The sequence below is a fragment of the Phormidesmis sp. 146-12 genome (genome assembly GCF_052939495.1).
On record NZ_JBJPHS010000026.1, the window covers coordinates 1 to 57,671 of the forward strand.

48 protein-coding genes and 1 tRNA gene (1 of these 49 running past the window's edge) are annotated in these 57,671 nt (G+C 48.7%); 17 read left to right on the top strand and 32 right to left on the bottom strand.

What is annotated here, in order from left to right:
• The first annotated feature begins 470 nt into the window (after nt 1-470).
• Both ACKFKF_RS13020 and psb35 read left to right on the top strand, forming a co-directional pair.
• Nucleotides 471-2,756 carry a transglycosylase domain-containing protein gene (locus ACKFKF_RS13020; protein WP_446868096.1) on the top strand — a complete coding sequence of 762 codons (2,286 nt, stop codon included), beginning with the start codon at nt 471-473 and terminating at the stop codon, nt 2,754-2,756.
• 130 nt (nt 2,757-2,886) lie between these two features.
• A complete protein-coding gene (gene psb35 / locus ACKFKF_RS13025) occupies nt 2,887-3,099 on the top strand; it encodes a photosystem II assembly protein Psb35 (RefSeq protein ID WP_446859875.1) in 213 nt (70 codons plus the stop codon).
• 63 nt (nt 3,100-3,162) lie between these two features.
• On the opposite strand, the gene ACKFKF_RS13030 is transcribed toward psb35, so the two are convergent.
• Together ACKFKF_RS13030 and ACKFKF_RS13035 are read right to left on the bottom strand one after the other, a co-directional pair.
• Nucleotides 3,163-3,579 carry a tellurite resistance TerB family protein gene (locus ACKFKF_RS13030; protein ID WP_446868097.1) on the bottom strand — a complete coding sequence of 139 codons (417 nt, stop codon included), beginning with the start codon at nt 3,577-3,579 and terminating at the stop codon, nt 3,163-3,165.
• A gap of 167 nt (nt 3,580-3,746) precedes the next feature.
• Nucleotides 3,747-5,090, bottom strand: coding sequence for a 16S rRNA (cytosine(967)-C(5))-methyltransferase (locus ACKFKF_RS13035; protein WP_446868098.1), 1,344 nt, complete (start codon nt 5,088-5,090; stop codon nt 3,747-3,749).
• An 87-nt stretch (nt 5,091-5,177) separates the two neighbouring features.
• Between ACKFKF_RS13035 and queC the strand changes: the two genes are divergently transcribed.
• Nucleotides 5,178-5,867 (top strand): 7-cyano-7-deazaguanine synthase QueC, encoded by a 690-nt coding sequence (gene queC, locus ACKFKF_RS13040; protein ID WP_446868099.1) that lies wholly within the window; start codon nt 5,178-5,180, stop codon nt 5,865-5,867.
• A 260-nt stretch (nt 5,868-6,127) separates the two neighbouring features.
• Here queC and ACKFKF_RS13045 read toward each other — a convergent pair whose 3' ends face one another.
• From ACKFKF_RS13045 to ACKFKF_RS13095, 11 genes are all read right to left on the bottom strand, one after another.
• Complete coding sequence (locus tag ACKFKF_RS13045) at nt 6,128-6,475, bottom strand: hypothetical protein (RefSeq protein WP_446868100.1); 348 nt, start codon at nt 6,473-6,475, stop codon at nt 6,128-6,130.
• A 275-nt stretch (nt 6,476-6,750) separates the two neighbouring features.
• Nucleotides 6,751-6,984 (bottom strand): DUF6737 family protein, encoded by a 234-nt coding sequence (locus ACKFKF_RS13050; RefSeq protein ID WP_446868101.1) that lies wholly within the window; start codon nt 6,982-6,984, stop codon nt 6,751-6,753.
• Between the two features lie 57 nt (nt 6,985-7,041).
• A complete protein-coding gene (locus ACKFKF_RS13055; RefSeq protein WP_446868102.1) occupies nt 7,042-7,398 on the bottom strand; it encodes a type II toxin-antitoxin system RelE/ParE family toxin in 357 nt (118 codons plus the stop codon).
• Complete coding sequence (locus ACKFKF_RS13060; RefSeq protein WP_446859868.1) at nt 7,391-7,636, bottom strand: type II toxin-antitoxin system RelN family antitoxin; 246 nt, start codon at nt 7,634-7,636, stop codon at nt 7,391-7,393. Before ACKFKF_RS13060 ends, ACKFKF_RS13055 begins: the two co-directional genes overlap by 8 nt.
• A 264-nt stretch (nt 7,637-7,900) precedes the next feature.
• Nucleotides 7,901-8,167, bottom strand: a complete 267-nt coding sequence (locus tag ACKFKF_RS13065; protein WP_446868103.1) for a type II toxin-antitoxin system RelE family toxin — start codon at nt 8,165-8,167, stop codon at nt 7,901-7,903.
• A gap of 2 nt (nt 8,168-8,169) precedes the next feature.
• Nucleotides 8,170-8,373 (bottom strand): hypothetical protein, encoded by a 204-nt coding sequence (locus ACKFKF_RS13070; RefSeq protein ID WP_446859866.1) that lies wholly within the window; start codon nt 8,371-8,373, stop codon nt 8,170-8,172.
• A gap of 59 nt (nt 8,374-8,432) precedes the next feature.
• Nucleotides 8,433-9,749 carry a type ISP restriction/modification enzyme gene (locus tag ACKFKF_RS13075; RefSeq protein ID WP_446868104.1) on the bottom strand — a complete coding sequence of 439 codons (1,317 nt, stop codon included), beginning with the start codon at nt 9,747-9,749 and terminating at the stop codon, nt 8,433-8,435.
• Complete coding sequence (locus tag ACKFKF_RS13080; protein WP_446868105.1) at nt 9,746-10,147, bottom strand: type II toxin-antitoxin system VapC family toxin; 402 nt, start codon at nt 10,145-10,147, stop codon at nt 9,746-9,748. The genes ACKFKF_RS13075 and ACKFKF_RS13080 overlap by 4 nt, the downstream gene beginning before the upstream one ends.
• Nucleotides 10,144-10,362: a type II toxin-antitoxin system VapB family antitoxin gene (gene vapB, locus ACKFKF_RS13085; protein ID WP_446868106.1), complete on the bottom strand. Its 219-nt coding sequence runs from the start codon at nt 10,360-10,362 to the stop codon at nt 10,144-10,146. The genes ACKFKF_RS13080 and vapB overlap by 4 nt, the downstream gene beginning before the upstream one ends.
• Nucleotides 10,362-12,104, bottom strand: a complete 1,743-nt coding sequence (locus ACKFKF_RS13090; protein ID WP_446868107.1) for an N-6 DNA methylase — start codon at nt 12,102-12,104, stop codon at nt 10,362-10,364. The genes vapB and ACKFKF_RS13090 overlap by 1 nt, the downstream gene beginning before the upstream one ends.
• 488 nt (nt 12,105-12,592) lie before the next feature.
• Complete coding sequence (locus tag ACKFKF_RS13095; protein WP_446868108.1) at nt 12,593-13,060, bottom strand: hypothetical protein; 468 nt, start codon at nt 13,058-13,060, stop codon at nt 12,593-12,595.
• 420 nt (nt 13,061-13,480) lie between these two features.
• Between ACKFKF_RS13095 and bchH the strand changes: the two genes are divergently transcribed.
• Nucleotides 13,481-17,164: a magnesium chelatase subunit H gene (gene bchH / locus ACKFKF_RS13100; RefSeq protein ID WP_446868109.1), complete on the top strand. Its 3,684-nt coding sequence runs from the start codon at nt 13,481-13,483 to the stop codon at nt 17,162-17,164.
• 238 nt (nt 17,165-17,402) lie between these two features.
• Here the strand turns inward: bchH and ACKFKF_RS13105 are convergent, their stop codons facing one another.
• From ACKFKF_RS13105 to ACKFKF_RS13125, 5 genes are all read right to left on the bottom strand, one after another.
• Nucleotides 17,403-18,236: a histidine kinase gene (locus tag ACKFKF_RS13105; RefSeq protein WP_446868110.1), complete on the bottom strand. Its 834-nt coding sequence runs from the start codon at nt 18,234-18,236 to the stop codon at nt 17,403-17,405.
• Between the two features lie 219 nt (nt 18,237-18,455).
• Complete coding sequence (locus ACKFKF_RS13110) at nt 18,456-19,001, bottom strand: hypothetical protein (RefSeq protein ID WP_446868111.1); 546 nt, start codon at nt 18,999-19,001, stop codon at nt 18,456-18,458.
• Between the two features lie 593 nt (nt 19,002-19,594).
• The gene (locus tag ACKFKF_RS13115; protein WP_446859860.1) at nt 19,595-20,545 is read right to left on the bottom strand and encodes a diguanylate cyclase domain-containing protein; all 951 of its coding nucleotides are present in this window, start codon (nt 20,543-20,545) and stop codon (nt 19,595-19,597) included.
• Nucleotides 20,533-23,706 carry a PAS domain S-box protein gene (locus ACKFKF_RS13120; RefSeq protein WP_446868112.1) on the bottom strand — a complete coding sequence of 1,058 codons (3,174 nt, stop codon included), beginning with the start codon at nt 23,704-23,706 and terminating at the stop codon, nt 20,533-20,535. The genes ACKFKF_RS13115 and ACKFKF_RS13120 overlap by 13 nt, the downstream gene beginning before the upstream one ends.
• A 233-nt stretch (nt 23,707-23,939) precedes the next feature.
• Nucleotides 23,940-24,911: a YegS/Rv2252/BmrU family lipid kinase gene (locus tag ACKFKF_RS13125; protein ID WP_446868113.1), complete on the bottom strand. Its 972-nt coding sequence runs from the start codon at nt 24,909-24,911 to the stop codon at nt 23,940-23,942.
• Between the two features lie 152 nt (nt 24,912-25,063).
• Between ACKFKF_RS13125 and ACKFKF_RS13130 the strand changes: the two genes are divergently transcribed.
• Nucleotides 25,064-25,321, top strand: coding sequence for a chlororespiratory reduction protein 7 (locus ACKFKF_RS13130; RefSeq protein WP_446868114.1), 258 nt, complete (start codon nt 25,064-25,066; stop codon nt 25,319-25,321).
• A gap of 510 nt (nt 25,322-25,831) precedes the next feature.
• Here the strand turns inward: ACKFKF_RS13130 and ACKFKF_RS13135 are convergent.
• Nucleotides 25,832-26,485, bottom strand: coding sequence for a TMEM165/GDT1 family protein (locus ACKFKF_RS13135; protein ID WP_446868115.1), 654 nt, complete (start codon nt 26,483-26,485; stop codon nt 25,832-25,834).
• Nucleotides 26,486-27,156: 671 nt separating this feature from the next.
• Here ACKFKF_RS13135 and ACKFKF_RS13140 point away from each other — a divergent pair.
• Nucleotides 27,157-28,197, top strand: coding sequence for a DNA cytosine methyltransferase (locus ACKFKF_RS13140; RefSeq protein ID WP_446868116.1), 1,041 nt, complete (start codon nt 27,157-27,159; stop codon nt 28,195-28,197).
• Here ACKFKF_RS13140 and ACKFKF_RS13145 read toward each other — a convergent pair.
• The 10 genes from ACKFKF_RS13145 to ACKFKF_RS13190 all read right to left on the bottom strand — a co-directional run bounded on the left by ACKFKF_RS13145 (nt 28,194) and on the right by ACKFKF_RS13190 (nt 42,160).
• A complete protein-coding gene (locus ACKFKF_RS13145; protein ID WP_446868117.1) occupies nt 28,194-28,892 on the bottom strand; it encodes an MAE_28990/MAE_18760 family HEPN-like nuclease in 699 nt (232 codons plus the stop codon). The genes ACKFKF_RS13140 and ACKFKF_RS13145 overlap by 4 nt on opposite strands.
• Entirely contained in the window at nt 28,889-29,977 is a 1,089-nt protein-coding gene (locus ACKFKF_RS13150) for a DUF262 domain-containing protein (protein WP_446868118.1), read from the bottom strand. Before ACKFKF_RS13150 ends, ACKFKF_RS13145 begins: the two co-directional genes overlap by 4 nt.
• Before the next feature lie 210 nt (nt 29,978-30,187).
• Nucleotides 30,188-30,811: a hypothetical protein gene (locus ACKFKF_RS13155; RefSeq protein WP_446868119.1), complete on the bottom strand. Its 624-nt coding sequence runs from the start codon at nt 30,809-30,811 to the stop codon at nt 30,188-30,190.
• A gap of 11 nt (nt 30,812-30,822) precedes the next feature.
• Nucleotides 30,823-32,547, bottom strand: a complete 1,725-nt coding sequence (locus tag ACKFKF_RS13160) for a succinate dehydrogenase/fumarate reductase flavoprotein subunit (RefSeq protein ID WP_446868120.1) — start codon at nt 32,545-32,547, stop codon at nt 30,823-30,825.
• 111 nt (nt 32,548-32,658) lie between these two features.
• Entirely contained in the window at nt 32,659-33,672 is a 1,014-nt protein-coding gene (locus ACKFKF_RS13165) for a M23 family metallopeptidase (RefSeq protein ID WP_446868121.1), read from the bottom strand.
• Between the two features lie 187 nt (nt 33,673-33,859).
• Nucleotides 33,860-36,265: a TolC family protein gene (locus ACKFKF_RS13170; protein ID WP_446868122.1), complete on the bottom strand. Its 2,406-nt coding sequence runs from the start codon at nt 36,263-36,265 to the stop codon at nt 33,860-33,862.
• Nucleotides 36,266-36,528: 263 nt separating this feature from the next.
• Nucleotides 36,529-37,674 carry an ABC transporter permease gene (locus ACKFKF_RS13175; protein ID WP_446868123.1) on the bottom strand — a complete coding sequence of 382 codons (1,146 nt, stop codon included), beginning with the start codon at nt 37,672-37,674 and terminating at the stop codon, nt 36,529-36,531.
• A gap of 41 nt (nt 37,675-37,715) precedes the next feature.
• Nucleotides 37,716-38,819 (bottom strand): ABC transporter permease, encoded by a 1,104-nt coding sequence (locus ACKFKF_RS13180; RefSeq protein ID WP_446868124.1) that lies wholly within the window; start codon nt 38,817-38,819, stop codon nt 37,716-37,718.
• A gap of 50 nt (nt 38,820-38,869) precedes the next feature.
• Nucleotides 38,870-40,843 carry an ATP-binding cassette domain-containing protein gene (locus ACKFKF_RS13185; RefSeq protein WP_446868125.1) on the bottom strand — a complete coding sequence of 658 codons (1,974 nt, stop codon included), beginning with the start codon at nt 40,841-40,843 and terminating at the stop codon, nt 38,870-38,872.
• 18 nt (nt 40,844-40,861) lie between these two features.
• Nucleotides 40,862-42,160, bottom strand: coding sequence for an HlyD family secretion protein (locus ACKFKF_RS13190; protein ID WP_446868126.1), 1,299 nt, complete (start codon nt 42,158-42,160; stop codon nt 40,862-40,864).
• Nucleotides 42,161-42,390: 230 nt separating this feature from the next.
• Here ACKFKF_RS13190 and ACKFKF_RS13195 point away from each other — a divergent pair, with 230 nt between their 5' ends.
• The 7 genes from ACKFKF_RS13195 to ACKFKF_RS13225 all read left to right on the top strand — a co-directional run bounded on the left by ACKFKF_RS13195 (nt 42,391) and on the right by ACKFKF_RS13225 (nt 50,036).
• Nucleotides 42,391-43,089: a TetR/AcrR family transcriptional regulator gene (locus ACKFKF_RS13195; protein ID WP_446859847.1), complete on the top strand. Its 699-nt coding sequence runs from the start codon at nt 42,391-42,393 to the stop codon at nt 43,087-43,089.
• 232 nt (nt 43,090-43,321) lie between these two features.
• Nucleotides 43,322-44,452, top strand: a complete 1,131-nt coding sequence (gshA, locus tag ACKFKF_RS13200) for a glutamate--cysteine ligase (protein ID WP_446868127.1) — start codon at nt 43,322-43,324, stop codon at nt 44,450-44,452.
• Nucleotides 44,453-44,825: 373 nt separating this feature from the next.
• Nucleotides 44,826-45,287 carry a tRNA (cytidine(34)-2'-O)-methyltransferase gene (locus tag ACKFKF_RS13205; protein WP_446868128.1) on the top strand — a complete coding sequence of 154 codons (462 nt, stop codon included), beginning with the start codon at nt 44,826-44,828 and terminating at the stop codon, nt 45,285-45,287.
• Nucleotides 45,288-46,493: 1,206 nt separating this feature from the next.
• Nucleotides 46,494-48,482 (top strand): peptidoglycan DD-metalloendopeptidase family protein, encoded by a 1,989-nt coding sequence (locus tag ACKFKF_RS13210; RefSeq protein WP_446868129.1) that lies wholly within the window; start codon nt 46,494-46,496, stop codon nt 48,480-48,482.
• A gap of 127 nt (nt 48,483-48,609) precedes the next feature.
• Nucleotides 48,610-48,682: transfer RNA gene (locus tag ACKFKF_RS13215), tRNA-Met, on the top strand.
• Nucleotides 48,683-48,850: 168 nt separating this feature from the next.
• Complete coding sequence (locus ACKFKF_RS13220) at nt 48,851-49,630, top strand: Arm DNA-binding domain-containing protein (RefSeq protein WP_446868145.1); 780 nt, start codon at nt 48,851-48,853, stop codon at nt 49,628-49,630.
• A gap of 1 nt (nt 49,631) precedes the next feature.
• Nucleotides 49,632-50,036: a hypothetical protein gene (locus ACKFKF_RS13225; RefSeq protein ID WP_446859842.1), complete on the top strand. Its 405-nt coding sequence runs from the start codon at nt 49,632-49,634 to the stop codon at nt 50,034-50,036.
• A 343-nt stretch (nt 50,037-50,379) separates the two neighbouring features.
• Here the strand turns inward: ACKFKF_RS13225 and ACKFKF_RS13230 are convergent, their stop codons facing one another.
• A complete protein-coding gene (locus ACKFKF_RS13230) occupies nt 50,380-50,874 on the bottom strand; it encodes a hypothetical protein (protein WP_446868130.1) in 495 nt (164 codons plus the stop codon).
• Between the two features lie 211 nt (nt 50,875-51,085).
• Between ACKFKF_RS13230 and ACKFKF_RS13235 the strand changes: the two genes are divergently transcribed.
• Nucleotides 51,086-51,694 carry a hypothetical protein gene (locus ACKFKF_RS13235; RefSeq protein WP_446868131.1) on the top strand — a complete coding sequence of 203 codons (609 nt, stop codon included), beginning with the start codon at nt 51,086-51,088 and terminating at the stop codon, nt 51,692-51,694.
• A gap of 88 nt (nt 51,695-51,782) precedes the next feature.
• On the opposite strand, the gene ACKFKF_RS13240 is transcribed toward ACKFKF_RS13235, so the two are convergent.
• Entirely contained in the window at nt 51,783-53,357 is a 1,575-nt protein-coding gene (locus ACKFKF_RS13240; protein WP_446868132.1) for a helicase-related protein, read from the bottom strand.
• A 241-nt stretch (nt 53,358-53,598) separates the two neighbouring features.
• Nucleotides 53,599-54,057: a nuclear transport factor 2 family protein gene (locus tag ACKFKF_RS13245; RefSeq protein ID WP_446860726.1), complete on the bottom strand. Its 459-nt coding sequence runs from the start codon at nt 54,055-54,057 to the stop codon at nt 53,599-53,601.
• 211 nt (nt 54,058-54,268) lie between these two features.
• On the opposite strand from ACKFKF_RS13245, the gene ACKFKF_RS13250 reads away from it, so the two are divergent.
• The 3 genes from ACKFKF_RS13250 to ACKFKF_RS13260 form a co-directional block, all read left to right on the top strand.
• Nucleotides 54,269-55,198 carry a LysR substrate-binding domain-containing protein gene (locus ACKFKF_RS13250; protein WP_446868133.1) on the top strand — a complete coding sequence of 310 codons (930 nt, stop codon included), beginning with the start codon at nt 54,269-54,271 and terminating at the stop codon, nt 55,196-55,198.
• A gap of 116 nt (nt 55,199-55,314) precedes the next feature.
• Nucleotides 55,315-57,630, top strand: a complete 2,316-nt coding sequence (locus tag ACKFKF_RS13255; protein WP_446868134.1) for a GAF domain-containing protein — start codon at nt 55,315-55,317, stop codon at nt 57,628-57,630.
• Nucleotides 57,631-57,642: 12 nt separating this feature from the next.
• Nucleotides 57,643-57,671: the start of a response regulator gene (locus ACKFKF_RS13260; protein ID WP_446868135.1), read on the top strand. It continues 601 nt past the right edge of the window; only the first 29 of its 630 coding nucleotides appear in the window; the start codon lies at nt 57,643-57,645; its stop codon lies off the right edge, out of view.

Here is a 57,671-nt window from a genome sequence, read left to right on the forward strand (position 1 = left end):
GGGGCTGAAGCCGATTGAAACGAAGCGAGTCACTCTCATCGAACTGACGTTAAACAACCCAGTAAAAGAACTTCATCGAACTGGCGTTTGGGTAAGTGAACCGATGATTTTTCTCTCTACTTCTAAAGGACATCTTTCTTGCAAATCTTCACATTTATTCCCAAACTTCTTGTAAACTGACCTCAAAGACTCCACAGGCGAGGCAGTAGTTTAATTCCTGAATCTCTAGAAGTCATCACATTTTGATAATACGGTTGACTGAATCGACACTTTCGGTCAACCTGAAACTCAGATTGTGATTCTATCCTCAGTTAGCGCTGTACAAAGTGAAACCGCTCACGTTGACATCTCTGAATCTACTGAGGCGCAAGCGGTAACTTTGGTGTGATGAGGCACTCAACGTGACAAAGGATGGCTCAAAACGCAAAGGGATATCCAGAGACGACTCCCAAGCAACCAGGCCGGAAGCCATGACTGACGGAACAAACGAACAAAATCGACGGCCCGGTTCACGGACTCGTCGCCGCAAGAGTCGGAGATTGGGCAAGCTGCTCGAAACCCTTAAACTGGGGGGGCTACAGGCTCGATTCAGCAAAACGGGACAGCAGGTTCAAAAATTTGAGCAAAAACTGCCGCCGCCGCTCAAAAATCCGATCGTGCGGAAGCGATTTCTATTAGTTGGGCTACTGGTGGGTGGGTTTGGGCTGTTTCGGCTGGCCGCCTGGGAGATCGATCGCAGCCTTCCCAATCCCGCTGATTTAGCCTCGTTTGCTCGTCCGGGAACGCTGACCATTAGAGCCTCTGATGGGACTGTTTTGCACGAATTGGGGCCGGCCACTCGCCAAAAAACCCAGATCGATCAGATGCCCAAACAGGTGGTAAATGCCTTTGTCGCCTCTGAGGATCGCCGTTTTTATGAGCATAAGGGCGTAGACTACCAGGCGATCGTTCGGGCGATGGTGCGAAATTTCACGTCAGGCGGGCTGGTCGAAGGCGGTAGCACCATTACTCAGCAGGTGGCGCGAGTCGTCTTCTTAAATCAAGATCGCAGTCTTGGGCGCAAAGTCAAAGAAGCGCTGTTAGCCCAAAAATTAGAGCGAGAAGTTGATAAAAAAAAGCTGCTCGAAAAGTATTTGAATGTCGTTTACCTCGGCTCAAATGCTTATGGGGTGGCGGATGCAGCCTGGATTTATTTCAGCAAGCCGCTGAGTCAGTTGACCCTTTCAGAAGCAGCGACGATCGCCGGATTGCCCCCTGCCCCTAGCCTTTATTCTCCATTGGTTAGTCTAAACAAGGCGCGAGAACGGCGTAACGTTGTCTTGGATAAGATGCTCGAAGCGGGCTATGTGACCCCCTTGGAAGTAGAAAAGGCGAAGGCTGAAACGCTGACAGTCAAACCGAGCGAACCTAAAAAAATCCAGAGTGACTCGCCGTACTTTACCTACTACGTGCAGCAGCAGTTGCCCAAATTGGTTAAGAAGGAAGCCCTGGCCGCAGGCGGCATTACCGTCGAGACAACGCTCAGTCCTAAGTTTCAAAAGGCCGCCGACAAAGCGATCAAAAACGCGATTGAGGTGGATGGGGCTGGGCAAAACTTTAAGCAGGCGGCCCTGGTGGCGATCGACCCCCGCACAGGTGAAATCAGGGCAATGGTTGGCGGCTACGATTTTTACAAAGAAAGTCAGTTTAACCGGGCGACTCAGGCTCAACGGCAACCGGGATCAACCTTTAAGCCCTTTGTCTATGCGGCCGCGATCGGAGCGGGCTTTTCGCCCTATCGGTCTTACCTGGATGAGCGATTTTCGGTAGACGGCTATCAGCCCAAAAACTACAGCAACAAATTTCGTGGCTGGATGAGTATGCGAGATGCGCTCACCAACTCGGTAAATGTGATTGCGGTGAAAGTCTTGATCGATGTCGGGTTTGAGCCTGCAATCAAGCTGGCAAAGGGGATGGGCATTCGCTCTAAGCTGGAGCCAACCTATTCTCTGGCGTTGGGGGCCTATGAGGTCAATCTGCTGGAGTTGGTTAGCGCCTACGGAACTCTGGCTGCTCAAGGCAATGCGATCGAGCCACATGGCATTCGGCGCATCCTCAACAGCAAGGGTCAAGTGTTGTATGACGCAAATTACAAGCCAAAGCGCGTCCTGGATGCAGAAACGTCAGCAATTTCGACTTGGATGTTGAGAAATGTAGTTAACGAGGGAACCGGACGGGCTGCCAGTCTCGATCGCCCCGTCGCCGGAAAAACAGGCACCTCTGAGAAAGCACGCGATCTCTGGTTTATTGGCTTTATTCCGCAAGTGGTGACTGGAGTCTGGCTGGGCAACGATGACAACTCACCCACATGGGGATCGAGCGGTACGGCTGCTTATGCGTGGCACGAGTTTATGAAAGAGGCGATTAGCGGAATGCCTGTGCAAAAGTTCGCTGAAATTCCTAGTAATCTGGACGATCGCAAGGGGTCGATCAAAGCACAGCCAGTCAAACCGCAGCGATCGCTCTCGTTGGGCAATTCGCCTGATCCCGAAGAGTCTCGAAGTGGGCGCAGCTATGAAGAGCCGCCAGCCGAGCGCCCTTATTCTGAACCGCCTCGTAGTGAATCTTCTGATCCGACTCCGGCTCCTCCTCCCCCTGAGCCAGAAGCCGCCCCGCCTCCCGAATCGTCTGCCCCGCCGCCTGAGCCTGCTCCCCAAGAAGCTCCACCGCCTGAACCGGCCCCACCTGCTGCTGATCCGCTGCCTCCCCCCAATTAAGCGGTGTAAAACTAAAATGATTGCTTCCTTCGATCGATTGGCTTAATCTGGGGATCGTACCTGTGAGAGATGTCGTTGTCCACTCGCTCTTGTAATCTGACCCTAGTAAAGTTTAAGAGGAATTTTGCAAATGGATATCTTAGCTGTTTTGAATGATGCGACTAGCGCAACTGGCATGAATTTTCCGGTGTCGTTTACGGCGGTTTATGTGGTTGGTTTTATTGCGGCGGTGTCGATCGGGTCGCTTGCTTGGTACAACTCAAAGCGTCCGGTTGGCTGGGAAGACAAAGAGCGTCCTGATGTAGTGCCCGAAGTCAAAAAAGAAGAAACGCCTGGTCTATAAATATTTGAGTGATATTGATTTGAGTGATATTGAACTGTAGAGAGGCTTGCGTCTGGCTGATCTCTACAGTTTGCTCATTCCTCGTTGGTAGAGTTTGCGAATTTCGGTCAAAACTTTGTCAAAAATGGATTCAGAATCGCTGCTAGAGTCCAGCAGTTGGAGTCTCGCAAGTAGTTTGGCTTCTTCGGTGGCGATCGTTCCGTCGCGATAAATGAGTGCGCTGATAGCTTCGATCAGATTTTGGCAGGTTTCAGAAGAAGGACGCTCGCCCAAATATTCTCTCACCCACTCATAGCACTCGTCTGGCTTGACCGCCCGAAATTCATACAGCAGAGGTTGAATTTCTAGGTCGTCTGCGACTCCTTTTTCGGTGGCGATTTGCTGCAAATACTGACGCTCTTCGGGCTGAATTTTGCCATCTAACCAGGCCGTTCCGATCAAGATTTTGACCAGAGTTTTGACGTTTTGCTGAGGATTCATAGATTGAGATGAGGAATGAAGGGCTGGAAAAATTGCTGCGAAACACAGACCAACCGACTCTCTAATTCTTTTCATCCTACCCACCCCTTTTACAAAATAATTCACGTTTATTCACTTTCTACCCCTCCTCGCCAAGCGGAGCAAAGTTATCCCTCATCCCTCATCCCTCATCCCTTCGTCAGCCTGACCATAAAAAAGCCATCCATATTATGGTGATGAGGTAGCACTTTGGCCCAGCCTTCAGACGTGAAAAATGGGGCAAGTGTGGGAGTAGATTCAGGTCGATCGACCCTCCACTCCGGATGCTGAGTCAAGAAATTTTGGATGATTTGCTCATTTTCGGCGGGGTGTAAAGTGCAGGTTGCGTACACCAAACTGCCGTTGGGTTTGACCCAGGTGGCGGCGTGATTGAGAATCGCTTGCTGAAGTTGGGCGAGTTCTAAAACCGAGTCGGGGGTTTGTCGCCAACGGGCATCGGCGTGACGATTTAAAGTACCCAGTCCCGAACAGGGCGCATCGATTAGAACGCGATCGCACCTCCCCACAAATTGAGGTAACGCTCGACTGTCACCTGTGCAAATCTGAATCGACTGTAAGCCCAAGCGATCGGCGTTTTCTCTCAGTTTTTTGAGGCGAGACGGGGTTTTGTCAACGGCCCAAACGGTGCCACGATCGCTCATCAGTTCTGCGAGGTGCATGGTTTTGCCGCCGGGGGCCGCACAGGCATCGGCGATCGTTTCCTCTGGCTGGGGGTCGAGAAGGTAACTTACCAGTTGGGCGCTGCTGTCTTGGACGATCCAATCGCCAGTTTGAAAGCCGGGAAGTTTTTGGATGGAGCCTGGATTTTGAAGCTGGAGCGCTTGGGGCAGATGGGGGACTCGCTGAGTTTGAATGCCTGCCGTTTGGAGTGCGGATTCGACCGTTTCTAGGGTGGTTTTTAGGGTGTTGATTCTCAAGACGATTTGGGGCGATCGATTCATCCAGTCACACAGGGCTTCGGTCGCTTCTAGTCCAAACTGATCAAACCAGACTTGTACAATCCAATCGGGAAAGCTGTGCAAAATTCCCAATCGTTCTATAGGATTGTTGGGCAGTTGAAGCGGGTCAGCGGTTTCACTGGCTCTCAGGTATTGTCTCAAGAGTCCATTCACAAATCCGGTCAGTCCGGGGAAGCCATTTTGTTTGGCCAAATCTACCGTGGTGTTGACCGCGGCCGAAGCGGGAATTTGATTGAGATAGCGCAGTTGGTAAAATCCTAGATGCAAGATCACGCGCAGATCGGGCGGCTGGTGAATGGCTTTCTTTTTGGCAAACTGGTCGATCAGAGCATCCAATGATCGCTGACGACGCACCGACCCGTAGACCAATTCTGTCACCAGACGACGATCGAGATCGGGTAGCCCATTTTGACGCAACCCCTGATCGAGCGCAACATCGGCAAACGCACCCTGATAGATTGATCGCAGCGCAAAAAATGCCAACTGACGAGAATTTTGAGGAACTTTGGACAACGGGCTAACCTTTTATTGTGGAGTGATTCGTCTGAGCGAACCGTTTTTAGTCTATCGTTCTACGTCTGTGGTCTTGGGGCAAATCTTATGTCTTCTTCTAAAGCGCTCGTTATTTTGTCTGGCGGTCAGGACTCTACGACGTGTGCCGCGATCGCGCTTCAGCAGTTTCAAGAAGTCCACGCCGTGACGTTTGATTATCAGCAGCGTCATTTGATTGAATTGGAAAGCGCGATCGCCGTTGCCAAAGCGTTGAATCTCAAGCATGATGTGAGCGCGATCGGTTCGATTCTCAACAGCACAAGTCCGCTAGTCAGTGATGCGTCGCTGGACGAGTATGCGTCTGTAGAGGAACTGCCCACAGGCGTTGAATCGACCTTCATTCCAGGACGTAATATTCTATTTTTGACGCTGGCTGCTAATCGGGCTGTTTGTTTAGGAATTCGAGACATTTTTATTGGGGTGTGTGAAACTGACTTTGCGGGCTATTGGGACTGCCGTCAAAGTTTTGTGAATGCAATGGCGATCGCGCTCGGTGAAGGCTTCTACGGTCAACCCCATGCTTTTGAAATTCACACGCCGTTAATGAATTTGACCAAGGCAGACTCAGTGCAGTTGGCGCGGGAGGTGTTGGGCGATCGTTTTGAGGAAGTGATGTCGCTGACTCACACCTGTTACGCCGGGGTCAAAGGTGGCTGTGGAAAGTGTCACGCCTGTTTGTTGCGCGATCGAGGCTTTCGAGAGGCGGGAATTGACGACCCAATTTGGCAGTGGCGGTGACGTGAAGCGATCCCTTTGCGGGTAACTCAAAGCGACCCCTTGCGGGTAACTCAAAGCGACTCCTTGCGGGTAACTCGAAGCGACCCCTTGCGGGTAACTCAAAGAGATCGGGCTATTTGCTACGGTTGTTGAATCGGGCAGCCCCCTAAATCCCCCACGAGTGAGGGACTTTGAACGAAGAATAGTATCTAATAGTCCCCCAGATTGGGGGGTTGGGGGGCAGAAGCGCTGAAGACCGAAGCGAAAAACTCCCATCGAATTCACGTTAATTTGCGGCGCTGTCGGGTGAGAATGCTCATCACTTCGCCAAACGAGGGCGCAGGCAGCAAAGGACTCCAGTCCGTAGCATTCGCAAATCGTCGAACGTGGAGGTTTTGAATCGTCTCCATTACCCCGTCTGAGGAACCGATAATTAACACCCGCAGGATTTCAAACTCATCAGAATGAGGAATGGCAACGTCAGGTAAAAGATCCTGAAGCGGAATGCGAAGCGAAGTAATTGTGAAACGAGGAATGGTATCGGGAAGGAAACGACGTTGAATCAATTCTAAGAATGCATAGGCGAAATCGCACAGCCAAAAACCAGCGTTCAATAAGCGCTCTGCCATGTGGGTACTCCAATTTTAAGTTTCCGAAGAAACCCAAAAAACTAGCCGCCCCGACGATCGTGACAAGTCAGAGCGGCCAAAGGAGTGATAAAATTCTCCATTAGCCCTCCGGACTGCCTGTACAGTCTCGTGGGTTAGCTGCCCTCTGTTGCGCTAACAACTTTGGGTGGCGACAGACTAGATTTTTTGGGCGACCAGACCGCTTTCCTGTGACGAAAAGATGTCCTTGATTTGAGAGAATATCTGGAAATTTGATCCGCGTCAAGTAAATCTTTTTATTCGATCGAGTTCTCATCAGAAGATGAACGAGCGTATTCTTCTAAACTCGCCTGCATCATTCGGGGATAGACGAGTATAAAAAAGCCCATCCACGTCACCATCGGAATCGCAACCAGCACCGTCAGCCAAATGAGTTTGAATAGCAGCCAACTGGCCGCGATCGCCGTTACGCCTGTAAGCCCGATCGACCACGGCTGACACCACCAGGGCTTATAGTTCCAAACGCTCATTAGGCTCTCCATTAGTTTCTAGACGCTGAGAGGATCGTAGCAGTGCGGTCACTGGACTTACACTTCGCGTTGGTCATAATCCAAAATAATTTGTCTAAGATCATCCGCAGCAATATTGACTTGTTCAGATTTAGTGTAAATGGTTAATAAAATAATGGTTGTTGCAGTTTTAACGTAGTAGAGAAGACGATAGCCGCCGCTTTTGCCTTTTTGAATGTTGCTATTTTTGATTCGTAGTTTGAAGACTTCATACCCTATGTCAGGAACTCGATCGCCGGGGAGTTCTCCAAGTTCAAGCTGTTCGATAATCGGCTCAATGTCACGACGAATATCGCGATATTTTTTTGCAAGTGTGCGTAGGTTGCGATTGAAGACTGGGGATGCTTCGACTTGAATAATCAGAGGCTCAGTCATCGTCGATACTGTCCCAAATCTGAGCAACGGGAATGGTTTGTCCGGTCATCGCTTGGTGCCACGATTGGCGAAAATCTTCTAGGATGGCTTCTTTGGTCTGCTCGGTTTCGTCGCTATCTGGTTCTTCCAGGATGAGAACGATGACTTCAACGCGGCTATTTTTACTGGCAGTTAAGGGATGATCTAACAAAAGTTGACCTTGTTCGTTAATGCTTCCGGTGGCTTTGACGGCTTTCATGGTTTTCCTGAAATGTCTCTAGTTGTAGGTCGAGTGCTTTGAGTTGCTGGTTTATCCAGTCGATCGTAGCTAATGAATTAGAGTTATTTACCCTCTACGATCGCGTCTCTGCCTCGGTCAACTCATACAATTCATAAACTAACTGATCAATTTGGCGATCGGTGACTTTGATTGCTGCTCGATCGTCTTTTTGTCTAAAGCCATTTTTGCGTCTGCTAATCGTTTGTGCAGAGACATTTGCTTTAGGAGCTTTTGAAAGGGATGCTAAGGAAAGTATCGGTAGATCTCTTTGCGATGTAAAACTCTTACGAAGGTGATAATGTCTTCATCAGCAGTTAGTCCAATTCTGTAATCTCCAATCCTAATGCGGTAGTGATTGTCTTCGCCCTTGAGTTTTTTGAGGTTACTCACGTCTTGCAAGGTCTCAGCACTTTCAACGCATTCGATCTGCGCTTTGATTTTCGTAAGCAATGTTTCGTCTCGCAGTTTGCCTAAATCTTTCTCAAAGCTTTTTCTAAAGAATACTTCCACAACTACGATCCCAGAACTTTGAAAATCGCTTCTCTGCTAACTAACTCTGTAGTTTCGCCTTCTACGATCGCCTGCTGTAGCCCAATATCTTCTAGTGCTTCGGCAAGCAGTTCAGAAAATTCCTCTCTGTTCTCTTGAAGAACTTCTACGATCGCTGCTTTCAAAATTTCCTTGAGTTGGTTTTGATCTAGGCTCAGCTCAGGCATACTCTCTCCTTCCGTTTTAAGCGTCGAGTTTGATCTCGATCGTACCAAATGGCTGCTATTTATTTGCAGTTCTCCAAAAGAGTCGCTTTCTCTAACCCTGTTTTGGAAAGTTTTCTCACGTCTGGCATCTGTTGAATTATTTTCATGGTTTCGACGCTGACGGTGCAAACTCGATCGAGCAAATCAATCACTTGTTCTTTGTAGTCAGCAAAACGGTAAGTGTTGAATTTAGCAGCGATCGTTGAATCTTTAGGCTTTTTCTCTTTGTATTGATCAAGAATCCATTCCAAAGCGGAACGGTTGCCGAGTTTATAGTCCCAAGCGATCGCGGGGATGCCTTCTAAGCGGGTGATGTCGTCGAGAATAATTACACCGTTTACTTTATCCGCTTTGAGTTTTGCTTTGGGTGTCTTTGCTTCCTCATTTTTCTCGTCTTTCCGAACCAATTCAAATGCTTCAACGGTTTCATATCCGATGTGCAGTTCCATCAATTGCTCTCCCCAAGTGACCCATTGGGCGAAGTTGTCGTAGAAGGGCAGGCCAGGGAAGTCGCGTTTGAGGTTGAGTTCGTATTTGGTGCGGTAGGCGGGATGGTGAAGGACTGAGTAGGTGTAGTGAAAGATGTTTTGCTTGATGATTTTGGGATCGTTGTAGTGGGTTTGAAATTGGGTTAAGCCCCAGTCGGTAATGTTGTCAATGCGAGTTCCATCTTTGTTATAGCGGTAGAGAGGAAGGCATTGAGAACCCCCATTAGTCAAAACATCAGGAATATCTTCAATTCCAAGACAAAATTTATCACCGTCAACGCCAGATTTTATCCAGATTGCTTGATTATCACTTCTTGAAATAGGGAAGATGATTGGCAACTGATAAATCATTCCATTGAAATGTTTATCGAAATAGAGATATTTCTTGGTGAAAGGTCTATAGAGACTGATCCGAATTTTATCTATTTCAAAAGTCTTAGAAATTCTGCGAACTAGATACTTCTCCAGTTCTCTATCCCACTTGATATCGAATTTTCTAATTGTAGAATCCTCAAGTTTATCTTGATAAATTGCTACAAAATATTTCATTTGTTCAGCTAAACTCTCTTTCGAGAAGCTGTAAACCCATTCATCTCTCTGGGTCTTAATACCAGACGAAAAAAGTTCAAAAATTGCTTGATCAAATTTTCCAGCTTTTACCTCTTTGTCAAGCAATGGTAGAAGACTATCAAAGTCATTATCAGTTAAGTTAATCCAATTTCCTTTTTGGTCTGGCTGAATGTGCTGAAAGGGGATATCAGCAAATTTTGTATCTGCAAACCATTTGAGCTTTTCTTCTCTAGTTTGCTCATCTCGCATTGAGAAGTAGAAAATTTGAGCTTTTCTCATGCCCAAAACCGTTGAATTGGATATGAATCTAGCTGTTTATCTTGACTGATGATAATCAGAGAGTTTGTGATTGACTGGGCGACTAACATGCGATCGAACGGATCGCGGTGATAGAGTGGCAAAGTAAGATATTGCTCTGTGTCTGCAAACGAGAGTGGCAAAAGTTGAATTTCAAGCTGGTTGAGTAGCTGCGGCAATTCATGAAATGAATATTTTATCTCCAGCTTTCCTAAACCAAGCTTGATCGCAATCTCCCAAAAGTTGATGATGCTGGCAAAAACTGTATCAGCGTTTTCAATTCTCTCCTTTACTGCTGATGGTAGCTTAGGATTATCGTCAAAAAACCAGATTAAGGTGTGTGTGTCTAGCAGCATTATTTTTATACACAAGTCTTTCACATATAGTCTTTGAAGTCTTCAAGCGGCTCGTCAAAGTCATCTGACATCCAAATCTTACCCTTCAAAATTCCGGCTTGACGCTTCTTTTTTGGTGTCTCTGCTTCGAGCTTTTCTGACCCATACTTCTTAACCAAAAACTCAGTGTAGTGAAGAACTTCCTGCTTTAACGATTCAGGCAGCTTCTCAAGATTCTCTAGAATGGAAGTCTCTAACATTATTTGTCCTCCTTTGTTGATTTTTTAACTAGAAACATTACCGCTACACCTGTCTGAATACCAAAAACATTGTGCTTCGTTCCAGAAATTTTAGGATTGCTGCGAACATCCGATCGCGTGTCAGCAATATAAACATAATCAAACTCTTTTTCAAGATGCTTCCGAAATCCATCAAACGTTTTAGAGTCAATAAACGAACGGTTTGTAACAAATGCAGCAATCCCGTTTTTGCCCAAACGATCGGCTGCCCAACGGTAGAAACGAGTGTACATATCATACACACCGATCTGGTTTTGAGCAGTGCCTTGTTTAATGTAAGTTTCTCTAATGCGATCGTCGATCGCTTTATAAAAACGGTTTGCGTTTCTTTGATTAAAATTTTCTTGCCAAGCATTATAAGGAGGGTTGCCAATCACTACAAAAATCTCTTGATCGTTCTGACGTTTAATTCGCTCCGTGTTCTCAATGCTCATCGCAAACAAATCACCCTGCTTCCCTTCAAAACTGGTGTGATCTAACGTATCGACAAAGCAAATATTTTGAAACTCCTCATATTCACCCATCTTTTGCTGATAAGTAAACTCAATATTTAAGTTGGCAATGTAGTAAGGCAAAATGCCCACCTCATTACAAAAGATTTCATGCTGATATTTATGCTTAAGTTTGTCGTGCGGCAAATATTCGATCAACTCTGTGATGTAAGTGCCCGTGCCCGTTGCTGGGTCAAGCACCTTCACCCCCGGATCAGCCAGCAGCTTATTAAAATGCTTGTGCAGCAAATAATCGACACTCTCGATCATAAATCGCACAATCTCATTCGGCGTATACACAATCCCCAAGCGATCGGCAGCCTTCGGGTTATACGCCTTATAAAAATTCTCATACACCACCTTCAAAAACTTCTGTTTCTCATGATGGTTGGCAATACTTGCAGCCTTTTGTTTAATCACCGTGTAATAGCGATCGATAGAACTCAGCGTGTTCTTCCGCGTCGCTTTGGTGAAAAATGTATCAATAATCTTATTCAATTCTCGTGCAACATTATTATCGCGATGGAACTGCGACTCACTAAACACCGTGAGAAAGATATCTTCCGTCAAAATGTGTTGAATAATCATCTCCTGCACATCCAATAAGGCGATTGCAGGATTGATCGAATCTTGGCACATCTGCCAAAACTGATCGCGGCTTTGCTGATAGTTAACGTTTGTCTGATCCTGCTGCTGAAGGAGCGATCGCAGCGTCTCAACAATCGTCGGCAGATCACCCTTAAAGCTCTCGATCGCCTCCCGAAAACTCTTCACCTCTGGGCGCACGTAGTTGATAAAGGCATTGAGGAGACGATCGAGCGCGTCGGCATCTTTCATTAACACCCGCGATACTTCTTGACCCGCCTGAATCAGCACCGCCGTCTGAGAATCTTCAAACAAAATATTGTCATTGGGGTAGCCTTTGGCAAACTTCTTGGCAATCTCTCGATCCAAGTCGTCATCCTCATCTTTACTTTCCCAAAATCCCCAATCCAACCGCAGCGCATCCTTGACGGTGCCATCTGGACGCACCATCTTGCCATTCTTCGCTGGATACTCCAACTGACCGATCAAAACAAAGTCTCGCGTCTTGCAATACTCATTCAGCAGATTGAAAAACGCCCCACTAATTGCGCCCTCATTGCGAGAACCACCGTATTGAATAATTTTTTGAACGTCTGCGTGATACTGCGTGATCAAGAGTCTAGACATGATTTCGGGCAACGAGGTCAAGTGAACAGAAGCGGCTATAGTCTCAATTGTATTCAAGGTAGCAAAACGATCGAGAGACTGACTCAATCTCTGACCACCGCCGCTTGAAACAGTGTTTATCGTTTCTAAAGCATAATGATTCTCGTCCAGACGTGCGCCTTTCAGCTTCAGACCTGCAACCGTTATGTGCAAAACTCGGTCATTCAAGCTTTTTACTTCATAATTTGACCTCAGAACTCAATTAGCCGGGTTCAAACCTCAAGAATTTGACCTTAGAACTCAACCAGCCGGGTTCAAACCTCAACAATTTGACCTCAGAACTCAATTAACCATGTTGAGAACTCAAGAATTTGACCTCAGAACTCAATGAGCCGAGTTTCAACCTCAAAAAAAGGAGCTACGAACTCAAAAAGCCGAGTTATTTACTCCAACTTTCAAGCTTGTAGCTCCAAGATTAGGTTTCAGAAACTAAACGATCGGGCTAATCTCTACGCAGTCGGCTGATCACTCTTCGGTTGGCGAGGTTTGCGGTGAAATCGTTGTCCTAATTCCCCCAAAACTCCCTCTAGCCCAGCGCCTTGACCACTCGCCTTCGCATAACCATACACCTGCAACGCGGCCGCATACGCCTCACTTCCCGCCGCCATCGTCGTATCATCCACCAACGTCTGTAGCTGACTTAGCGCCACCACAATGGGATACATCGCTTCAAACAATTCCACATCGCGCCGCATTTCATCTAAATCAAACGCACGAGGCAAAAAGTCCGGGTTCTGCGTCGCCAACTCCAGCGCCTTGATTACAAACGCCCGACTCTTATCGCCCATCTTGGGCAACCCCTGACGCTGCTCCGCCGTCAAACCCACCAAAAACGGCAGCTTTGATTTGATCGTCGCGATCGCTTCCATCACCGCTTCTCTATCTGCCTTCGTCAACGTTGTACTGATTCTATTCATCGTCGTCAAAATTTTTAGGAGTCAATGCCTATAGAGTGCCCAAACTGCCTTAGAGGATGTTTGAAAAGTATCGTTTATCGCATTCACCCGCCCCTCGACTGAAAGTCAGGGCTAACCGAATTAAGTCCACTGAAGGGACTAAAAGCCAATCCACATACACTCTTCAGTCCCTTTAGTGGACTTCGCACAGGTTAGCCCTGACTTTCAGTCCAGGGCAGGACAGCAACGAAGCAAAGCAGCTTCTTATACTTTTCAAACGCCCTCTTAGATTTGTCGTGTGATTCCAGAATCCGTCCCAGGTCTGATGTCCAAAGTCTAGAGTCTAATGTCCAACCTCCAATCTCCTGACCGCTTTTGTCATTTCGACTGACGTTAAACTTGAGAGACTCCACACTTCTCAACAACAGGCTAATAACGGGCATGAAGCGCATTGTTTTGATTGCGGGCTTTGAGTCATTTAACGCTGACCTCTATCGGCAGGCGGCCCAGGTTGCTCAGGTACGGTGCCCAGCCTTGGATATTTTGGTGTTTAGCGATCGCGATCTCGCCGCCAATCCCACTCAAGTCGAAGCGGCCCTGCAAACGGCTGACGTGTTTTTTGGAAGTTTGTTGTTTGACTACGATCAAGTGATGTGGCTCAGAGAACGGGTGAAGCGCATTCCCATTCGTCTCGTCTTTGAGTCAGCGTTGGAGTTGATGAGTTTGACGCAGTTGGGCAAATTCGCCATTGGAGACAAGCCCAAAGGAATGCCGAAGCCCGTCAAATTCATTCTCGACAAATTCAGTAATGGGCGCGAAGAAGACAAGTTAGCGGGCTACATTAGTTTTCTCAAAGTCGGCCCCAAGCTGCTGAAGTTTGTCCCAGGGCAAAAAGTCCAGGATTTGCGAAACTGGCTAATTGTTTACGGCTACTGGAATGCAGGCGGCTCCGACAACGTGGCAGCCCTATTTTGGACGCTGGCCGAAAAGTACCTCGGTCTAGAAATTGGCGAAATTGCAGCCCCGATCGAAACCCCCAACATCGGACTCCTCCACCCCGACTACGCAGGCTACTTCGAGTCTCCCCAACAGTACTTGGACTGGTACGCCACCAAACAAACCCCCTCCTCCCTCCTCCCTCCTCCCTCCTCCCTCTCTTCATCCCTTCCCACGATCGCCCTTCTCCTCTATCGCAAACACGTCATCACCAAACAGCCTTACATTCCGCAACTCATTCGTCAGTTTGAGCAGGCTGGTTTGATTCCGTTGCCGATTTTTATCAACGGCGTTGAGGGACATGTCGCCGTCCGCGATTGGATGACGACCCCTTATGAGCAAGCGCAACGCCAGAAAGGAATTCGAGAAACGCCCTCGTTGTCGGCTGAGGCGGTGACTGTGGATGCGATCGTTTCCACCATTGGATTCCCGCTAGTCGGCGGCCCCGCTGGCTCAATGGAAGCAGGTCGTCAGATCGAAGTTGCCAAACGGATTCTCAGCGCCAAAAACGTGCCCTATATGGTTGCCGCACCGCTGTTGATTCAAGACATCCACTCCTGGACACAGCAGGGAATCGGCGGATTGCAAAGCGTTGTACTGTACGCATTACCAGAGCTGGATGGGGCGATCGACACGATTCCCTTGGGCGGCTTGGTCGGAGAAAAGATTTACCTGATTCCCAATCGCGTCAAACGGCTCACAGGCAGGCTCAAACAGTGGATTCAACTACATCAAACTGCAACGAGCGATCGCAAACTCGCCATTATTCTCTACGACTTTCCACCGGGCTATGGTGCGACGGGAACGGCTGCTTTATTGAACGTGCCGCGATCGCTACTCAACTTGCTCAAAGCACTCAAAGAACAAGGCTACACCGTCGGCGACCTGCCCGAAGATGGCGAAGATCTGATTCGTCAAGTCAAAGCAGCCGACACAGACATTCACCCTGATCAAACCTCAATTTCCACACGCAAGCTCGAAAAATGGCTCGGCTATCTGCTCACATCACGAGTCGAAAAACAGTGGAAATCGCTTTCAGGAAGCGGCATCAAGACATTGGGCGACGATCTGGTTTGGGGCGGAGTGCAACTGGGTAACGTGTGGATTGGCGTACAGCCCCCCTTGGGAATTTCGGGCGATCCGATGCGGCTGATGTTTGAGCGAGATTTGACCCCTCATCCGCAATATGCTGCTTTTTATCAGTGGTTGCAAAAAGACTTGCAGGCGAATGCGCTGATTCACTTTGGAATGCACGGCACGGTCGAATGGCTGCCGGGTTCTCCGTTGGGCAACACGGGCTATTCGTGGTCTGACATTCTCTTGGGCGATTTGCCAAATCTCTACATTTATGCGGCAAACAATCCTTCAGAATCGATTCTCGCCAAACGTCGCGGCTATGGCGTGCTGATTTCTCACAACGTGCCGCCCTATGGTCGATCGGGCTTATACAAAGAATTAATGTCTCTCAGAGAGTTGATCGCAGAATATCGAGAAGATCCCGAAAAGAATGACTTGTTGAGAAGTGCGATCGCCAAAAAAATCGCAGATACAGGACTGGATACCGACTGTCCCTTTGACGATGCAAAACGCCTGGGCATTGCCTTCACGCCAGAAACCATTGGACTCTTTAGCCGCGATGCTTTCAATCAGTATTTAGTCAAACTCTACGAATATCTGCAAATTCTCGAAAATCGGCTCTTCTCATCCGGCTTGCACACACTAGGCGAACCTCCCAACCCAGAAGCGTTAGAAACCTACCTCAACGCCTACTTTGATCAAGAGATTCTAAACAGCGATCAGCTTCTCGAAGCCGACAAAATTCGCAATCTGCTGGCTCAAAACACAGACGAATTGACGAATCTGCTGCGCGGTCTCAACGGTGAATACATTCCGCCTGCGCCGGGGGGTGATTTGCTGCGCGATGGAGCAGGTGTTTTGCCAACGGGACGCAACATCCACGCGCTTGACCCTTATCGGATGCCTTCTCCGGCTGCCTATGAGAGAGGACGAGCGATCGCTCAAAAAATCCTCACCCAACATTTGCAGGAACACGGCACCTATCCCGAAACCGTAGCCGTCATGCTCTGGGGCTTGGATGCCATCAAAACCAAAGGCGAATCGCTGGGAATTTTGCTCGAACTGGTGGGTGCAGTCCCCGTCAAAGAAGGTACAGGTCGAATTGTGCGCTATGAATTGCAGCCGCTCGAAATCGTCGGACATCCTCGTATCGATGTGCTGGCGAATCTCTCCGGCATTTTTCGCGATAGCTTCGTCAACATTATCGAACTGCTAGATGATCTATTTCAGCGATCGGCAGACGCAGACGAGCCAGAAGACCAAAACTTCATCCGTAAGCATGTTTTGAGTCTGCGATCGCAAGGGGTTGAGAACGCATCCGCAAGACTCTTCTCAAATCCAGCAGGCGACTATGGTTCGCTAGTCAACGATCAAGTGGTTGCTGGAAACTGGGAATCTGGAGACGAACTCGCGCAAACTTGGCAAGGTCGAAACGTCTTCAGCTATGGCAGAAAGGACAAAGGAGAAGCGCGATCGCAGGTCTTAGAAACGCTGTTGAAAACGACCGATCGGATCGTTCAAGAAATTGACTCTGTGGAATATGGCTTAACCGACATTCAAGAATACTACGCCAACACAGGCGGACTGAAACGCGCCGCAGAAAATCAGCAGGGTAAAAAGGTACAAGCCAGCTTTGTCGAAAGTTTCTCAAAAGACACCACACCGCGCAATTTAGAAGACCTGTTACGGCTAGAATACCGCACCAAATTACTCAACCCCAAATGGGCAGAATCGATGGCTACACAAGGATCAGGAGGTGCCTACGAAATCTCTCAGCGAATGACTGCGCTAATCGGATGGAGTGGCACCATAGACTTTAAAGACCAATGGGTTTATGACCAGTCTGCTGATACTTACGCGCTCGACTCAGACATGGCAAACAGACTCAAAGAATCAAACCCAGAAGCCTTTCGCAACATCGTCGGCAGACTTTTAGAAGCAAACGGCAGAGGATTTTGGCAACCCGATCCCGACAAACTGACAACGCTACGAGAACTCTACGAGACAGCAGACGAAGCGATCGAAGGAGTCACCCCAACCGCAACACTTTAAGTAATTCAAAATTACCGTAAACGCAAAAATCCCCGTGCATTGGAGCGATCGGAGATTCTGTCAATGTCAATTTAATGATTTTTTCGCTTCCTTGCTTGGAACTTCTGCCCCCCAACCCCCCATTCTGGGGGACTTTAAGAGAGGAAGCTTAGTTCAAAGTCCCTCACTCGTGGGGGATTTAGGGGGCTGAAGGGTTAAACACCGAAGCGAAAAAATAACCCAGCAAATTCATGGTTAATTACAGTTCGCGATCGCGCTCGATCTTTCTAGCAGGCGGCAACTCGTGATTCGCTTTGTGCGTTTCCTTGTCGGACTCTTTGATCAAATCTGTGGCCTGCTTGAGGAGATCTTTGAGCAATTTACGAACCTGACGTTCTCTTTTCGCTAACGCCGTTCCTGCTTCACCCAAACTTGATTCTAATTCGGCTGCCTTTTGATCCGCTTGACCTTTGAGAGACTCAGCTTGAGGACGCGCCTGTTCGTACCATTTTTTGGCATCGTCTAAATGCTCTTGAGCGCGATCGTAATAGCCTTCACTTCGAGCCGCAAGATTGGCTCTCAAAATGGCTGCTTGCGCTTGCAGTTGGGCGTACCGTTTCTTCAACAAAGCAACCTCCTCACTGTCGCGGATGGTAGCGATCGCTTGCTCAATTTGCTCCCGCACTTCAGCAGACATGTCTTTGCTTGCGTCCTTGAGTCCCGCGAGTCCTTCTTCGACTTCCTGTTCAAGTTCGCCTTCTTGCTCGTCTAATTGCGCTTGAAGCCGCTTAACTTCTGACTCAGTTTCAGAAATTTTTTGCTGACGCGCCCGACTGATGCCTTCGATCACGCCTTCCACCGAAGCGGTTACTTCTTCCTTAACATGTTCACCACTCTCTTGAATGCCAGATAGCGCAGAAGTAAACGCATCTTTGACAATCGATCGCAGTTCACTAGAGCCAATTTTGACTTCTGAAGTCACTTGAGAAACCGCAGATCTGACAATTTCACGAATGCGATCGGTACGCACTTGTCCCACTTCTTTAACTTGCTTCAAATCAGTTGAAATCTTTTCTTTGACAGGATTCGTCATGGTTTTCTCCTAATAGGAATACGTCTTACGATCGAGTATTTTTAAGCAATATCTGTCTTCAATTTCAATATGACGAAGTTTCTCACCTTTAACCTCTCTCTTTAGACGGGAAAAGCCAAAAAAACGGCCTCGATCACTCGATCAGAAGCCGTTAGGAGTTCAGATGATAGCTATCTCACAAAGGAAGCTGCACCCGATTTCTTTAATTAGAAGCTGAGATTAGAAGCTGAGACCAACACCCGCTTGCACGCTCAAAGCACCTGAATTGCTACCTTGGTAAGCGTTGATGCCATATTTCGCATCGCTGTAGACCACCACACCCTTAGCAACTTGAGACTCGACACCCGCCGTAATTACTGCCGCGTCTTTGTTGCCGATTTGAGAAGACTGATTTTCGTTTTGCACAAAAGAGTAGCCTGCACCGCCATAAACGTTGGTGTTTCTGCTCACAGGCAGGTCATAGGTCACAGTCGGAATCACAGCGCTGTTTTTGCCTGTATAGAGGACAGTCCCTCTCACAGAAACAGGCGCATTCGGAACTGCAAAACGACCTTGAATGTTTCCACCAAATACAGCCGCATCGTTAGTGCGTCCTCCATTGGTTACGCCTGCCGAAGCGCCAGCGCCCACATAGCTACGATCGAAGCGATCGGTTTGAGTGCCGATGGGTTGAGCCGAAGCGGAACCCGCACCTAAGAAAAGAGGAGCAACGGCTGCAATGGAAAGAGTCGAAAGAAGGGCAACGGACTTAAGAGAGAGTTTCATTTTCGTATCCCTGAGTGACGTGAGTTTGTGTTTGCTTTCTTACTTTCTAAGTCGTAAGAATTGATTGAATTGTTCCAGGGATTTCAACAAGCTTTTAATTTAATCAAGGGACTTTTTGAAGGAATCTCAAAAGTTTTGATGAGTCGGTTGGAAGCAGTTGAAACTTAATTGCCCGGAAACAAAGAGTGGTTAGTTCCTGATGGGTATTCACCTCTCATATCTATAGTTTTAGTGTGTGGCTCGGTTTGATTTGTAGTCTGATGGTCTGTTTGCAAACTGTCACATAAATTCCGTAATGTTTTAGTCTTGAGAAGCAATAAATTACAGAGTTTCTGTTAGTTAAAGGTGCAATTAAGTTCGGTAAATACTACCTGTGATTCACAAAAGCCAGCGCAAAAAATAAGCTCTCTGGCTCTCTATACCTGTGATGCGAAACTGATTTCAAGTGACGATTAATCCAGTTTCTTTAAGCTTGAGAATTGATCGCTGCCTGATTCCCTCACTTCCTACTTAGCAACAGGAACGATCGCAAGAAATCCAAATCGCTAATAGATTAGATGAAACCTACGGCTGGATTGTTCCATTTGAGGTAGCTAGACAATCGTGCAGTAGCGATCGCGCCCTTCTGCCTTGGCCTGATAAAGCGCCTTGTCTGCCGCCGTAATTAGCGTCTCTGGAGGCTTGTGCTGCGTCGGAATCGTCATCGTCACCCCCAAGCTCACCGTGACGATCGGCTCGACTTTAGAGGTCAGATGGGCAATTTTCAAGCGCTTGACTCCTAATTGAATCTCCTGCGCCACCTGAATTGCCCCCTCAAGATCAGTCGTCGGCAAAACCACCGCAAATTCTTCGCCGCCATAGCGGGCAGGTAAATCGATCGCTCGTTTCGCCGCATTTTGAATAATCTGGGCCACCTGCCTGAGACAGTCATCGCCCGCCTGATGCCCGTAAGTGTCGTTAAACAGCTTAAAACAGTCAATATCACAAAGAATCAGCGACAACGGTAACTGCTCTCGCAGCATGTGTGACCATTCTTGCTGGAGATACTCATCAAAACGGCGACGGTTGGCCACCTGAGTCAGCCCATCAAACGACGCGAGACGCTGAAGTTCGTGGTTGGCTTCTTCAAGCTGCTGATAGAGGCGCACCTGCTGGATCAATCGCCGAACTCGCTGCCGCAGCACCGCCCAATGAATCGGCTTGGTAATGTAATCGACCGCCCCCGCCGAAAAGGCCTGATCCACCGACTCTTGATCCTCTAGCCCCGTGATCATCAAAACAGGAGTCTTGCTGCCCCCTTCGCACAGGTCTTGAATCCGCTTACAGCAGGCAAACCCATCTAACACAGGCATGATCGCATCTAGCAAAACCACGTCGGGGCGCAGTCGCGAAAATAGGGTCAAGCAGGCCTCACCGTCGATCGCCTCTACTACCTGATAGCCGTCTTGCTCCATCGCTTGGCGCAACCCAATCCGAGTCGTTTTGTCATCATCAGCGACCAGAATCAACGGAGGATTATGGTTAGAGCGCATTATCTCTGACATTGCTGAAGTTCCAGGTTGAGCGAAGCTTTCACGTTGTCGTATTCAGCCTCCAGTTGGCATACTTTTGAGGCAACACTTTCTAGAGTTCCCAGTTGCAGTAGGGTTTCCAACTCTCGGCAGAATTCGGCCAACTGGATCGCGCCCAACATGCCGCTGGTCGATTTGAGGGTATGGACTGCCTGTTGTAGGGCGAGCCAATCCTGGGTTTCGGCGGCTGTTTGAATCGTTTGCACCAGTTTGAACGCATCGAGCAGGTAGCTGTTAATAATATCAGCTAGAAAGGTTTCTCCTTCATTAGCCAGACTGCGGATTGCTTGCAGCGCTTTGCGGTTGAGGGTGATGCGATCGGGCGAAGTGCGCGGGGTCGATCGCCCAGACGGATCTGTCGGAGTGCCTCCCAACGCGAGTCTAAAGGCATTGTCCCGGTGAGCCTGATTGAGTGCCCGCATCAAAGCCTCGATCCGAATCGGCTTGCTCAGGTAGTCATCCATGCCGACATCTAGACAAGTTTGGCGATCGCCCTGCATGGCGTTGGCGGTCATAGCGATGATATAGGGGCGCAGCCGAGGGGCCCACTCTTGATGAATCTGCTGAGTGGTAATCAGCCCGTCCATTTCTGGCATCTGGACATCCATCAAAACCACATCATAGGCTTGACGGCGCAGGGCCTCTAACACTTCCAGCCCGTTTCCAGCGACATCGGCGCGATAGCCCAACCGTTGCAGGAGATGCAGGGCGACTTTTTGGTTAACCACATTGTCCTCAGCCAGCAAAATCCGCAGGGGATAAGGGTCGATCGGGCAGGCTTCCTCGGAGGCGGGCGATCGTTCCTGTACCAGTTGAGGCGGCGGGGGCACGATCAATACGGACTTTGCGGTGATTGTGAAGTAGAACGTAGAGCCTTGTCTGGCAATCACGCGAGGCACTTGAGTAGGCGGATCTCCCCCGACTTGTCCGTTGCTCTCGACCCACATTTGACCGCCCATCATTTCGCTCAGACGTTTGCTGATTGCTAGTCCTAGTCCGGTGCCTCCATATTGGCGACTGGTCGAAGAATCAACCTGACTAAAGGATTTGAAGAGGCGATCCATGCGATCGGGCGGAATGCCAATTCCGGTATCCTGGACAGCAAAACGAAGGGAGGTGTGAGACGTGCGTGGGGCGTTGGGATCGGCTTGAACGGTGACTAAAATCTCTCCTTTGTCGGTAAATTTGATGGCATTGCTCAACAGATTGACGAGAATTTGTCGTAGTCGAGTTGCGTCACCAATAATCGTTCTGGGCAGATCTGGGGCGATTTTGTAGGACAGGTGCAGTTTCTTTTCGGCGGCTCTGGTGATCAGCAGGTCGATCGAGTCGCTGACACAGGCTTGCAGATCGATGGGCTGCTGTTCTAATTCGAGTTTGCCAGACTCAATTTTTGAGAAGTCGAGAATGTCGTTGATGATCGTCAACAGCGTGTCGCCACTGCCCCGAATCGTTTCGATAAAGTCGCGCTGCTGATGGGTCAACTCCATGTCGAGCAAGAGTCCCGTCAAGCCAATCACCGCATTCATCGGCGTGCGAATCTCGTGGCTCATGGTGGCCAAAAATTCGCCTTTGGCTCGGTTGGCATCTTCTGCGGCTTTTTTGGCCTGTTCTAAGGCCACATTCTGATTGGTCAGTTTTTCGCGCTGAAGGGTTTCTCGCTTTAACAGACGCGCCTGGGCGAGGGCAATTCCCACCTGATCGGCGACGGCTTCGAGCAGTTCGATTTCGTCCTCGCTCCATTGCCGAAACGAGTCACACTGATGTAGGCTGATCAATCCGTTGGGGTGCCCCTGATAAGAGGTGCGAATCGCCAGCATGGATTTAAGCTGAATCTGTTGGCAAAGCCCGACCACCGGGTGCAGCAGTGGGTCAATGTAGACATTCAAAGAGGCAATGGCTCGATCGGAACCGAGCATCGCTTCGACGTGAAGGTTGCCTTCAAGGGGGATTTCTAGCCCAAATAGAGACGGCCAGCCAGATTCTAGATACTCAGCGACGATCGGGATCTTGGGCGAAGAGGTCTCCAATTGAGATAGCTCAAACCCAGAAAGGAGTGCGTCATCGGCGGTGCCCACATAGGCGTGAATCAGGCAGCGATTGACCCGAAAGGCTCGACCAATCTGCGTGGCCGTGGTTTGGACGATCTGCTGGGTATCCAGACTTTGCCGAATTTCTTGCGTAATCTGTCTCAGCAGTAATGTGCGCTGATATTGGCGCTGTAGGGCATCTTCGGCTCGTTTGCGCTCTGTGGTATCGGTCTGTACGCCGACATAGTGGGTCAATCGCCCCTGGGCATCGCGAACCGGAGAAACCGAAAGCTCGTTCCAAAAGAGGGTGCCATCTTTGCGGTAGTTTCGCAGGTTGACGACGCAATCTTCTCCCGCTTTGATGGCGCTTCGCAGAGATTCTAAAGCCATCTGGTTGGCTTCGGGGCCTTCGAGAAAGCGCCCATTTTTGCCCACGACTTCATCGGCGCTGTAGCCTGTGATCCGCTCAAAGCCAGGGTTCACATAGATCATGGGATTGTCGGGCAGCGTCGCGTCGGTGATGATGATGCCGTTGCTGCTGGCTCCGATCGCCCGTTCTAATAATCGCAGGCGCACCTCGGACTGTTTGGCTTCGGTGATGTCGCGACAGATGCAGATAAATCCGCCCTGAGTGAGGGTGAGCGAGATTTCTTCATAAAAAGTGCTACCGTCCTGACGTTTGGCGATCGCTTCTCCGCGCCATTGACCTTCTCGGTGCAGGATGGGCAAGATTTCTCCCTCGATCCGCGCCATCTCATCGGGGTAATAGAGCGTCGTCAACGATTTGCCCACCAGATTGCGGCTGTGCTGGTAGCCAAAAATTCTTAAATAAGCATCGTTGAGATAGAGAAACTGACCGTCGTCGCTGAGAATCGCGATCCCGTCCATAGCGGCGACAACGGCGATCGATTGATGGTGCAGAGACTCCTGATCGGTGAGCAGGTGAGTCGCTTGCTGGATCAGACGACGGGCGATGGGATGAGTCTTTAGACGCGACTTTTTTTGCCTTAGCCGCCGAATCAAAAAAATCAGCAGAGCAAGGTTGCAGAGTGCCGCGATCGCATTTGCACTCAGAAAAGCCCACTCAACAGTCACTGCAAGCATTCAAGTTCGCTCTTACGGATGACTAATCTAGCCAGGTGCCTCTTCTTTTCGCAATGGAAGTTGACTGGATAACCCAAGTCAGGAGCCACGGAGATATTTGCTGGACTCCCGTCTTTCAGTGGGTCAACGTCCACGGAATTTTTTGGCCACTTCTTTAGTTATATTGCAACCCTTGATGATTAGTATCAAGCAAACTTCATCGGTGTCAAGCAGAATTCAGGAGTATCTGGCAACTAGCTAGCAAATTCTGGAGATTCTTTGGTTTCAACGACGAGATCAGGCAGCCCTTCTAGCTTTTCGGTGGGCACGACTTCTTCAACTAGGGGCACAAAAATCGTTAGCCCTCCCGGAACGCACTCAATGTCTACGGGTGTCACTCCGACCATTTCGCCATCCAAAACGACTTTCTGAGGCGGATTTGTCGTGATCTTAAACCGCTTGGCTCGTAGGTAGCCAATATCGTCACGCTCGGCTGGGGTGCCACTCAGAGCCGATTGCAGTAAGTGATAAGTAGCGGCGATCGCGCCTGCTTTATTAGAAGGGGCGACGATCGTCAGATCGAGCAGTCCATCATCGACAATCAAGCCCGCCGGCCCTTGAGCCAATACGGAAGTTGCCGGAGCTGCATTGGCCACCGTTAGCGCAGACGCTGTAACCGAAATGATTTTATCTTCCGTTTCGATTTCGGTTTCAAAGGGTTCTAGATTGCGAAGTTGTTGGAGTCCGGCTAGCACGTAAGCCAGCATTCCAAAGCGATTTTTGGCTTCGCGATCGGCGCGTTCCACCGTTTCTGCCTCAAAGCCGATTCCTGCTAAAAGAACCATCGGTTTGCCGTTACAGAAGGCTGCATCGACGGTTTTGGTGTTGGACTGTAAGATAGTTTCACAAGCGGCTTCGATCGTCGTCGGAATGCCCATCGCATTTGCAAACGCATTTGCGGTGCCACGCGCGATCACCCCTAACGGAATGCCCGTCCCCACCAGGGCTGTCGCCGCCGCCGAGAGGGTGCCATCGCCACCAGAAGCAATCACCGCATCGACCCCTTGAGCGATCGCCTGTTCTGCTAAATGGTCAGCATCTATTTCTTCGGTGGTCAGGTGAATATCCAGTTCGATGTCAGCCAGCAATGCTTTGATCGTTTCTAGGTCTTGGTCGGGGTTGCCTTGTCCAGCAACAGGGTTAAAGATGAGAAATGCAGAGCGCATAATAAAAGTTTGGTATAGAAACTAGACGGATGACTTCTAGATAACATGTTTGCCCTGGCTGAAAGCTCATACCGACGATGGATTTCCGGGTTGTAAATCAACATTTTGTGATTGAACTGTCACAATAGACGTAGCTAAATTGGGAGCGAATTATGGCAGATTCTTTGATGTACCAGGAAGAGCATTTTGTGGTGCTAGAAACCGACCAACCAGAGCAATTTTTGACCGCTGACGAGATGTTAGAAAAGCTACGATCGATTTTGTCTGAACGTCAAGATGCGTTGCCCCCAGATGTGCAGAGGTTTTCAACGGTGGCAGATCAAGCCCAGCATCTGCTAGACACGACTTGCGATTTAGATATGGGGGCGGGGCAATATCTTCAGTGGTATGCGGTGCGATTAGAGAAGTAGGAAGAGGGGTGCGATTTGTCACCAAAAAATCAAAGACAAAGCTTTTTGTTGGGTGGTCAAAACTACATTTACCAAAACAAAAATCGCCGTCGCAGATGATTAAAACTCTGAATCAGTTTTCGAGTCTGCGAAGGTAGACTTCGTTTGAGTAAGCGCAAATTCAGTTCCAAAGCAATTTGTGAAGCACTTACTCTCAACAACTGATGAATCAGAGTTTCATAACTTTTGGAGTTGATTAACGTGAATTCGATGAAATCTTTCGCTGCGGTTTTTAATCCAGGCAGCCCCCTAAATCCCCCACGAGTGAGGGACTTTGAACAGGCAGCCCCCTAAATCCCCCACGAGTGAGGGACTTTGAACCAAAATCTTGTCTGCAAGTCCCTCAAAATTGGCAGCTTGGGGGGCAGAAGCGCTGAAGAATGAAGCAAAAAAACTTTATCGAATTCACGTTTGATTAGAGGTGCGATCGCCAAAGCTGCCTAATTTCAGCCCTCATCCCTCCTTTCTCCCTCAACCCTCAAACCAGGACACGCCCGCAAACACCAAAAACAAAATGCCGCCGATCGTGGTTACCATACGTTCTGAGATATGTCCGGCGATCAGTCTGCCTCCCATAACGGCGATCGCGGTGCAGATTCCATGTCCGACGATCGAGCCGAGGGTAATTCCCAGGGCATTGTTGGTGGCGGCCAGGGTAATGGTGGTGATCTGAGTGCGATCGCCCAATTCGCCCATAAACACCAGCACAAACGCTTCTAAACAGATGGCGAAGGGAGTCTTTTTCTTTAAGTTGGCTTCTGCTTGAGCGATCGCGGCGACGGCTTCTCGTTCGGCATCGCTGGCACAGTCGAGGAGGCGATCGTCTGCTGCGAGAGACTGATTGCCACATTCTGGAGGCATTTTGTAAGCGTCATACAGCAGCTTGAACCCAAAGCCGACAAAGAGCAAAATTGAGCCGTAGTGAATGATCGGTTGGGGCAACAGTCCCAAAAGCTGACCCAGCGCCACCGAGAGAATCGTCATCAGCGACAACGCCGCGATCGAACCCGCAAACACATAGCGGCGGCGGTGACGCATCGCTAGACACATGGCAATAAAGAATGTCTTGTCGCCCAGCTCATTAATGGTGATTAAGGTCAACCCAGCCATAAAAGCACTCAACATCGGTCAAGCTCCTCAGAATTGTGGTGGCATCTGAGGTGACTTGATGAGAATGCAGACGACTCCACCAAGCCCACAACAGATGTGAACTTAGTGAAGGTCTCGCTTGCAAGAATGCCAGGTTTTAAGTTTTGAGGTTGCCGAGCGGTTTAACTCATCCCTCTCGCGCAGCGTGCCGCTAGCGGCAACCCCTCATCCCTTTTCTGTCTCTTGTCACTTGAACCAGGCTCATCGCCAGTATGTTGATTCAAATGGGCTGGTTTTTGACCAGCAGCTACTCCCCTTCAAACTGATGCAATTATATAGGTCTTTGGGGGTGAGCGATCGAGATTTCAATTTTTATGGAAGGACACATCAAAGATAAAGTGACACTAATGAGGGGGCGATCGCCAAATTATACTTAATCTGATGGAATAGAGTCCTCTACCTAGTAAGCCTAAATTGATTTTTGAGAGCCTGCCTAGCAATCGACTCGTAATTAGTAGAAAAAACGTTCAGCGCAATGATGATTAGCTCTTCTCATCTTTTGCTCGACAAACGAAACTGCTCTTTAGTCAGCTATCCACCTGAAACAAGCTGATTGAAAAGCCCTAAAATTTGCCTGAGCTACTATCTTAAAGCACTCAAATGCGCTACGATTACTCGTTGGTTTATGCATACTAGAGAGAAATTGAATGACTAGCAGCATCTCTACAATTGACTTATTTTGTGGTGCTGGTGGACTAACTTATGGGTTTGAGCAAGCAGGTCTTCCAGTGAGAGTTGGATATGATATTGATCCAGCATGTAAGTTCCCGTATGAGCATAATAATAAAGCTAGATTTATACGGAAAGATGTCAGTCTTGTTAGTAAGCTGGACTTAGAAGAACACTTTTCTGGAGACGTGGTGAAGGTCTTAGCAGGTTGTACACCTTGCCAGCCCTTCTCAAGCTATGCAAGACGTTACGATGATAGAGAATTGAAGTGGAAACTTCTACAAAGTTTTGCTCACCTAGTGCAAGAGTGTGAACCAGAGATTGTCTCAATGGAGAATGTGCTTCAGTTAAAGCATCATCCTGTCTTTATGGAGTTTGTTCAAACTCTAGAGACTTTAAACTATTCAGTTAGATCTTGTGAAGTTAATTGCTTGGACTATGGGGTTCCTCAAGCTCGAAAAAGACTAGTTCTTCTTGCCTCGAAATTTGGAAGGATTAAATTAATTCCACCGACACATGATAAGAAGGGATACAAGACAGTCCGTAAAACGATCGAACATCTTGATCCGCTCTTTGCGGGTCAAACATCAAAGACTGATCGACTTCATCAATGCAGTAAACTGTCTGACTTAAATCTTCGCCGTATTCAAGCCTCTAGACCCGGAGGTACTTGGCGCGATTGGTCTGATGATTTAGTGGCCAAATGCCATACGAAAAAAAGCGGTCGAACTTATCCAGGAGTATATGGTCGAATGGAGTGGGATCGTCCCAGCCCAACTATCACAACACAATGCTTTGGTTTTGGTAATGGGCGTTTTGGACATCCTGAGCAAGATCGCGCTATATCTCTCAGAGAAGCAGCATTATTACAAACTTTTCCACAAAGTTACGAGTTTGTAGCTTCCGATGAACCCGTTATTTTTGATCGAATTGGACGGCTAATTGGTAATGCTGTTCCCGTCAAGCTAGGGCAAGTCATTGCTCAAAGTATTCTAGAACACGTTGAAAGATTTACTTAAGGAGTAATTACTGTAGACGCATCCAAATACTCTGCATTGTCCAGATAAGTCTCAATGTTTTGAAGTATTTGCTTCAAATATTTAATTACTTTATTCTTTATTTCTAGAAGCTCACCTGCGGTTTTATCACGTCCTACTTCTGTAAAAGACTTAAGTCCATGCGCCAAATCATTTCTGTTTGTTTTGACAGTTAACAAATCACTGCCATCACCTGTTTTTGCGTATTCAGTTGAATGAGAGAATCCATATTCAGCCGCAGTGCTCTTAATTTTTCTCCCGTCAATGTTGCCAGAAAATAAATCCTCTTTGTCGAAACCAGCGGTAATGATATCGACGGAGATGGCTGTTATGCTTGAGAAAATCTTATCGGGATTTCGCTTTTTAAGATTTTTGAGAACAATTTTCTTAAGTTCAGGCCTTATCTGATCATAAGAAACTCCCTTACTCCTTAGCTCATCAAAGATTGCTTCGATGACATTCCTCATCGTTGCTTCTACTAAATTATAAAGCAACAAAAAACCGCTTGCCTTTAGAGTCTTTAATAACTCAGGATCAATGTCTTTAATTTTTGAACTACTACCTTTACCATCCATGCTCAGTTTAGTTGTGCCTTGCTCTAGACTTTTCAAAAAAATAAAATATCTACTCACTTCTCTAGAGCGTTCAGTAAAATCTTGAAGCAATACACTAGTCATAATTTGCCGAGAAGTTGGTCGCGCACGTATTCAACCCGACTTTTTACTTTAGGCTTGGAATTGCTTGCATCTGAGGTAGTGTGTTTCTTAAACTCTGGCGAATCTAGCCATTCCATTGACCTTGGCTCAAGATCACTTTTCTCTCTTAACGCAAGCGCAGTGCCTACAGCGATCGCCTCAAACCTAATTCGAGGGGTAGTAGTATTATTTTTACCCTTACGAAATCCATTCGGAAAATACTTCTCTACAAAGTCAAGCATTGATTCAAACTCAGCTTGCATTAGTTCCTGATTAAAGCTGGCATTATTATTCTTTTCTAAATATGCATTGAGAAACTCATTAACCTGACGTTGAAAATTCTCGTAGTTATTTAGATAAGCAAAAAATCTCAGCACAAACTCTTGTGGTTCACGTCTATCAACAAGGGCTTCTGAGAATGGGCATAAACTGCGGAACCTAAGATTATTAGATAGCTGATCAATAAATTCAAGAAATGGCCCACGTTGTATTCCTCTGCGCTTTTCCATTTCATTCAAAACAACACTGCCCGTGTTAATACGCTCAAACATATCTCTACGGATATCTTCAGTTGCTTTTTCAGTTAGTTGAATCATCCGAAGCGTAGTTCGCTTAAAGCGTCTCTGACGGGAGAGAGGTAAATCAGAAAACTTGAAATCATTCAATTTCTTCAACTTTTCGAGGTCTTCAAGCTTTAGCTCATTGTTAAGGAATTTAGCCAAAGTACGAATGCGCTGTGTACCATCTATTATTTCCAAACGTGCTTCATTCTCTTCATCGGGAATATCAGCTACAAAAACATACGGGATAGGCAATCCTAAAATCACAGATTCAATGAATTTTGACTGCCTTGCTTCATCCCAAGCCATTTCTCGTTGATAATCTGGAATGAACAGTTCATTGGTATCATCTTCTAGTCCATTGGTATACTTTTGAACAAGTATTTCTACTGGGTATTCTTTTGTGTCGTAGTCTATGGGTTTCTGCTTATCTCGTATTTCTGCTTCAGCCTGATCTCTTCTTTCATCTGTGATTTCTACTATTGGGGTGTTTGCTGCTTTTGGCATTTTACTTTCTAGTTTCGGTGATGTCATAGCACGGCAAAAGAAGCTTACGTCTCAGTCGAACTGTCCATAATTTTAGCCGTTCACGGACGAATGGGGCCAAGCTTGAGGGTTTCTAAGTTGAGCGATTGAGCAGGCAGGAGAATTGTAGTTGGAGGTTGTCAAAGCCGAAAGTCAAAGTAAGTTTCACCTGTGCTTGCCCTACCAATCCTTTTAAGCAGCGCGTTCTATTGGTAAGACAGGAACGATCGCTCTCATCAAAATTCCCAAAATCTTGTTAACTTCTCGAATGTAGTATTCTGTGACATCAATGTGAACGAGCTTTTCTTCTAATGTGATAAAGCGCCAAAGTGTCCCGCTGGTCGTCACTCCATAGATGATTGGAATTTCATTTCCTGCTTTTTGATTAAACCGTTGAGCCGCAATCATCGAAGCAACACATTGCCCCAGACCCGCTTTGATGTTTTCATTCTTGGCTTCTGTAATCAAAATGACAGGCGCACTAATGAAAAACTGTTCTTTTGAGCCACTAATAATAAAATCACAAAAACCAGCAAGTCCTTGTTCAGGTTCGACATTAAACTCGGTTCCTGAAAACAGACTAATTTGATTTTTTAACTGCCGTCTGACTTCGAGTAAAACGGGTGCAATCATCAGTTCAGAACGCGCTTTTTCGGTGTTGATTGCAGTTGCTAAAGGGATAGATTCCTCCAACATTTGTTTGAGAAAATTAGAGGGTTCTATCTCCTCGACATCAAAAAATAAGTTGCGACTTTCTTCGAGGATTAAATCAAAGTCTTGTTGAACTTCAGAGAGGGTGAAATCGCTGTATGCCATAGGTTGAAACCTCAATACTTGCGCTCTTTGGGTTCAAATAGATTGACGGTGACGGGCAGATAGTCGATGTCGATCCCGGCGGCCGAGAAGTAGGCAAGCGTATGCTTGAGAAAAGTTTCGTCGTTGCGGGTTGAGAAGTCTTCTCGAAAGTGAGAGCCTCGACTTTCTTGGCGGTTGAGCGCCGACGTGAGAATCATTTCACCCACAATTAAAAGACTTCGTAACTCCAACGCTTCTGTGATTTCAGTGTTCCAGAGTTTGCCTTTGTCGTCGAGTCTGATTTGAGTATATTTTTGCTGAATTTCTCTCAGTTTGACCAATCCCGCCTGCATCACTTCTGAGGTGCGAAACACGCCACAATGCTCGGTCATACAGTCTTGAAACGCTTGTCGAATCGCACCAATCCGGTATTCTCCAGGCTGATCGAGCAGCGTTTGAATTTGTGTTGCAGTTTCGGCCACATACTTCTCAGGATTCAAGTCTGGAAGCTTGCGATTTTGGACATATTGAGCGATCGCCGCTCCCGTTCTCCGCCCAAACACGACACATTCCAACAGTGAGTTGCTGCCCAACCGATTGGCTCCATGCACCGACACACAAGCCGTCTCCCCCGCCGCAAAAAATCCCTCAACCAGATCGTGGCTGCTGGCTCTGACTCGTCCCTCGGTGTTGACGGGAATCCCCCCCATCGAGTAGTGAACTGTGGGACGAATGGGCATCGGTTGCGTCACGGCATCAATTCCGACCAGTCGGTGCGCCTCTTCCCAGCAAAACGGCACGCGGCTCATGATTTTCTCTCGTCCCATGTGGCGCAAGTCAAGATAGACAAACGTGCCGCCTTTGGTGCCGTCGAGATGAACGCCCCGACCTGCGCGAGTTTCGTAGGTGATGGCGCGAGAAGTAATGTCACGGGGAGCCAGCTCCATGCGCGAAGGCGCGTAATTGGCCATGAAGCGATCGCCCTCGCTATTAATCAGATAAGCCCCTTCTCCCCGCACCGCTTCAGAAATCAACACGCCCACAGGCAATCCTGTCGGATGGAACTGCACAAACTCCATATCCTCAAGGGGTAAGCCAGCCATCGCCGTCATCGCCAACCCGTCCCCTGTGGAGGCATAGTCGTTAGAAGTCGTGTTGTAAACCCGCCCATAGCCGCCCGTCGCAAACATGACTGCTTTAGCGCGAACAACTTCTAGCTGCCCGGTTTCGATGTGATACATCACCACACCTTTGGCCTGTCCCTCTTCTAAAATCAGGCGCGTCACGTACCATTCTTCGTAGACTTTGACCCCATACTTCATCAGATTGCAGATTAGCTCATGCAAAATCGCGTGACCCGTTTTGTCGGCCGCGTAGCAAGTCCGATTGTGAGAATGTCCGCCAAAGGCACGTTGAGCAATTCGCCCGTCAGGAAGGCGCGAAAACAAAACGCCCATGTGTTCTAAATCGATCACAACATCAGGGGCTTCTTGCGTGAGAATCGCGACGGCATCCTGATCCGCCAAATAGTCCGATCCCTTGACCGTATCGAAGGCGTGAGCTTCCCAGGTGTCAGTCGCATCGACATTTTTCAGGGTTGCGGCCATTCCGCCTTGCGCGGCGACGGAGTGCGATCTAATCGGGTGAGTTTTGGCCACTAATCCGACACTCAAACTGGGATTGGTACGGGCGATTTCGAGGGCTGCGCGTGACCCTGCAAGTCCGCCGCCAACAATGATGACATCGTGATCGAGCATGTTGAGAAGGGAGGAGGGAGGAGGGAGGAGGGAGGAGGGAGGGACTTTAGACGTTGGACAGTAGACAAAGAGGAATTTTGAGTCTTTGGTCTCTGGTCTTTAGTCTCTTGATTAGTTGGCGATCGGCTTCCCGCTCACTTGGGCGGATTTGTTGGGGGCTTGAGCGACTTGCATCGCTTTGACTAACTGGGCCAGGGAGGTTTCTAGCTGAGTTCCGGCATCCATCGCTACCCAACCTTGAGTCGTCAATTGGCGAAACTCAAAGTGCAGGTGAGGCCCCGTCGAATTGCCCGTACTGCCGACTCGCCCGATCACCGTGCCTTGTTTGACGACTTCTCCAGGCTTGACAAAAATCTCTGATAAGTGGGCGTAGAGCGTTTGCTGGGTGTTTTGATTGTGACTCAGGGCAACGGCTAACCCGTATCCGCCTAAAAAGTCGGCCATCGCTACCTGACCTGCATAAGCTGCTAACACAGGAGTCCCCATTGGTGCGCCCAAGTCTGTTCCTGAGTGAAAGCGACTATCGCCTGTGATCGGGTGAACGCGCCAGCCAAACAGCGAAGTGATCGGAGCCGGGAGTGCGAGAGGAAAGATTAGCCGAATGTTGTTGCCCAGACGACCGATCGGGCGCACGGTGCGATTGTAGTAGTCCCGAACAGTGCTGTATTCGCGTCCTACCGGGGTGGTGCTGCCTGGATTCCAACCGATCCCACTGCTCGAAAGGCTGACCGGGCCCGCTTGAATCGGTGCCACACTCATCGGAGTTGATCGATCCACAGGCGGGCGACTCACGATCGTCACAGGTTCTGATCGCTGGGTGGCACCCAGATTGTAGTTGGTGCGATCGATAAAGGTGTCTGGGACGGGAGCGGCTTCTTGGGAGGAGACAATTTCGGGGGCTGAGTATTCGGGGGCAGCGGGGGCAGGAATGATCACCGCAGGTTCGGGAGCCGAAATCACGGGATCAGGGGTCGCCGTGTTGTCGGGCGAGATCGGCGTTTGGGCCAGGCTGACTCTTCCACTCAAAACGCCCAACCCCACCCACCAACTCATGCCGCAGAGCAAAAAGAATCGCTGTTTAGCCAGCTTGGGCGCGATCGAAGGAAAAATTTTGTGCTGAGTCATGGGGCAATCCTCGCGGACGATGAAGTGGACGGTTGACAAGTTTTCTGAGTGATGGCGGATGTCAGGGAGTCTGCTAATCAAAAATCATTGTGAATCTCCCTCCAGCGGATGCTCTGTCTTATTGTGCCTTGCTCGATCGCGTTCGTGTAGAAATCAGAAGCGTTGACAAAGATTTGCCGACGAAAACCTACTGTCTTGAAATGTTGCTCACGGCTCTTTGGAGTTGAGCGAGCGATCGGTTGTAGCCCAAAATCGCACTCACCAAACTGCCCTCAGCCCGCGTGAGATCGGTTTCTGCGTTGATCACTTCTGTCTGGGTGCCGACCCCCGCTTGAAAGCGTAATCGAGCTAACCGTAGTGATTCTCTGGCTTCATTGAGAGCCGTGCCCGCCGTGGTGATGTTAATCCGATTGGACTGCAACGTAGAAAAGGCCTGCTCAACCTGGAAGCGAACCGTGTTGCGGTTTTGAGCAAATCGAGCCTCGGCAATCTCTTTGTTTTTTTCCTGCTGTCTGGCACGAGCGACGGCAGCTCCTCCATCGTAGAGACTCCAGCGGGCCTGGAGACCAATACTGTAGCCATCGGCGGCTCTGACGGGCTGCTCAAAAACATCCAAAAGATTATATTGAGCCGACACGCTGACGGTGGGCCCTAACGCAGAAAGGGCGGCTTTGCGCTGCTGTTCGCTGACTTCTCGTTGGACAAGCTGCTGCTCTAATTCGGCTCGATTTTTGTACGCCAGAACGATGCTATCTTCGATCGACAGCGGCCAGGTTCCCGCGGTGGTTACCGGATCAGCCGCAGACAGATTCACCGATTCGGCAATGCTGATTCGTTGAGCGAGTTGGCGACGACGAACGGCTTGAGTAGCGATCGAGTTGGTCAATTGTTGTTGAGCGTTGGCTAATTGAACCCGCGATCGCAGCACATCAAATCGAGTGCCCAGTCCGGCTCGTTCTTGGGCTTGAGTATCGCGCAAACTAATCTCAGCGTTTCGCACGGCGGCGGCATTAATCCGCACTTGCTCGTCTGCGTCTTGCAGGTCGTAATAGTCGTTGGAGACATTGAGCCGCAGATCTTCCCGCACTCGCTCGACTTCTAGCTCATTGACCCGTACCTGACGCTCGGCTGCCCGATTTCGAGCGGGTCGCAGCCCAGAGGTGTAGATATCGTAGCTAAGTTGTAGGCTGCCGTTGAGCGTCGTGTTGACCGGATCGCTGTCGTCTCCCTGAAAGAAGGGATTGTTTCGCTGCTGAAAGGCCTGAGCCTTACGATTAAGCTCTGAACCCGCACTTTGAGCGCGAGTCAAGTCTGCCTGTACGGCCAGCGTAGGTGAATTGGCTGCTTGGGCTTCTCGGAGCGCTGACTGAGTACTTTCTAGCTGCAATCGCGCCACTTGCAGGTCACGGTTATTGCGTTCTGATAGCTCGATCGCTTGGGCCAGCGTAATCGGCTGCGTTCCCTGAAGTCGGACTTCTTCGGGGCGGGTAGGAAACTGGAGCGGATTGGGCGAAGGGTTCAAATAGTCGGGGGCAGGCTCGATTCGTCCGGGGGTCGGAGCCGAAGGGCGAGGGTTCTCACTTGGGGCGGGGGTCGGTGTGGGCGTTGGGGTAGTATTCGATGGCGGCCCAGCCGGAGGAAGTGGAGTCGAGGGCGTTGGGGGTTTGGCGGGCGGGGTGTTTTGAGCCGTGGGTTTAGGGGGTTGAGTGGTGCGCGTGTCCGCAAGCTTTTCTGGCTCAAAGGCTCTGGCGACATCCTCCAGTTTGGGCACTTCTACCACAGGAGGCAGTTGGGCGACTCCTTGCGGGGATCTCGAAGAGATTGCTGGAGATTCTTTAATCGGCGCGGCGGTTTTGGGAAGGGTGCGCTCAACAGGCTTGACGACTTGGGAGACAGAACGCTTTTGAGCGGGAGGCTTTTGAGCTGTGACAGGGAGGTTGAATGCTTGTGCCAGGGTGCCAATTTTGGGTAGGCTGACGGCTTCGATCTGAGGCGGGTTAAAGGTCTGGGCGATCGTTTGCAGGTTTCTCAAAGCGATCGTTCCGACGGATGGCAGCGGAGCCACGACAGATTTTTTGGGGAGTGCCTGGGCCCGTCTAGAATTGGGTTGAATTTCAGGCTTAAAGGCTTGGGCGACTTTGGCAACAGATGTTTGGGTCAGATTACCCAGCAAATTGTCTTTAGGTAACTTGTCTAAAGAGACCTGTCTCGGACTGGAATTTGTCTGCTTTTCGGATCTAAAGATTTGGGCGACTTCGGCGACGGATTTTTTGCTCGGCTTGTTAGTCAGATTATCTTTAGTCAGATTATCTTTAGTCGGATTTTTGGTAATCGAATTGTCAGAAGAAGCCTGTCTCAGACTGGAGTTTGTCTGGGTTTCGGGTCTAAAAAACTGAGCAATCTCGGCGACCCCTTGTGAATCGCTTGAGGAGATCGCTGGCTTTTTGGCTGAACTGTCTTTAGCCGGACTGTTGGAAGGAGTCGGCCTCTGGTTTTGGGGCTGACCATCGGAAAGCGTTTGAGAATAAGCCACTCCCGTACTGCCGAAGGCGATCAAAGCTCCCACACCCACACTCATTAAATGAAGAGACATTTTCATACGTTCTCGGTTAGCCCACAGCATATTGAATCAGTGACACGGAGTAGAAACTCCGGAGACGACCTTAAGCAGGATACCGCTTGTGGAGGTCGATCGGCAAAACTGTTTGACTTTAGACTTTCCAGGTTGGGCGGTTTGATCCTTTTGGCGATTAGCGTCTAGGAGAAACGATCGTCCCCCATGAAAGAATACAGGACAAAAAATAGCAATCTGAAAGACTAAACAATTTTCACGAGTAATCGAGCGCTATTATGCCGCTAACTTAGTTGATTACGGAATTGATGAGTGCTGATCAGGAGAAGGGCGATCGCAAAGGCCAACAGAGCCAGCGCTTCGGGGTACAAAACATCGAGTCCATTGCCTTTGAGTAAAACGCCACGGGCAATTTTGACATAGTGACGCAGCGGATTGAACAGCGAAATGGTTTGGATCAAGGGTGGCATACTCTCGACGGGCGCGATCGCCCCAGACAGTTGGATTAAGGGGAGATTAATAAAAAATGACGTGAGAATTGCCTGCTGTTGAGTGCGAGAAATCGTTGCGAGTAAAAATCCCACTCCGATGCCTACAAAAATATACAGCCCTGAGAAAACCATGAACAAGAAAAAATTACCGCGAAAAGGAACCTGAAACACAAATTTTGCGATGCTCAAGGCGAGTATGACTTCACCCAGGAGCAACACAAATAAAGGAACGATTTTAGCGAGAATAATTTCCCACGCTTCGGCGGGAGTCATCAGCAGTTGTTCGAGGGTGCCAGAATCTTTTTCTCGGACGACGGTTGCAGTGGAAACGAGCGAGCTTCCCAAATTTAACACCAGCCCCAACACTCCCGGAACGATGAACCAACTGGAGATCAAACCTGGATTGTAAAGATAAACCGCCTGCGTCTGGATGGGTACGATCGTCTGCGGTGAAAGTTGCCGACTAAACTGGTTAATAATCTGAGTCGCGTAGCCACTGGCAATCCCCGCAGTATTGGCATCGACGGCATCGATTAAAACCTGCACTTCGGCCGTTTTATCGCCCTTCAAATCGCGGTTAAAGTCAGGAGGAATCACCATGCCTGCGGTAATTTCGCCCCGCCGGACTTCTTCGCCTAAAGCAAACTCGCTGAGGGGCAATCTCTTCGAGATACCCGCAAGGGGTCGATCCACTCGAAACACGCCATTCACTGTCATCGCTGCAACTAATTCTCGACTCATCGGTGTATTAGAGTAATCGACCACTCCTAATTTCAAATTTTGCACGTCGGGATTGAGCGCCAAGCCAAAAATCAAAAGCTGCACCGTGGGCGGAAAGATGAGAATAAAAATAAGCTGTTTGTTGCGTAAAATCTGACTAACTTCTTTGACCGCTAATGCCCAAAATCGACTTTCTATTAATTGCCGAAGTAGTTTCATTTTGAGAAGGTGAGGAGTGAGGTGTTGAAGACAAAACTTAATCAACCGGGTAGCTGCATTCGGCCAATGACTCGTCTGGCGATGTTGAAGAAGAATAGAGAGAGCAGAATTAAAAATAAAGGAGCTGTCCAAATGCCTGGCCAGCCTGTGCCTCGGACAAAAGCATCTCGACTGATTTCGATAAAATAACGAGCGGGCACTATATTCGTGACCAACGATAATGGAAAGGGAATGTTGCTTAAGGGATAGATGAAACCAGATAATAAAAGCGCTGTGAGGAAGCCTGCGGTAGCAACGCCCTGAACAGCAACGGTACGATTGTTAGCACGAACGCCGATTAATAATCCAAACATAATGCTGGCTGTTAGAAATAATGCAGTTCCGATAATCAAAGGGGATGGATCGCCCACAAACCAGATTCTAAAAACGACGCATCCTAAACTCATCACAAACAACGCTTGACCGATTCCTACAACAAAATAAGCTAACCATTTTCCTAACAATAATTCAGCAGCGCTCATACTCGAAGCATAGGTTTGTAGAATCGTACCTTGCTCCTTTTCTCGCGACATTGCCAACGATGCTAACAATGCTGGATAGATTGCTAAAATTACACCAAAAACTCCCGGTACGATATACAGCGATTCCTTGCGTCCCGGATTAAACCACAGGCGCGTATGGGCGATGACTCGACTCGGTGATGGTAAAAGCTGCTGGTCTTGGATGAAAAAATTGGTGACGGCTTGAATGCTGTTTTTGACCACACGGGCATTGTTGACATCCGCTCCATCGATCAAAACCTGCACGGTGCTTGTCTTTCCAGCTTTGATGTCGCGACTAAAATCAGGGGGAATGATCACCGCCGCTTTGGCCAACCCCCGATCGATGCCCTCTGCCGCATCCTTCCCACTCCACTGCACAGGCGTAAACTGATTGGTCGCATAGAGTCGCTCATGGTAGCTTTGACTGAGATTGCTGCGATCGTCGTCCTGCACAATTAGCTGAATATTCTTTGCCTCCAACCGGATTGCGAATCCGAAGATGAACAGCGTCATGACTGGCAAAATGAACGCCAACGCTAATGTGAGTCGATCGCGACGAAACTGCGCTAATTCTTTGGAGCATTGAGTGAGGATTCGGGACATGGGGGAGGGAGGAGGGAGGAGGGAGGAGGGAGGAAATAAATTCCTTGAGGTTAGGGTTGGGCGCGTTGGACGACTCCGATGAAGGCATCTTCGAGCGAGAAGGGGATGGGACGGAGCGATCGTACCGGGAGATTGGCAGATTTGAGGAGCGATCGCACTTTGGCAGTGTCTTGAATGGGGTCATCGACGACGATGTGGAGGCGATCGGCAAAAATTGAGACGCGCCAGGAGTCCAGGTGCTGTTTGAGGAGGTTGGAGGCGGCCTGATTTTGGTCGATCATGACTTCGATTAGTTGTCCGGGTTGGGCGGCTTTGATTTGACTGGGTGAACCTTCTGTGACAGTTTCGCCCGCTACCATGAAGCTCATGCGGTTACACTGTTCGGCTTCTTCTAGATAGTGGGTGGTAACGAGAATGGCCGTCCCGTTGCGGGCAAACTCGTTGATCAGTCGCCAAAATTGTCGTCGGGCCAACGGATCGACTCCAGAAGTTGGCTCGTCTAAAAACAAAATTTCTGGCTCGTGCATGACCGATGCCCCAAACGCAACGCGCTGCTTCCAACCGCCCGGAAGTTGCCCCGTCAGCATGGTTTCTTGCCCTTCTAGTCCACAGGTGGCAATCACCCACTCGATTTTTTCTCGACGCAGCTTGCGCGGAATGCCATACACGCCGCTGTAGAATTCCAGGTTTTGCAAAATGGTCAGATCGTCGTAGAGCGTGAATTTTTGACTCATGTAGCCAATCCGCCGCCGCAAGTCACTGCTACGAAGGTTGCCTCGTTCGCCTCCCAGCGCAATCTCACCCGAACTCTTCGGCAGCAAGCCACACAGCATTTTGATCGTGGTCGTTTTGCCTGCGCCGTTTGCTCCCAACAGCCCAAAAATTTCGCCATAGCGGACTTCGACATTCACATTCTTGACGGCCTGAAAGCTGCCAAAAATTCGATTCAAATTCTGAGCATAAATAGCGATCGGGTTGCTGGCTGCTAAATCCCACTGGTTACGATCGCCCTTCGATCGCGGAAACTCCAGAAATTGAGGAACCGAGCCTTCCTGCCGCAATCGAGTCACAAAGACATTTTCCAACGTTGGCTCTGCGGGATTGATTGCGCCCACTTTCAAGTCATGCCGATCGAGGATCTCCCGTACCTGCGCCTCTCCTTCTCGCAAATCCGTCACCAATACATCCAAGCGATCGCCAAAGGTCTGCACATCCGCGATCGCCGTTTCACCTAATTCCCCGCTGGTGGCTAACGCCCGCTCTGCTGCACTCAAATTGGAAGGAAAAACCTCTAAACGCTCTAACCCCAGACTATTTCGCAACTCAGCCGGAGTGCCAATCTGTTGAATCTGACCGTCATACATCAAAGCGACTCGGTTACAGCGTTCGGCTTCGTCAAGATAGGGAGTCGCTACGACGATCGTCACCCCTTCCGCAGACAAGGCCGCCAACACATCCCAAAATTCTCGCCGCGAAACCGGATCAACGCCTGTCGTCGGTTCATCTAACAACAAAACTTGAGGCTCAGACACCAGCGCACAACAGAGAGCCAGCTTTTGTTTCATGCCGCCCGACAGTTGACCCGCTAAACGATCGCCAAACTGATCCAGACTCATCAACCGCAGATATTTGTCTCGACGTTCTTGGAAGAGGCGATCGGGGACTTGCCGCAAGCCCGCCACATAGCGCAAATTTTCATCCAAACTCAAATCGAGATAAAGCGAAAACTGCTGCGTCAGATAGCCAATGCTCAATCGGGCATCTCGTGCAGGCTGATTGAGAACGCGCACCTCTCCCGCCGTCGCCTCCATTACGCCGCCCAAAATGTGAAACGTCGTCGTCTTTCCTGCTCCATCTGGCCCAATTAGTCCAAACACTTCCCCTCGTCGCACTTCAAAATCGACTCCCCGCACCGCCGCCACTCGTCCATAATGCTTGTGCAAATTGGCGACTTGAATGATCGGGGAACTGGAAACTGAAGCGTCCAGCGTAGAAGTGGGATGGTCGATCGCATTCTGAGTCATGGGATGTCCTGATTGCGATTATTCGCCGTTGAGTTTGACTTCGGCATCGGCCGGCATTCCGGGTTTGGCGAAACCGTTGGGATTGTCGATCGTGACTTTAATTCCAAAGACTTGCTTGACGCGATCGTTTCTAAAATAAATATTTTCTGGCGTAAAAGACGCTTTGGGGTCGATCGCCGCCACTTTTGCCGCCAAAGGCTGATCAGGATTGGAGTCGAGAAACACCCTTGCGGATTGTCCCACCCGAATTTTGCCAATCTCACCTTCTGGCACATAGCCGCGTAAATAAACCGAATTCAAATCAATCACGGTTAACAGCGTTTTACCCGTTGCCACGACGGCCCCCGGTTCCACAGGTCGAGCCGTCACCACTCCAGCGATCGGACTCTTGATCGTGAAGGAATCCAACCGTTTTTGTAACTGCTGTTGAGTGGCGATCTTATTTCTCACTTTGGCTTGAGCGGCCGCCAGTTTTGCAGAAGCCTGATCGCGCTGTTGATAAAAGCCAGCCAACTGAGCGCTACGAATATCCGGATTCAATCCCGTCGTCTGCACTTGAGTTAGCCCACCCTGAGCTGCACTGAGTTGATCACGAGCCGCCGCAACAGCCGCCTGACGAGACAACAACGTTGCTTTAGCGGTTTCAATTTTTGCCTGAGTCGTTTCGACCGTCGTTTGGGCTTGATCAAACTGCTGCTGATTGATTGCGCCATCTGCCACGAGTTGAGCATAGCGATCGCGCGTCTTAATATCCAATCTCAATTGCGCTTCGGCTTGCTTAACGTCAGCCTCAGCTTGCTTCACCTGTGCCTGAGATTGTGCCAGTTGAGCATTGGCCGCAGAAACGGTAGACGAGGCTTGACTGATTCGCCCGGTGGCATCGCCTTTGGACTGCTGCAAATTAAGCTGTGATTCTCGAATTCGACTGTCTGCCACAGCCACCTCTTGTCTCGCCTGCTGTTCTTCTTGCCGAGCCGCCTGAATGTCTGCCGTCGCTGCTCTCAACTGTTCGGGCACTTCTTCATCGGTGATCTCAGCAATCACCTGATCTTTTTGCACCTGATCCCCTTCTCGAACGGCGATCGTACTCACCCGTCCCCCCGTCTTTGCTCCAATATCCGTTTCGTCTGCCTCAATCCGTCCGCTCAGTCGCAGTGCTGTCGCTTCAGGTTTGGGCAAAAGTTGCCAGGTGGCGTAACTGATCCCGGCGATCGCCACTCCAATCGGAATCAGCAACATGGGCTTAAATTTACGCCGCGCTTGAGGTTTGAGCGAATCCTGAAGATTGTCCGTCGATTTGGGAAGGGTCTGAGACATCGCGGTAAGGCTTTTAAAGCAGCGAGGATGCGGGTTAAAATCATACTAGACTGTCCAGTTTGATTAAACAACTCCTCTTTGAAAAAGTTAATAAGCCAATCTGAATTCAAAGGCAAGAATGGCTAGTAGCGGTCAATGATAGGTAGGTTGGGGCTAACGGACGATCGACGGTTCTGTCTTCTCGTCTCCAGTCGCTCTACGGAGTCTTAATTGATCACTTAGGATCGTCGATGTCCCCTGACTCACCGCCGCCGATGTCTGAGTTAAAAGTGTCTGAGTTAAAAGTATCTGAGTTAGAAGTATTTGAGTTAAAAGTGTCTGAGTTAAAAATCTTGAGCGTGGCTGCCAGCCCAAAACAGGAACAAATCCTTCAGGGGGCGATGCGAGTTTTTTTGCGATCAGGATACCCAGGCACCAGCATGGATCGAGTGGCCACAGAAGCAGGCGTGTCAAAACAAACCATCTACAGCCACTTTCGCGACAAAGAAGGACTATTTATTGCCTTGATCGAGCGGGCCACGATTCGCCACTTTCAAGAAACCTTTTGCTCAGAATCGTTGCGCGGCGACCCGGCGATCATGCTGCGACAAATTGCAGAGACGTACTTTTTAAAGGTAGTCAACGAGGAATATTTATCTCTGTTTCGGATCATTATTGCCGAGTCCGCCCGATTTCCAGAATTAGCCAAGCTCTACACTCGCGCCGTTGTCGTCCAGGGTCGGCAGCTTCTCAGAGGTTATTTTGACTTGCACCCCGAAATCGGCATTGATGACCCAGACGCGATCGCCCAAATTTTCTTTGGATCGCTCGTCTCATTCGTCGTTTTACAAGAAGTTCTCTACGGCAAAGACATCATTCCAATGGAGCGCGATCGCTTGATCAATAACCTAATTAATTTAGTCCTGGCGCAAAGACGGGATGAGGGATGAGGGATGAGGGATGAGGACAGAGATTGGGAGTTGTGGCGATTCGTCCGGGTCTTGTTTGGTAAGAGCAAAATCCGAAATATTGACACCCCCGAACCGATAGAAGCAATTTTTTCATCCCTCATCCCTCATCCCTCTCTCTTCCCTCCCTCCTCCCTCTCTCTTCCGACGCTCTCCCCAATTCCCCTTTTCCCTGATACTGGAAACATAAGAGCGATCACTTTTCGGAGGCAAGATGCTGCTATCTAAAGGGTTTGAAATTGAGGTTTACACAGGAACGCCCGAAGGTGAAGTCGTCGGCATGTCTGACAAAATTGTGGCTACACTTGACGGTTTTGTGAGAGAACCAGATAGCCGAAACGTTGAATACACCACCCCTCCTAGCTATCGATATGAACGATCGCTCTGTGATCTGGTACGCCCTCGCACTCAACTGCGCCAATATCTCAAACAACTCGGAGACTATACCCTGATTCCGGGAAGCACGTTGTCCTTGGGAGGAGCCGATCGCTTTCATCGCTCTGATCCTGGAAATCCTTATCACGACTACATTGAGCAGACTTACGGTACCAAAGTCGTCACGGCCAGCGTCCACATTAATATTGGCATCAGTGATCCGGAAGTTCTCATGCGGGCCTGTCGGTTGGTGAGGCTAGAAGCTCCGTTATATCTGGCGCTGAGTGCTGCCTCTCCCTTTTTGAATGGAGACGTGACGGGCTACCATTCAACTCGCTGGGGACTTTTCCCAAAAACACCTGCTCACGTCCCCCTGTTTGCCAGCCACGCTCACTTTATTAACTGGACAGAGGAACAACTAGCAGCCGGAACGATGCAAAATGTGCGGCATCTCTGGTCATCGGTGCGTCCGAATGGCGATCGCCGTCCCTACAATCTCAACCGTTTGGAACTGAGGATTTGTGATCTGGTGTCTGATCCGATCGCCCTCCTCTCGGTTACAGCCCTTCTAGAAGCTCGACTTATTCAACTCATCGAAAATCCTGATCTCGACCCGCTCCAACTCAGCGACCTCTCTGCCGAGGAATTGGTCACGCTGACCGACCAAAATGAAAGCCTCGCCGCCAAGGATAGTTTGCAGGCTGAATTGCGTCATTGGCAGGACGGGCGACCCATTTTGGCTCAAGATTGGGTCGAAGAACTTTATGGTGAAGTCTGGTCGATCGCCAAAAAACACGGCTTTAGCTGCTTTTTACTTCCTGTTAAAAAAATTCTTCGAGAAGGCAATGAAGCGCAACGCTGGCTAAAACTCCGACAGCAGGGCTGGGATAATCAGCAGATTTTGATGGACGCAATCCAATCAATGCAAATGCAAGAACTGGCGCTTCAAGCAGAATTGTTGGTGGCGTAAAGACAAATCTGGTCGGTGACCTTTAGCGGTTGGAGTAAAATTGTCAGCAAACTTTTAGTCTGACCGCTAAATTTTGAAGGTAAATCAACTAAAGCTCCCCTAAAAATGCGATCGATCCCTAAGCCAACTGATTGATTCTTCTGCGCCAAATTAGAGATTGATAAAAGAAGAATTTAAATTCTTGCCAGGAAAAATCACTACTTTATGACAAAATCAAATCTTTAATCTATCCAGAGGCTGATGATAATTTAAAATTAAAATATCTAATCAATCCATCAATGATTCTCTATTATTAAAAAAATATATCAATCGTTCAATTTAGCCGATCATCTGCATTCTTCTGGATACTGAGAACTCAAGTATTGATTCATTCATGCCTAGAATTGTCCTGATTCAGCCCCTGATCCCCCCCAATACGGGTAATATCGCTCGAACCTGTGCTGCTACAAATACCGAACTTCACCTGGTCGGGCCGCTAGGATTTGAAATTAGCGATCGCACCCTCAAGCGGGCTGGCCTCGACTACTGGCCCTATGTCAACCTGCACTGTCACGAGTCTCTACAAGCGTTTCAGACCTTTCACCAACAGCAGGGCGGCCGCTGGATCGGCTTTAGCACTTCAGGACGTTCTAGTTATCTTCAGGTCAACTATGCGATCGACGACTGGCTGCTATTTGGTAGCGAAACGACCGGACTCTCGACCGACGTGTTGTCTGCGTGTGCTCTGACGGTTCATATTCCCATGAGTCAGCCGCAGGTTAGAAGTCTCAACCTCTCTGTCAGCGCAACTGTTGGACTATTTGAGGCTCGTCGCCAACTCGGATTGATGCAGTAGTTGTCCACGATTGAGAGCAGGTTAGGGCGACCTTTGCGGACACCTCAAAGAGACCACCTCCAGATTATGAAAGCGGCCGGGTCTGAGTTAACGTGAATTCGATGGAGTTTTTCCGCTCCGTTATTCAGCACTTCAGCCCCCTAAATCCCCCAATTCTGGGGGACTTTTGGACAAGATCTCTCGTTCAAAGTCCCCCAATTTTGGGGGATTTAGGGGGCTGAAGCTGATTGAAACGAAGTGAGTCACTCTCATCGAACTGACGTTGAGTTAACGTCTACCGCTCAAATCCTGAACCCTTTTGTAGCGCTTGTTTGTAGCGCTTGAACTCAGCCCTGTTATCCCAGAATTGTGCAGAAAGCTTTGTTTCTTAGCTCAAATACTTCTGTTAATCCAAAATCGCTTTAACTCCGGCAAGCCGTAGATCTAAGGATTAGAATCCATGATGGCTGACCAATGCCATATCTATATATGTACATCTAAATATGTGCATCTAGGCATCAAGCTGATAATCATGCAGAAGTTGTGCAGAGAAAATACTGCCTCCTGATTCACAAAGTGAAATCATCCCCACAATTAGTGATTTACACTACTAAATTGCTTTAAACCAATAAGAAATTTATATCAGAGGTGCCGATCGTCGGAAGAACTTCAGATTTTTATCTTTGAAATTTCAAACTATTAATTTCCAACGGCTGAAATCTTCGTGGAGTAAGGATTCTAGCTTTTATAATTTCTTCCAGGCGACAGACCTGCGTCTTTAGAGTATGGTAGTCTGCATGATTCTACGGTTGAAGGCGAATCTGCCTTTGCTTTAACTTCATGTCACTACATGCTGATAATCAGTGACTTGACGCGGATCTTAAGATTGGACTAAAGATTCAATTAGACAGATTCACACCCTGTCCGTCTTTCTGAGTTATGAATCAACAACTGCCCCATATTTTCCTGTTGCAATCTGAGCAGAGTAAGCTAAACTCCTGTTTGGATTTGTCTCAGGTCAACATCGGACAGTTACCCTGTTACGATAAGTTGCTACAAGTCAGTCACCTGCGTTTTTGGTATTTGTCAGGAAATCATTTCATTTTGTTGAATGATATGAACTTGTCTAAATCAAAAAACCAAGGTAATCTTGCCTAAGTGTATTTACCGATTGTGATCTCGATCGCTTCTTCAAGCAGTTTTGATCACTGACAGAGGGTGAAATTCATGGCTCAAGGACAGTTAAATGCTGGACATTTAGGAGGTCGTTTTTTGAAACGAGCATTTCCGCAAGAGATCAATCCTGTTCCCTTTAGCGCTGTCAACAATGACGCTCTGACGGAACAGCCCAAGCAGGCGCTCCCAGAATCAAACCGTCGCGTTCGCACTTCTGCCGCCATGATCGGGTTGGCAATTTCGATGGGAGCTTACGGGGTACTTGCACCTCAACAAGGAGAAGCCGCTGTCGCCGCTGAACCTGTTCCTGCCGAACCGACCGCCGCTACGATACCCGATGTTGCGGTTTTGCCGCCCCTGAGTGAAGCTGCTGCTGCCGTTCAATCCGAACAGGTCAAGCACACGGTTCAAGAAGGTCAAACCCTCTGGAGAATCGCGCAGCTTTACAAACTCGGTGTCAGCGAACTCGCCACGCTCAATAATCTGCGCCCTGACAGCGTTCTCTACGTTGGGCAAGTGCTGCAAGTGCCCGCAAGCGCTTCGACCGTTGAGCAAAGTCGGCCTGATGACCGTGCGGCTGTGTCTGCCACTGGTTCTACAAATGCAGTAGTGCCCTCACTCACAGAACCCGTTGCTGTCATCGCCTCAAGCCAGCCTGGGATTTATACCCCCGGTGACGAGTCTCAGCAGCTAAAGAGTAAGCAAGATGCTGCCGTCCAGAGCCTAAAGCAGCAGCGGGATCGTCTGAAGCAGAGTTTGGCGGAGTTGAAGTCTGAGGAGTCCGAGAACGGGTTGGCTTCCACGGCGGAGGTGCCATCTCCTGCTGAAGTGGCAAATCTGATGAACTATCAGGTAAACGCTGGGGAAACCCTGTCCTCGATCGCGCAAGCTCACGGGGTTTCTTCCTCGGAATTGGTGAAGATTAACCAACTGAGCAATCCCAATTTGCTAAAGGTTAATCAATCGATCAAAATTCCCCAATCTAGCGCAGCCTTGCCTTCGCAGGTTGCCTCAGTTCCGGTTGCTTCAGTTTCAGACAGACTGACTTCGGTCACCGTTCCAGTGGTGCCTAGCCTTTCTGCTGCGACCAATCAACCCACTGCGCCCTCTGTTTCTGTAAATGTCCAGCCCATTCCTCCGACCGCTGGCGTAGGCGGAGATGCCGAGCAGTTTGCCCTCGTAAATCCTTCTGGAATTACATCGGGCGGACAATACGGCAAAACTCAAGCGCCTCAAGCGTCTCAAGCGATCGACTCCAAGCAGCCCGATCAGTACGTCAACAACCTGGTTTCAGAGGTGGTTAAGCTGCGTCAAAAGTACCAGTCTAGAGGATCTAGCCAACCGTCTAAGCCTCTATTCTCCGGTCGTACTCAGGCTCCCGCTCCCTCCACGCTCAACGCTTCGACTCGACGGGTCAACCCAGAGTTTCGTCCCAGTCGCAATCTAGAAACCCTCCAAGCAGAGCTTCGCAGTTTGCAGCAGCGTGAGCGCAAATCAGAAAAACCGCAGGCTAAGAAACCTCAAATCGTGGCAGCCGCTCCTGCGGGTTCGGAGTCCTACGCGCCCTTGATGCGGTCTTCGGTGGGCAAAATGGTTTCTCCTAGCCTACCGCCGTTGGGCAAGCCCGATTCTTACCTGCCTGGAAGTGGTAAGTTTGCCGGATATATCTGGCCTGCTAAGGGAATGCTGACTTCTCCGTATGGCTGGCGCTGGGGACGGATGCACAAAGGGATCGATATTGCGGCCCCGATCGGGACTCCGATTGTGGCGGCGGCTCCCGGTAAGGTGGTCACCGCAGGCTGGAATGATGGCGGCTATGGCAACCTGGTCGAGGTCAAGCACGCAGATGGCAGCGTTACCCTCTATGGGCACAATAACCGCATTTTAGTGAAAGTGGGTCAGCAGGTCGCTCAAGGTCAGCAAATCGCTGAAATGGGCAGTACAGGCTTTAGCACTGGGCCTCACTCTCACTTTGAAGTTCATCTTCCAGGTCAGGGAGCGGTTAACCCGATCGCCTATCTGCCTCAAAATCGCGGCTAGTCGTTCTGTGAATGACTGATTTCTTCTTGGAGGAGTCTTACTGGCTCCTCTTTTTGCTATTTTTACAGGACGCTCTAGATTCTGATTCGAGTCTTGTGCTATACTTGTTAAGGCAATAATTCAGTTTGGCTCAGTAGCTCAGTGGTTAGAGCAGGGGACTCATAAGCCCAAGGTCGCAAGTTCAAATCTCGCCTGAGCCATAAAGAAAAGCAAGATACAGCGAGGGTTTCAAGGAACTCCCTCTGTTTTGTGTTGGGTCAAGTTAGCTCAGTTTGGGCTAGAAATTGGGGTAAATTGGGGGTAAAGCGTTTGAGCACGAACGTTCCTGTTTAGGAGTTTCACGAAGCGCTTTCAAAGGTTCGGTTCAGATCAAGGTATCGAACGATCGCATTCAGCTTGTGTTTTCGGTCGCTGGCAAACGTCACTACCTCTCCACTGGACTTGCAGATACCCCTGTTAATCGCAAGATTGCAGAACGCAAGGCAGCGACGATCGAAGACGACATTTTCAAAGACAGGTTTGATCCAACGCTGGAGAAATACAAGCCGCACTCGGCTCTCAGCAACGTTACCCCAAGTTTTACCCCAAGTGCGCCGCCAAAGACTTCGCTGATCGAGCTATGGGAACAGTACACCGAGTTTCAAAGCGCTCATCTTGAAGAAACGACGATCATTCGGGATTACGGCAAAGTCGAGAAGCGTCTTCGCAAACTGCCCAAGCCGAATTTTGAAGATGCAGTTGTGATTCAAACTTATCTGCTCAAGAATTACGCGGCAGAAACGGCAAAACGTACCCTGAAGCAACTGAGTGCTTGTTGCGAATGGGCAATGCGGAAGAAATTGGTGACTGACAATCCGTTCAAGGAGTTGGCTAGGGAAATTCGGACAAAAAAGAAGAGTCGGGTGTCGCGCAAGCCGTTTTCTCGAACTTGCGTTCCAGCGATCATCTCAGCGTTTGAGAATGATACCTATTCCTCGAAGTTCTCCCCGATTCCGCATTCGTATTACGCTTCCTATGTCAAATTCCTATTTCATACCGGATGCCGACCCGAAGAAGCGGACACGCTCCGCGTGAGCCGAAGGCAACGCACTCAAATGGAAGCATATCGAGAAGAATCGCATCTACTTCTGCGAAGCGGTTGCCACTGATGTGAGAATCCGTAAGTCCACGAAGACGCACACGCCACGCTATTTTCCGATTAATGCAGAATTGCAGCGCATCTTGGACGAGATTAGACCGCAAGCTAGCAGCGCAAATGACTTGGTGTTTCCAGCAAGAAACGGGAAAGAATTGGATACGCACAACTTCTTGAATCGCGTCTGGAAACCTGTCGTCAAGCAATTAGTGGCAGCAGGCAAGGTCAAAGAATATTTGCCTCAGTACAACTGTCGTCACACATTCATCACCCTGTGCTTAGAAGATGGGATTTCTTCGCGTCGGGTGGCTGAATGGTGCGGGACATCTGTTGCGGTAATTGAAGAGCATTACGCAGGGACAATCAACCACATTCAAGTCCCATCGTTTGGGCTAGAAGAGGATGAATTTGGTGATTAAGATAGCGAGGGGTTGATCGAATCAACCCTTTTTCGCTTGTTTAATTGGTTTTGGAAGCAGTGTGATGTCGTGATGGTTACAGGAAAATTTGACAATCTTCAGGGTTCCAATCCCCAAGGACGGATTTCGGCTAATGCGAGTAGCGCTCGCTCTGCTAGGGGCAAATCAGCCTCGTCAGCCTAGGCAATCGATTCTTCATATATGCTTCATCTAAGCCTGTAAGTTGGCTAAATTCTTCTTCAATACTGTCGAGCAGTTCATCCTCAACATACAAGCAGCGCGAACTCACCTGCCAGTCTCGATCCCAAAAAATTCGATCGGCAAGGTCTTCGATGATTTCTTCTCACAAGTCGAAGTCAGTGGAGAGATCGCTGAAATCAGCTTCTTCCTCACGCTCTCCGTATTCCTCAACCGCAGATTCCCAGCGAGGGCGTACAAATTCTTCAAAGGCGTTCCAAAGCGATCGACGATAAGCATATTTCAAATCTTCTTCGTCATCAGACCATTCATCTTCTTCTGAAATCTCTTCCTCCAATCGCATCTTTAGATAAGCGAAAGGGAAGTAAGCACCTGCTTCGAGAACATTGGTCAATTCTGGGGCTTCGACTTCTGACTTCAAGAGTGCGAACAGACAATGATGGAGAATGATGACTTTTTGCTGGAAATTTGCAGAATCGAAGATGCGAACACTACGTGGAGCGAAGCTTGCGCCCGTTTTGACATCTAATTCGTCACCCATGACTTCGATGTAATCGATCGCATCTTGCATTGTGGACAGATAGAGTTCTGCCTCAGTGCCTTGGAGCGATCGTATTCCTAAACTGGTGTGCCAAACCATCCATTCCTTGCCTCAGTCCCCAAAGGTTCCCTCCTATTTTCTGCGATCGCTTCGAGATTTCTGATGGCAGATCGCAAAGGTTTTTCTCGAAAATGCGAAATAAAGAGTTCCGTGATTCGTCAGAAGAGGCAGAATAACGAGATTACTCCTATTTCTTCACGTTAATAATATTGAGCAGCTTCTGCGGAGATGCAAATAAACGCAGCCTCAATTGTTGGGGCGATATCTCAACCTGGATGACTTCTGTACTTGTACCCAGACCTACCAGAAGCATCAAGATCTCATCAACCCCTATCCGCAAAACATAGACGAAACGATTCCAGCATTGCAAGCACTCTGTCAGCATTTGCTTGACCCCATCATTGACCATTTTGGCAAAGAGCGATTTCAGCTTACCTATGGCTTCTGCTTAAGAGATTTGAAGCGCCTTTTGAGCCAGAAAGACCCAGAAACAGGAATTAAAAATGGTCGCGTTGATTCGAGCCGAGATCAGCACATGGCGCATGAGGTGAACTGGAATGGGAAGTACTACTGCGGTAGCTTCGCTGTTCCCCGAAGGGGTAAACGCTTAGGTGCAGCTTGTGATTTTCGGATTGTAGGGTTGGAAAGCGATCGCTTGGTGGAGTGGATTCTAGGGCGGCGATTGCCGTTTGATTCGCTGTATTTCTATGGAAGCGATCGGCCGATTCACATTAGCTACGGTTTGCAACACAAGCGTAAGATTTGGACATTCGCTGAAAATGGAGCCTCTGTCAAAATGCATAGTCTTCATCTTTCTTTCGGATCTAAGGAAGCACAGCAACTAAAGCGACAGGAATAGGTAAGAAGTACGTTTGCCATCCCAGTCGGGCAATACCCTAGAATTCTGCAACCATATTGAAACTTTAGAACTTGCTTCCTGTGCATTCTCAAGCAAGAGAGTTCATCAGTTCAAAATCTGAGTTTTGCGCTTCTTCTTCTAGAAGTGAAATGACTCCATGAACACATTCAGCAGAGTGACCTTGAGGACAGATTGGAACGTTAGATTCGTCCCTAAACGCGTAAAAGGTCATGTAGGACGAAGCGTTTTCTGATGAGCGTGCCTCTACTTCCAGCATTGGGTGAGTTGCAAACAGGAAATAGCGAACTTTATGTAAATCTGGCAATACCTTGCACAACTTGTCAGCAGAAATTGTAGTGAAATCCGCACCACGCTGCCGAGCTAGAGAGCAGGCAACCTCTCCAATGGGGTCAACATCCCTGATCAGGCGATGCTTCCAAACTTCGGCTGCGCTGCCGTTCTTCACTCGCTTTGTCCAAGGACGAAGACCCGCTAAAGAATAGTCTCCTCCAAGCGAACTAAAAAGATTAAATTCCGGATCAAAAGTAACCTTAATTTGTCTTGTACGGCTACTTGCTCTGTTAATCTCTGCGACCACTGCGCTTGCAGTTTCATTGCTAGTTTGTTCTCCAATCGTAAAGACTGGATGTTGCCATGTCACAGTATTAAACTTGAACGCGAAGTTATTCTGCATTCGAGGTGGCAGCCCAAGCTTGAGCCAGCACAATACTCTATCAAATAGCATCTTTCGAACAATGACTGACTGTGCCTCAAGATTCCTCTGGATGTCTCCTAGTTTTTGATTCATCTCTTTGTTTTGTTCGCTGGCATTCTCCAAAATTTGATTAACTACCAGTAACCTATTTTCTTGAACAGCGGTTAAGATTTCTTTTTCTTTCTCCTCATTCAATCCCCCTAAAATTTTCAGGCGTAATTGCTCATCTTTTATTCCTAGCTCTTCAAACCTTTCATGTAGCGCTAATTCCCTTCTTTCTTCATGTGTGCCCGTCATGATGAGATAGTGTGCCGTCACATCAGCAACTTGTCCAAGCCTTGCAACTCTGCCATTTCTTTGCATTAGAACGGCGGGTGATGAGCTTAGATTCCAATGCACAACCTGACTTGCAACTTGAAAATCAAAGCCTTCATCTGCTGCTGAAGTTGCTACTAAGACGCGAACATTTGAGCGTTCTACACCGCGAAATCTGCGAACAGCCCTTTCTCTTTCTGCACTACCCATACTTCCCTTAATCTTTTCACAAATGCCAGGAAGGGCTTTAGTGATAATTTCACAAGTTTGTAGAACCTCAGTGAAGACCAAGAAGCGGGAAGCAGGATGCTGATCAAGCTTTTCTTTCAACCAATCCAATTTTGCGTTTTCCACCCCATTACCTTGAGTGATTGCGGAGAAGTTCAATAAACGCAATGCAAGATTAGTTAACTCTAAGATTTCATTCGATTCAGCAATAAAGCTTCGGTTCTCATCATCTTTTTGATGTAGAACCTCGCTGAACTTATAGATTTCATTGATTTTCCCATCTCTTTGCGATAGCTTTGTTGCCTTAAATTCACTAAAATTATCGCTGGGAAACAGTACATCTGCGTATCTAATCGTACTGGCTCTACTCTCATCAAATTCTGCTAGTCGCTGTGAGAGCGCCACAATCAACCTGTGGAGATTCTCAGTACTTGCAGATGTATCTCGTCTATAGATGTCCTGAGTTCTCCATCTTTGATGTCTTATGCACCACCGGAAAAGCCACATTGCTCCAGAAATCGAGCTACTGGTTAGGCGCATCTCAAAGCCGGGTTGTTTCATTGAAATTCACGTTATCACTGTTCTATTTCTATGATCTCATACCTGTCTTAACTTAAGATTCTCGAATTGGATTTATCGAGGTGCCCTACTGCCTATTCGGTTGACTCGATCCAGGATTAGATGCTTCAGGTTGAATTAATGGATTGAAATACTCTCGGATGAGAACTATTTGACTATCAACAACCTCAATGACCCCGATGTACTGATTTCGATAGGGAGTTGGGTTGCTTGACACCAGAAAATCACCCTGTCCTTCAAGAATCACAGCATTGTCAAACCGTGACTGCCGAAAGACTATATTAACAAATCGAATTTGAGAATATTGACTAAAGATTCGATTGAAAAAAGCATTAACAGCCTGCCTGCCTTCGACTCGAAGTCCTCCCGGTTGCAATGGCGAATAAGGTTGTTCCAGAACAATGTTGTCTGTGATCAGTTGATTAACTGTGCTGATATCTTTAGCTTCCACTGCCTGAACAAATCGTCTAACAACCTCAATGCGCTTGGAAGAGACTGGTTTAGCACTCATTTTTTGGTCTAACATGGCTGCGCTTGATGGTATCGCATTGACACCACTCACAAAAGATAGTCCGACGCAAAGCAAAAGAGCAGAGCAAGCAAGTAACAATACTTTTCGATTCATCTTGTATTCCTCAAGAACAACGTTTGGATATTACTTTTCTTTACTTTAGTCGTGCAGTTTCTGTCTGTCCAATTCATAATTGATGCATTATTAATAACCAGCAGTTATTAAAATGGAAATTCGTTTGCTTCGCTATTTCGTGGCTGTGGCTGAAGAACTGCACTTTGGCAGAGCAGCCGAGCGGTTGCACCTGACGCAGCCTGCTTTGAGCAAGCAAATTGTGGTGCTGGAGCGTGAACTAGGTGTTGTTCTCCTAACTCGGACGAAGCGGGTAGTCCGGTTGACGATCGCAGGACAGGTATTTTTGGAACAGGCGAAACAACTGCTTGCCCAGGAAGAGCGCGCGATCGAACTCACCAAACGCACTGCTCGTGGAGAAGTCGGACAGCTAACCATTGGTTTCACCTCCACCGCAACCTACACGGTGTTTCCAGAGCTGTTAGGGCGATTCCGCGATCGTTTTCCCCAGGTCGAACTCAATCTGCAAGCGCTTTCAACCGAGGCTCAGGTTGCCGCCTTGAATGAACGCAAAATAGACCTAGCGTTTCTGCACCCACCAATTGATCAGCGTGGGTTGAAGCTGCATCCGATTCTGGAAGAGCAATTCCTGGTTGTGCTACCCAAAAAACATCCCTTGCTTGGTTACACTAAAATCCCTGCTGCTGCTTTAGCGAATGAAGCCTTTATCATCCATCCTCGTCAGGAGGTCCCTGCGCTTTACGATGGATTTATTCAACTCTGTGAGCAACTTGGCTTTCAACCTAACATTGTCAAAGAGTCTATTTCATTACAAACCCGTGTATGTTTGGTGGCGGCGGGGATTGGCATCACCTTTGTTTCAGAGTGCGTCCGGCCTGTTGTTGGTACAAACGTCATTTGTAGACCTCTGGCAGATTCGCCTATTACTCTCAAGTTTGCAGCGGCTTGGCGTGAAGATCTTATCTCCCCAACCCTACAGAAATTTTTGGTAGTTTTGTTGAATGAAAGAGTGCAGGACGATCGCTCAACCACTAGCTCTAAAACTACTAACGCTAGAGCCTAACGAGAACTGTTGCAAACAGCAATTTATCAACCCCAGAGTCTCATGTAGCTTAAAACAGAGTGTGCCAGACTTCCAAACGCATCATAATGATTCATAACTGATTCTCCTTTGAAATCATGGCTAATCTGATTACCCAACTTCAGCAGGAAAATAGCTGCCTCGGTCTGGAGCTCGCTCAACTCAGGCAGGAGAACAATCGCCTCGTCGTGCAGTATGAAAGCCTGCGTCAATCCGAATTGCGCTATCGGCAGATCTTTGAAAATGCACCCATTAGCATGTTGTCGATTAACACAGATGGCTACATCACGCGGATGAATGCGGCGGCTGAGAACTTATTTGGACTGACGATCGACCAGTTAAATCAGCAGGCTTGTCCAATCTTTAGCAATCCTCAACTGGTTGAAAATGGCACACTGCCCTATATGCAACGAGCGTTTGCTGGAGAAGCCGTCATCGAACCTCCGACCACCTACGATGCATCGAGAGACTTGGCAGGAGGCAAACTCCACTATGGGCGAGGACATTATGTACCGATTCGGAACGCCAATGGCGCGGTTGAGGAAATTGTCGAAATTAATGCCAATTACAGCGACTTCTTTGCCCTGCAAAAGAAATTGCTTGCGGAAAAAGATCGCGCGGCTCAAGAACGCGCCCAACTTCTTAGCACGATCGCTGAAGTTGCAAATCTACTGCTGAAGTCCTCTGATTACACGACTGTGCTTCCCGATGTGGTGCGATTGTTAGGGGAAGCGGTGGGGAGCGATCGGTGTGCGATCATGACGACTCAGCGCTATCCTGTGTCTCAGCTTTCTCCGATTCAAGCCTTGAGTGAATGGTGCAAAAATGGAACTTTTAGCAGCTATCAACGTACTTCCGAGATAGGGTTAATGATTTGGCAAGATTTTCCAGAGTTATGCGAACGACTTTTACAGGCGGAGACTGCAAATCATTTGGTGTCAGAGCTTTCAGATTCATGTCGTACTCTGTTTATGGCTCAAGGGGTCACTTCGCTCGTCTATTTACCCATCATCGTCAACCATCAACCTTGGGGGCAGATTGGGTTTGATAACTGTGGAGAACCACAACTATTTGACCAGGCGGAGATTGCGATTTTGAAAATTGCGGCGGATAGCATTGCAGCGGCGATCGAGCGTCAGGCAAAAGACGAAGAACTTCTGCAAATAGAACAGGCGAGAACACAAAGTGCCGCAGAGCGTTCGCAAGAACTCGAAACCATCAATGCTGCCTTACAAACAGAAGTGACAGAGCGACGACGCGCTGAACAAGTCTCACGCGGACAAACTGAAGCCCTAGTCAAAACGCTCACCACCCTGGCGCTAGAACCTGTATTAGACAATTGCCTCGGTTATATGCTGCAAGCGATCGCGGATCAATTGAACGATCGATCTGCGGGGATTTACCTTTACAGCGAAGTCTACGACACCACCCTGCTGCATCTCAACTACGAAAATGGACAAATTCAGCGCAGCAAAGAGATTTGTCATCCCTGTGCCCGCACCCCAAACCCGCTCCGCCAATGGGACGATCAATACATGCCACTCCTCAAGCAGCGACAAATTTTGATTCAGGATGTCGCACACTATTCTCACAACCTCGATCGTGGCATCAAACAAATTTTGGTGGCTCCGCTTTTGTTTGGCGACACCTTCTTAGGCAACATCACACTACGCAGCACTAAGTATCGCCAGTATCAGCCTGAAGAGTTGGAGCTGGTGCAGGCACTCGCCCACCAAGCGACACTAGCCATTCAACTAATGCAGCTTGCCAAACAAGGACAACATGAGGCAAAACAAGCGGCGATCTTGGAAGAACGAAACCGCCTCGCTCGTGAGATTCACGATACCTTGGCCCAATGTCTGACGGGGATCGTTGTGCAACTGCAAGCCGCAACTGACGACTACACAACCAACCTTTGGGATCAAAAAGCACATCTATCGCAGGCGATCGCACTAGCCAAAAACGGACTACACGAAGCGCGACGATCGGTGCGAGCTTTGCGCCCACGATCGCTCGAAACTGAACCCCTCGAAGCCGCGCTCGAACACCTGACAGAGCAAATGGCGATCGGTACATCGCTGGAAACAAACTATCGGCTTGTGGGAATTCCGTATCCGCTGACTCCTCCGATCGAGGATCATTTGTTACGCATTGCCCAAGAAGCCTTTACCAATGTTTTGAGACATGCCAATGCTAATCAAGTCGAGATTGAGCTTGACTATCAACTAAACCAAATCTATCTGCACATAAAAGATAATGGTCAAGGGTTCGATGCAAACACTTCGCTGGCTTCAGGGTATGGTTTGATCGGAATGCAAGAAAGAGCCGATCAGATGGCAGCCCAATTGAGCATTGTCAGCGACCCACAGCAAGGCACTTGCATTCAGATCACCGTTCCGATTTTGCCTCAATGATAGGAGTATCGTGTGACTCAAACCCCACTGATTCGCATCCT

Bases quoted from the DNA above. Each gene is read 5' to 3' on its own strand.
- ACKFKF_RS13020 (WP_446868096.1), top strand. From the start codon at position 471: ATGACTGACGGAACAAACGAACAAAATCGACGGCCCGGTTCACGGACT.
- psb35 (WP_446859875.1), top strand. From the start codon at position 2,887: ATGGATATCTTAGCTGTTTTGAATGATGCGACTAGCGCAACTGGCATG.
- ACKFKF_RS13030 (WP_446868097.1), bottom strand. From the start codon at position 3,579: ATGAATCCTCAGCAAAACGTCAAAACTCTGGTCAAAATCTTGATCGGA.
- queC (WP_446868099.1), top strand. From the start codon at position 5,178: ATGTCTTCTTCTAAAGCGCTCGTTATTTTGTCTGGCGGTCAGGACTCT.
- ACKFKF_RS13045 (WP_446868100.1), bottom strand. From the start codon at position 6,475: ATGGCAGAGCGCTTATTGAACGCTGGTTTTTGGCTGTGCGATTTCGCC.
- ACKFKF_RS13050 (WP_446868101.1), bottom strand. From the start codon at position 6,984: ATGAGCGTTTGGAACTATAAGCCCTGGTGGTGTCAGCCGTGGTCGATC.
- ACKFKF_RS13055 (WP_446868102.1), bottom strand. From the start codon at position 7,398: ATGACTGAGCCTCTGATTATTCAAGTCGAAGCATCCCCAGTCTTCAAT.
- ACKFKF_RS13060 (WP_446859868.1), bottom strand. From the start codon at position 7,636: ATGAAAGCCGTCAAAGCCACCGGAAGCATTAACGAACAAGGTCAACTT.
- ACKFKF_RS13070 (WP_446859866.1), bottom strand. From the start codon at position 8,373: ATGCCTGAGCTGAGCCTAGATCAAAACCAACTCAAGGAAATTTTGAAA.
- ACKFKF_RS13075 (WP_446868104.1), bottom strand. From the start codon at position 9,749: ATGAGAAAAGCTCAAATTTTCTACTTCTCAATGCGAGATGAGCAAACT.
- vapB (WP_446868106.1), bottom strand. From the start codon at position 10,362: ATGTTAGAGACTTCCATTCTAGAGAATCTTGAGAAGCTGCCTGAATCG.
- ACKFKF_RS13090 (WP_446868107.1), bottom strand. From the start codon at position 12,104: ATGTCTAGACTCTTGATCACGCAGTATCACGCAGACGTTCAAAAAATT.
- ACKFKF_RS13095 (WP_446868108.1), bottom strand. From the start codon at position 13,060: ATGAATAGAATCAGTACAACGTTGACGAAGGCAGATAGAGAAGCGGTG.
- bchH (WP_446868109.1), top strand. From the start codon at position 13,481: ATGAAGCGCATTGTTTTGATTGCGGGCTTTGAGTCATTTAACGCTGAC.
- ACKFKF_RS13105 (WP_446868110.1), bottom strand. From the start codon at position 18,236: ATGACGAATCCTGTCAAAGAAAAGATTTCAACTGATTTGAAGCAAGTT.
- ACKFKF_RS13110 (WP_446868111.1), bottom strand. From the start codon at position 19,001: ATGAAACTCTCTCTTAAGTCCGTTGCCCTTCTTTCGACTCTTTCCATT.
- ACKFKF_RS13115 (WP_446859860.1), bottom strand. From the start codon at position 20,545: ATGTCAGAGATAATGCGCTCTAACCATAATCCTCCGTTGATTCTGGTC.
- ACKFKF_RS13120 (WP_446868112.1), bottom strand. From the start codon at position 23,706: ATGCTTGCAGTGACTGTTGAGTGGGCTTTTCTGAGTGCAAATGCGATC.
- ACKFKF_RS13125 (WP_446868113.1), bottom strand. From the start codon at position 24,911: ATGCGCTCTGCATTTCTCATCTTTAACCCTGTTGCTGGACAAGGCAAC.
- ACKFKF_RS13130 (WP_446868114.1), top strand. From the start codon at position 25,064: ATGGCAGATTCTTTGATGTACCAGGAAGAGCATTTTGTGGTGCTAGAA.
- ACKFKF_RS13135 (WP_446868115.1), bottom strand. From the start codon at position 26,485: ATGTTGAGTGCTTTTATGGCTGGGTTGACCTTAATCACCATTAATGAG.
- ACKFKF_RS13140 (WP_446868116.1), top strand. From the start codon at position 27,157: ATGACTAGCAGCATCTCTACAATTGACTTATTTTGTGGTGCTGGTGGA.
- ACKFKF_RS13145 (WP_446868117.1), bottom strand. From the start codon at position 28,892: ATGACTAGTGTATTGCTTCAAGATTTTACTGAACGCTCTAGAGAAGTG.
- ACKFKF_RS13150 (WP_446868118.1), bottom strand. From the start codon at position 29,977: ATGCCAAAAGCAGCAAACACCCCAATAGTAGAAATCACAGATGAAAGA.
- ACKFKF_RS13155 (WP_446868119.1), bottom strand. From the start codon at position 30,811: ATGGCATACAGCGATTTCACCCTCTCTGAAGTTCAACAAGACTTTGAT.
- ACKFKF_RS13160 (WP_446868120.1), bottom strand. From the start codon at position 32,547: ATGCTCGATCACGATGTCATCATTGTTGGCGGCGGACTTGCAGGGTCA.
- ACKFKF_RS13165 (WP_446868121.1), bottom strand. From the start codon at position 33,672: ATGACTCAGCACAAAATTTTTCCTTCGATCGCGCCCAAGCTGGCTAAA.
- ACKFKF_RS13170 (WP_446868122.1), bottom strand. From the start codon at position 36,265: ATGTCTCTTCATTTAATGAGTGTGGGTGTGGGAGCTTTGATCGCCTTC.
- ACKFKF_RS13175 (WP_446868123.1), bottom strand. From the start codon at position 37,674: ATGAAACTACTTCGGCAATTAATAGAAAGTCGATTTTGGGCATTAGCG.
- ACKFKF_RS13180 (WP_446868124.1), bottom strand. From the start codon at position 38,819: ATGTCCCGAATCCTCACTCAATGCTCCAAAGAATTAGCGCAGTTTCGT.
- ACKFKF_RS13185 (WP_446868125.1), bottom strand. From the start codon at position 40,843: ATGACTCAGAATGCGATCGACCATCCCACTTCTACGCTGGACGCTTCA.
- ACKFKF_RS13190 (WP_446868126.1), bottom strand. From the start codon at position 42,160: ATGTCTCAGACCCTTCCCAAATCGACGGACAATCTTCAGGATTCGCTC.
- ACKFKF_RS13195 (WP_446859847.1), top strand. From the start codon at position 42,391: ATGTCCCCTGACTCACCGCCGCCGATGTCTGAGTTAAAAGTGTCTGAG.
- gshA (WP_446868127.1), top strand. From the start codon at position 43,322: ATGCTGCTATCTAAAGGGTTTGAAATTGAGGTTTACACAGGAACGCCC.
- ACKFKF_RS13205 (WP_446868128.1), top strand. From the start codon at position 44,826: ATGCCTAGAATTGTCCTGATTCAGCCCCTGATCCCCCCCAATACGGGT.
- ACKFKF_RS13210 (WP_446868129.1), top strand. From the start codon at position 46,494: ATGGCTCAAGGACAGTTAAATGCTGGACATTTAGGAGGTCGTTTTTTG.
- ACKFKF_RS13230 (WP_446868130.1), bottom strand. From the start codon at position 50,874: ATGGTTTGGCACACCAGTTTAGGAATACGATCGCTCCAAGGCACTGAG.
- ACKFKF_RS13245 (WP_446860726.1), bottom strand. From the start codon at position 54,057: ATGTTAGACCAAAAAATGAGTGCTAAACCAGTCTCTTCCAAGCGCATT.
- ACKFKF_RS13250 (WP_446868133.1), top strand. From the start codon at position 54,269: ATGGAAATTCGTTTGCTTCGCTATTTCGTGGCTGTGGCTGAAGAACTG.
- ACKFKF_RS13255 (WP_446868134.1), top strand. From the start codon at position 55,315: ATGGCTAATCTGATTACCCAACTTCAGCAGGAAAATAGCTGCCTCGGT.